The 57,671-nt window shown below is 40.9% G+C and carries 37 protein-coding genes (2 of these 37 only partly in view); 26 read left to right on the top strand and 11 right to left on the bottom strand.

Annotated features, from left to right (window positions below; all coding sequences use genetic code 11):
• The 4 genes from QWZ08_RS13120 to QWZ08_RS13105 form a co-directional block, all read right to left on the bottom strand.
• Positions 1 to 314 carry the 5' portion of a ribose-phosphate diphosphokinase gene (locus tag QWZ08_RS13120; RefSeq protein WP_290337879.1) on the bottom strand. It extends 658 nt beyond the left edge of the window, so 314 of the gene's 972 nt are visible here — the first part of the coding sequence; its start codon is at positions 312 to 314; its stop codon lies off the left edge, out of view.
• Positions 315 to 644: 330 nt separating this feature from the next.
• Positions 645 to 1,319 (bottom strand): BON domain-containing protein, encoded by a 675-nt coding sequence (locus tag QWZ08_RS13115; protein WP_290337878.1) that lies wholly within the window; start codon positions 1,317 to 1,319, stop codon positions 645 to 647.
• 612 nt (positions 1,320 to 1,931) lie between these two features.
• On the bottom strand, positions 1,932 to 2,120 hold the full coding sequence (locus QWZ08_RS13110; protein ID WP_290337877.1) for a DUF2188 domain-containing protein: 189 nt from the start codon (positions 2,118 to 2,120) through the stop codon (positions 1,932 to 1,934).
• Positions 2,121 to 2,319: 199 nt separating this feature from the next.
• Positions 2,320 to 2,685, bottom strand: coding sequence for a response regulator transcription factor (locus QWZ08_RS13105; protein ID WP_290337876.1), 366 nt, complete (start codon positions 2,683 to 2,685; stop codon positions 2,320 to 2,322).
• Between the two features lie 752 nt (positions 2,686 to 3,437).
• Here QWZ08_RS13105 and QWZ08_RS13100 point away from each other — a divergent pair.
• On the top strand, positions 3,438 to 7,583 hold the full coding sequence (locus QWZ08_RS13100) for a hybrid sensor histidine kinase/response regulator transcription factor (protein ID WP_290337875.1): 4,146 nt from the start codon (positions 3,438 to 3,440) through the stop codon (positions 7,581 to 7,583).
• Positions 7,584 to 7,750: 167 nt separating this feature from the next.
• On the opposite strand, the gene tnpA is transcribed toward QWZ08_RS13100, so the two are convergent.
• Positions 7,751 to 8,209: an IS200/IS605 family transposase gene (tnpA, locus tag QWZ08_RS13095; protein ID WP_290337874.1), complete on the bottom strand. Its 459-nt coding sequence runs from the start codon at positions 8,207 to 8,209 to the stop codon at positions 7,751 to 7,753.
• A gap of 138 nt (positions 8,210 to 8,347) precedes the next feature.
• A complete protein-coding gene (locus QWZ08_RS13090) occupies positions 8,348 to 8,485 on the bottom strand; it encodes a hypothetical protein (RefSeq protein WP_290337873.1) in 138 nt (45 codons plus the stop codon).
• Between the two features lie 33 nt (positions 8,486 to 8,518).
• Between QWZ08_RS13090 and QWZ08_RS13085 the strand changes: the two genes are divergently transcribed.
• The 7 genes from QWZ08_RS13085 to QWZ08_RS13055 all read left to right on the top strand — a co-directional run bounded on the left by QWZ08_RS13085 (position 8,519) and on the right by QWZ08_RS13055 (position 21,571).
• Positions 8,519 to 10,999: a hypothetical protein gene (locus QWZ08_RS13085; RefSeq protein ID WP_290337872.1), complete on the top strand. Its 2,481-nt coding sequence runs from the start codon at positions 8,519 to 8,521 to the stop codon at positions 10,997 to 10,999.
• A gap of 219 nt (positions 11,000 to 11,218) precedes the next feature.
• Positions 11,219 to 14,347, top strand: a complete 3,129-nt coding sequence (locus QWZ08_RS13080; RefSeq protein ID WP_290337871.1) for a SusC/RagA family TonB-linked outer membrane protein — start codon at positions 11,219 to 11,221, stop codon at positions 14,345 to 14,347.
• Between the two features lie 23 nt (positions 14,348 to 14,370).
• Complete coding sequence (locus QWZ08_RS13075) at positions 14,371 to 15,849, top strand: RagB/SusD family nutrient uptake outer membrane protein (RefSeq protein WP_290337870.1); 1,479 nt, start codon at positions 14,371 to 14,373, stop codon at positions 15,847 to 15,849.
• 114 nt (positions 15,850 to 15,963) lie between these two features.
• Complete coding sequence (locus QWZ08_RS13070) at positions 15,964 to 17,295, top strand: hypothetical protein (RefSeq protein ID WP_290337869.1); 1,332 nt, start codon at positions 15,964 to 15,966, stop codon at positions 17,293 to 17,295.
• Between the two features lie 97 nt (positions 17,296 to 17,392).
• Complete coding sequence (locus QWZ08_RS13065; protein ID WP_290337868.1) at positions 17,393 to 18,451, top strand: glycoside hydrolase family 130 protein; 1,059 nt, start codon at positions 17,393 to 17,395, stop codon at positions 18,449 to 18,451.
• Positions 18,444 to 19,745, top strand: a complete 1,302-nt coding sequence (locus QWZ08_RS13060) for an MFS transporter (RefSeq protein ID WP_290337867.1) — start codon at positions 18,444 to 18,446, stop codon at positions 19,743 to 19,745. Before QWZ08_RS13065 ends, QWZ08_RS13060 begins: the two co-directional genes overlap by 8 nt.
• Positions 19,746 to 19,843: 98 nt before the next feature.
• Positions 19,844 to 21,571, top strand: coding sequence for a hypothetical protein (locus QWZ08_RS13055; protein WP_290337866.1), 1,728 nt, complete (start codon positions 19,844 to 19,846; stop codon positions 21,569 to 21,571).
• Positions 21,572 to 21,997: 426 nt separating this feature from the next.
• On the opposite strand, the gene QWZ08_RS13050 is transcribed toward QWZ08_RS13055, so the two are convergent.
• Positions 21,998 to 24,808 carry a hybrid sensor histidine kinase/response regulator transcription factor gene (locus QWZ08_RS13050; RefSeq protein ID WP_290337865.1) on the bottom strand — a complete coding sequence of 937 codons (2,811 nt, stop codon included), beginning with the start codon at positions 24,806 to 24,808 and terminating at the stop codon, positions 21,998 to 22,000.
• Positions 24,809 to 25,110: 302 nt separating this feature from the next.
• Here QWZ08_RS13050 and QWZ08_RS13045 point away from each other — a divergent pair, with 302 nt between their 5' ends.
• From QWZ08_RS13045 to QWZ08_RS12995, 11 genes are all read left to right on the top strand, one after another.
• The gene (locus QWZ08_RS13045; protein ID WP_290337864.1) at positions 25,111 to 26,499 is read left to right on the top strand and encodes a sugar porter family MFS transporter; all 1,389 of its coding nucleotides are present in this window, start codon (positions 25,111 to 25,113) and stop codon (positions 26,497 to 26,499) included.
• Between the two features lie 72 nt (positions 26,500 to 26,571).
• A complete protein-coding gene (locus QWZ08_RS13040; RefSeq protein WP_290337863.1) occupies positions 26,572 to 29,706 on the top strand; it encodes a SusC/RagA family TonB-linked outer membrane protein in 3,135 nt (1,044 codons plus the stop codon).
• A gap of 18 nt (positions 29,707 to 29,724) precedes the next feature.
• Positions 29,725 to 31,437 (top strand): RagB/SusD family nutrient uptake outer membrane protein, encoded by a 1,713-nt coding sequence (locus tag QWZ08_RS13035; protein WP_290337862.1) that lies wholly within the window; start codon positions 29,725 to 29,727, stop codon positions 31,435 to 31,437.
• A gap of 246 nt (positions 31,438 to 31,683) precedes the next feature.
• Entirely contained in the window at positions 31,684 to 33,192 is a 1,509-nt protein-coding gene (locus tag QWZ08_RS13030; protein WP_290337861.1) for a glycoside hydrolase family 32 protein, read from the top strand.
• Between the two features lie 63 nt (positions 33,193 to 33,255).
• The gene (locus tag QWZ08_RS13025) at positions 33,256 to 34,950 is read left to right on the top strand and encodes a glycoside hydrolase family 32 protein (protein ID WP_290337860.1); all 1,695 of its coding nucleotides are present in this window, start codon (positions 33,256 to 33,258) and stop codon (positions 34,948 to 34,950) included.
• Positions 34,951 to 35,404: 454 nt separating this feature from the next.
• Positions 35,405 to 35,602 carry a hypothetical protein gene (locus QWZ08_RS13020; RefSeq protein WP_290337859.1) on the top strand — a complete coding sequence of 66 codons (198 nt, stop codon included), beginning with the start codon at positions 35,405 to 35,407 and terminating at the stop codon, positions 35,600 to 35,602.
• 304 nt (positions 35,603 to 35,906) lie between these two features.
• On the top strand, positions 35,907 to 36,902 hold the full coding sequence (gene mgrA / locus QWZ08_RS13015) for an L-glyceraldehyde 3-phosphate reductase (protein WP_290337858.1): 996 nt from the start codon (positions 35,907 to 35,909) through the stop codon (positions 36,900 to 36,902).
• Between the two features lie 61 nt (positions 36,903 to 36,963).
• Positions 36,964 to 38,475, top strand: coding sequence for a TolB family protein (locus tag QWZ08_RS13010; RefSeq protein ID WP_290337857.1), 1,512 nt, complete (start codon positions 36,964 to 36,966; stop codon positions 38,473 to 38,475).
• Between the two features lie 254 nt (positions 38,476 to 38,729).
• On the top strand, positions 38,730 to 39,908 hold the full coding sequence (locus tag QWZ08_RS13005) for a Gfo/Idh/MocA family protein (RefSeq protein ID WP_290337856.1): 1,179 nt from the start codon (positions 38,730 to 38,732) through the stop codon (positions 39,906 to 39,908).
• Between the two features lie 106 nt (positions 39,909 to 40,014).
• On the top strand, positions 40,015 to 40,251 hold the full coding sequence (locus QWZ08_RS13000; RefSeq protein ID WP_290337855.1) for an RNA polymerase sigma factor: 237 nt from the start codon (positions 40,015 to 40,017) through the stop codon (positions 40,249 to 40,251).
• A gap of 168 nt (positions 40,252 to 40,419) precedes the next feature.
• Positions 40,420 to 41,109 (top strand): SDR family NAD(P)-dependent oxidoreductase, encoded by a 690-nt coding sequence (locus QWZ08_RS12995; RefSeq protein ID WP_290337854.1) that lies wholly within the window; start codon positions 40,420 to 40,422, stop codon positions 41,107 to 41,109.
• A gap of 874 nt (positions 41,110 to 41,983) precedes the next feature.
• Here the strand turns inward: QWZ08_RS12995 and QWZ08_RS12990 are convergent.
• Positions 41,984 to 42,316: a hypothetical protein gene (locus QWZ08_RS12990; protein WP_290337853.1), complete on the bottom strand. Its 333-nt coding sequence runs from the start codon at positions 42,314 to 42,316 to the stop codon at positions 41,984 to 41,986.
• 54 nt (positions 42,317 to 42,370) lie between these two features.
• Between QWZ08_RS12990 and QWZ08_RS12985 the strand changes: the two genes are divergently transcribed.
• Both QWZ08_RS12985 and QWZ08_RS12980 read left to right on the top strand, forming a co-directional pair.
• Positions 42,371 to 42,520: a hypothetical protein gene (locus tag QWZ08_RS12985; protein ID WP_290337852.1), complete on the top strand. Its 150-nt coding sequence runs from the start codon at positions 42,371 to 42,373 to the stop codon at positions 42,518 to 42,520.
• Between the two features lie 421 nt (positions 42,521 to 42,941).
• The gene (locus tag QWZ08_RS12980) at positions 42,942 to 43,241 is read left to right on the top strand and encodes a hypothetical protein (RefSeq protein WP_290337851.1); all 300 of its coding nucleotides are present in this window, start codon (positions 42,942 to 42,944) and stop codon (positions 43,239 to 43,241) included.
• A gap of 726 nt (positions 43,242 to 43,967) precedes the next feature.
• Here QWZ08_RS12980 and QWZ08_RS12975 read toward each other — a convergent pair.
• The 3 genes from QWZ08_RS12975 to QWZ08_RS28335 all read right to left on the bottom strand — a co-directional run bounded on the left by QWZ08_RS12975 (position 43,968) and on the right by QWZ08_RS28335 (position 45,682).
• A complete protein-coding gene (locus tag QWZ08_RS12975; RefSeq protein WP_290337850.1) occupies positions 43,968 to 44,495 on the bottom strand; it encodes a thermonuclease family protein in 528 nt (175 codons plus the stop codon).
• A 198-nt stretch (positions 44,496 to 44,693) separates the two neighbouring features.
• Entirely contained in the window at positions 44,694 to 45,125 is a 432-nt protein-coding gene (locus QWZ08_RS12970) for a heavy metal-binding domain-containing protein (RefSeq protein ID WP_290337849.1), read from the bottom strand.
• A 173-nt stretch (positions 45,126 to 45,298) separates the two neighbouring features.
• A complete protein-coding gene (locus QWZ08_RS28335; RefSeq protein WP_494337712.1) occupies positions 45,299 to 45,682 on the bottom strand; it encodes an HYC_CC_PP family protein in 384 nt (127 codons plus the stop codon).
• A gap of 185 nt (positions 45,683 to 45,867) precedes the next feature.
• Here QWZ08_RS28335 and QWZ08_RS12965 point away from each other — a divergent pair, with 185 nt between their 5' ends.
• The 5 genes from QWZ08_RS12965 to QWZ08_RS12945 form a co-directional block, all read left to right on the top strand.
• A complete protein-coding gene (locus QWZ08_RS12965) occupies positions 45,868 to 48,024 on the top strand; it encodes a hypothetical protein (protein ID WP_290337848.1) in 2,157 nt (718 codons plus the stop codon).
• Between the two features lie 319 nt (positions 48,025 to 48,343).
• Entirely contained in the window at positions 48,344 to 49,177 is an 834-nt protein-coding gene (locus QWZ08_RS12960; RefSeq protein WP_290337847.1) for a phytanoyl-CoA dioxygenase family protein, read from the top strand.
• A gap of 139 nt (positions 49,178 to 49,316) precedes the next feature.
• Positions 49,317 to 52,505: a glycosyl hydrolase gene (locus QWZ08_RS12955; RefSeq protein ID WP_290337846.1), complete on the top strand. Its 3,189-nt coding sequence runs from the start codon at positions 49,317 to 49,319 to the stop codon at positions 52,503 to 52,505.
• Between the two features lie 111 nt (positions 52,506 to 52,616).
• Positions 52,617 to 55,142, top strand: coding sequence for a glucosidase family protein (locus tag QWZ08_RS12950; protein WP_290337845.1), 2,526 nt, complete (start codon positions 52,617 to 52,619; stop codon positions 55,140 to 55,142).
• Positions 55,143 to 55,147: 5 nt separating this feature from the next.
• Positions 55,148 to 57,671 carry the 5' portion of a glycosyl hydrolase gene (locus QWZ08_RS12945; RefSeq protein WP_290337844.1) on the top strand. 410 nt of this gene lie beyond the right edge of the window, so only the first 2,524 of its 2,934 coding nucleotides appear in the window; it begins with the start codon at positions 55,148 to 55,150; its stop codon lies beyond the right edge, outside the window.

Below are 57,671 nucleotides of genomic sequence, written 5' to 3'. Positions count from 1 at the left end.
CGTGCTTTTGTTTTACGGTCTTTGCGGGCATAACATAAAAATGGAATGATTGCCGTAACCTTTTTTGCAGCGGCGTCTTTAAGTGCTCCAATAAAAAACAGCAGCCGGCAAAGTTTATCGTTTACACTTTGCACCGGATCGCTGTACAGAGAATGAATTACAAAAACTTCCTGGTTGCGTACATTTTCCAGCGGCCTGCTTTTATGTTCGCCGTCTTCAAATTCCCTTTCCTCATGGGCGCTCAGTTGCACACCAAGTTCTTTGGCAACCAATTCACCAAAAGTGGCCGAACTGTTCAATGCAAATAATTTCATTCGGGATCAATTTTAATTTCTGTTACCATTAAGAAATAAAAAACAGGTTCAAAACAATGTTTAAAAGGAGATAAATAGCCACGGTCAAAATGCATTTCTTCTGCTATTCCCACATAGGTCCCAACACCCTTGGTCTCTCCAATTGTAATCACATCTACGTTACCTGACTTCCGCTTAACCCCGGCAATTAGTTTTCCTGTCCGATCAACTTTACTATAACATAGATGTATTGGGGAATTAAAAAAGCTGCCCCACCCAGTACATGATTAAGACAGCTTATTGAAATTGAAGCTGAACTATCAATTGCAGCCTATGAATAACGTCGGTTTCTTAAACTGCGTAATCATATTCAGGAACTTTTATGTCCAGTTTGTTTTCAATACTCAATACACCTGGTGCAGACCATGCAGCATTTGCTGCCTCTTCCTTTTCTGCGAATGAGCGAACGGTTCCACGCAGGGTAATTTTACTTCCATCAACATCAACAACTATTTTTTCGGCATCAACAGTGGCGCTGCGAATGAAGGCAGAACTAATTTTTTGCTTAATTTCCGTAGGGGTAGCTTTTGGTTTTACTTTTATTAAATTAATTACACCACGCACCCCGGTCATATTTTCAATGGCTGATTTTGCATTTGTGCGTTGATACTCCCACTCAGCTTCGCCTTCAAGCCTTACAATGCCATTCTCTACTTTGATTTTAATTTTTTCTTCCTGTACTGCTGAATGCCATTTTAACGCGTTCACAACAGCCTCTGCGATTTCCGTATCCGTTTTACTAAAACTGGGAGAAATGCCTACCTGAATTTCCTCCGCCACTGCCTTTACGCCGGACACTCTTTTGGCGGCTTTCTCTGCTGCTAATTTCTTTGGATAGGTATCAACTGTTCCTGAAAGTGTTACTATTCCATTTTTAACAGCAACTCCAATTTCGCTGGAATTTAAAAAGGGCTCCCATTTAAGTTCATCCATCACATCCTTTTGAATTTGGTTATCACTTTTCATAATTTAAACATTTAGAAGTTTGTAAATATTTTTACATCAGGGATCAAAAATATTCTTGATTATGGGCGCTTGCAATGATGGTTATCAATTGTTTTCCTGACTGTAATTATTGTTGACTTACATTGGCTACATTACCCGGCATGACTATAATTTGTTTAAAACAATTTATCCAACTCTTCCACCTTATTCACAGGAGATATTGCATTTGCATCGCCGAACAGATTTTTTAAGAAGATGCTGCTACAGGAAATAATTCAGATGTCATAACGGCGATAGTTTGTTCCCGGCATTTAGAGCAGTTTGTTTGATAACAAAAAAAATAATGAGCAATGAAAAAGTTCAACGTTTTGTGTGAGCACATATTTTCTTTTTGATTTGGATTAGTGTAACTAAATAATATATCTGCCGGCTGAATAATTGACATCGATAAAATTGCTGATTTTTTTATTGCAGGTTATGGCGATATTAATCATTCCTTCCTGATATATCGGCTAAAATAGAAAAAGGCTTTTCAAATATTTGATTAACAAAATGAAACTTGCGTATCGTAGTAAAAAATATGCATCTTGAATTGCGGGGCTCTGTAAATCAGGCTGTAACTTGAAAAATCTACTATTTCGTACCAGAGGGTAGCTGTTTTATTGCCCATTTTTTTGCACGGTTGATGGCAATAGCAATGGCAAGTCCTTCATCCATATTTTTTTCTGTGAGCAAAGCATTGGCAATTTCAATGGCCTTGTATTTGACTGGCTCAGGTAAATTTTTCATCGAAACCGGGTAATTGTATTTTGTCCACGGCATGGGAATTAATTTAGCAGTGTTCAATTTTATAACCGATTAATCTCAATATTCATGCCCGGTAGAACAGATACAGCACTGCAGTCAATTTTACTAGCTTATCATTTTGCTTCAGTATTTATCTATAACAGTATTACCATTTATTCAGTTTGTTCTTTATTCTTTCAAACGGGGTTGTTGCGAAATTATTAAAATTAAAATGTTACTTATTTAACTGGCAGCTTATTGAATTTAATAATTCAATACCGCTGAATGGTTTTGTTATATAGGCATCGGCACCAAACTCTAAACCCTTTTTTATATCATCATTGTTTGCTTTTGCCGTTAAAAAAATAAAGGGAATATGTTTTATTGATATGTTTGCTTGAATGGTTTTCAACACTTCGTATCCATTAAGTGCAGGCATTACGATATCACACAGAATAAGATCAGGAGAATATTTTATTGCTTTCTCCAGCCCCACCTTTCCATTCTCTGCTGATATAACATTGTAGCCAGCCAACGCAAGTATTTCTACTATATTGCTGCGTACATCGTTATTGTCTTCTATTAGCAGGATCGATTTCATATTGTTATATTTAAATCGTTAAGGTTCTTCATTTATGAGATCAGTCTTTATGATATCATAGGAAGTAGCGGTTCATATTTTCAATTAGTCTTTTTTCACGCACTTTTTATTTTGAACTTCAGCCTGCATCATTTTTATTTTTGGCTTAAAATGATCCTGGGCAAAAGCAAGCTCAACGGGTAAAAATACTTCTTAGCGTTACCTTTTTTAATATTACCGGTCATTTGTACATATGATTACGGGCAGCCCTGAAGGTTGTACGAGTATTTTTAGAAGGTGGCTCAGTTTTTTCAGCATTAAGCAGCGGAGGATTTTGACCGGCAGTCTCACCGAAATAAGTACAACCAAAAGTAAATTTCAATCAGGACATAGTTCTCCTCCTGTATGCCGGTGATGAATAATACAATCTTGAAAGTGAATCTGTTCTTTCTTCATTTGAATGCTGACCAGTAAAAAAATAAGAAAAATACTTTAATAACAGAATCTGCAACCTTATCGCTGCAAGTGGAAAATTTTTCCTGCGAAAATATAATGCTACCGCTAATAACTATGATAAACCGCCAGCTCCGCCAGTTTTTGTACGCATATAGAGCAAGAGACTATTTTTTTAATTAGCTTACCTTCAATACTTATTTCAATAACACAGTAGCAGATCATAACAGCCTGCTTCAATTATGCCATTTGATTTAAAATGAACCAGCAATTTAAACTGCTGAGATTTGAACGCAACTTTTTAATTAATTAAGAAAATAATGAAGCGTATACTTCACCCTTTTTATATTCTTTTGCTTGCTATTTTTTTCAGGCTGGATGCAATTGCCGGACCGGACGATCCTTTTTTCATTCAGCACTATGATAACCGGAATGGTCTTTCCAACAGTTCAATCAATTATATTTTTAAAGATGCCGGCAACCTGTTGTGGGTTGCTACCTGGGATGGTCTGAACATGTATGACGGAAATGTTTTTCATGTATTCAACTACAGCAAAGAAAATGATTTTAAGAGTATTGGCAGCAATGTTATTCAACAGGTAACGGAAGATAAAAGAGGCAATATCTGGATCACTACCATTGAAGGCATATCGAGGTATGAAAAAAAGACGGGCAAATTCTATAATTATTTTTACAATCAATATCAACGCAGCAGGGTTAGCGAACAGGAATATGTACTGGCGATCGATACGGCCGGCAAAGTTTTTTCCCTCAACCAGAAAGCCGGGCTCAGCTCGTACGATGAAGTGGCTGATACTTTCCGGCTTTGCAATATACCAAGGCAACAGGCTGTTATTACGAAAATAGCTTTTGATGAAGCCAATCGCTTGTGGTTACTAAATGCAAAAGGTGAGCTGGATGTGTATGCATTAGACGGAAGCCAGTTTAAAAGTGTACGAACTTACCGGGATCAAAAAGGAGTCAGTAATTTTTTTAATGTAAATCACCAGTTTTTTTTTAGCAACGGTGCCGATCAATTATTCAGCATTCATAATGGCACCTTAAATAAAAAACAAGTGATGCAGTTGAAGCATACACTTACTGCTGTTATTTTTTATAAAGAGCATTACCTGCTTGCCTGGGCTTCCAAAGGCTATGACGTGTACGATGCCAATTTTCAATCCTCCTCTTTTTTACAGGAAGAAATGCGGCAGATGCAGGATATCAAGGTAACATCCTGGGCCTTGGGCAGTGAAGATATTTTATGGTATGGTACGGATGGCAACGGCATCATAAAAGTTTATCCAAAAACAAAATCATTTGGTACGGTTTCTACTTCGGATAACGGGATGCCTTACAATAAATCGGTAAGGGCATTTTGTGAAGCCAATGGAAATTTATGGGTGGGAACAAAAGGTAGTGGTATCATTAGTATTGAAAATTTTTGGTCCGATTCAATTGCATCCTTCAATAAAAAATATTTTTTATCAGGCTCAGAGCTGGATAACAATGCGGTGTATGTTTTAAAGAAAGGAAATGATGAACTGATCTATATAGGTACGGATGGAAAAGGTATCGGGGTATATGATCTTAAAACAAAACAATTTACCAGATGGGCATCTGTCAATGGACATGACAGGTATCCTGAATTTGGTTCTGTATATGCCATTAAACAGGATGCTGATCATTCATTGTGGCTTGGCACCAGTGGTTATGGTTTGATACACCTGAAGATAATAAGGGATAAAGCCGGTAAATTATCAGTGGCTTTCCAGGAACGATTTACTTACAACAATAATAACTCCGGCCCGGCCAATGATATTATCTATTCATTGGCGGATGCAGACAACAACCATTTGTGGATCGGCTGCAGGTATGGCGGCTTGAGTTTAATGGATAAAACCACCAAGGTATTCAGCACTTTTAAGGCATTTACCTATGAAGGAAGCCTGTCTAACAATGATGTGTTATCGTTATTTAAAGACAGCCGCAACAGGGTATGGATCGGTACCAGTTACGGATTGAACTGGATCAATAATGCAGATGCAAATAACAAAGAACCTGTATTTCAAAAATTAACAACAGCCGAAGGCTTACCCAATAACACGATTCACGCAATTGAAGAAGATAGTACCGGCCATATATGGGTCAGCACCAATAAGGGACTGGCAAAAGTAAACCAGGCAGATCTGCAAATTTCTTATTACCAGCAACTGGATGGCTTGCAGAGCAACGAGTTTTGTGATGGGGCCGTGTGGAAAGATAATTCCGGCAATATTTTCTTTGGAGGAACTTATGGCTTCAATCATTTTCTTCCCCAAAACATCCGTAAATCAGTTTGGCAACCTAACCTGTTGTTATCAGGTATTTCTATTGGAGGAAAAGCCGTTAGTGAAAATGGCTTTGCAGTGATGGAAGATTCAGTCAACAAGCCACTTGATTTCACGGTGAGCAGGAGAGATAACTTTTTTGAACTCGATATTAAGGCGGTAAGTTTTTTAAATGCAGAAAAATGTGAGTATGCTTATTACCTGGAAAGCTATGATAAAATATGGCACTACGCAGGCACCAACGGGAAAATTGTGTACAGCAATATGTTGCCCGGCAACTATACTTTAAAAATAAAATGGAGCAATGGAGAAGGTTTATGGTCAAAGGAAATAGCATTGATGTCGCTGGAAGTGAAACAATATTTTTGGTTGACCGCCTGGGCTTATCTCTGCTACGCCGCAGTATTATCAGCCATTGTATTTGTTTTTTACCGGTACCGTAAAAACAAGCTGGAGATAAAACATCAACTGGCGGTAGAGCATGTGCTCCGTGAAAAAGAAGAAGAGATTCACCAGAACCGCCTTGGTTTTTTCACCAATATTGCCCATGAACTTCAAACACCGCTTACGCTGATCATGGGAAGCTCCGAACGTTTTTTGCATAAAACAACTACCGATAAAGACCAGAAGGATAAGCCTTATTTTTTATCATTGATTCACCAGCAGGCATCAAGGCTCACATACCTCGTTCACCAGTTACTGGAATTCAGGAAAGTGGAAGCCGGATTTTTTAAGAACCAGTTTAGTTACCTGAATATTTCAGAATTATTGCTGAACCTTGGCGAACCTTTTATTCCGTTGAGTGAGCAGAATAAAATGGAATATGAAATTAATATTGCACCGGGCATGATGGGGCTGGCAGATAAGGATAAGATTGAAAAAATTATTTTCAATTTATTATCCAATGCATTTAAGCATTCAGAAAAAAATGAACAGGTGATATTTTCAGCCGGAGAAAATGAGCATAAAGAACTGGAAATAACAGTGATTAATTCGGGAACACAATTACCAACAGGAAAGCTGGATCAGTTGTTTGAACAATTTTATGTGGTCAATGCAAATACCGCAACCGATACCGGAAAATTTGGAACAGGCATTGGCCTTGCGTTTACAAGGCAACTGGTTACCATGCTCAACGGCCGCATAACTGCCAGCAGTGAAAATGACAGAATCATTTTTAAAGTCTGCCTGCCCATAGTAAAAGAGAAACCAGCAGACCTTCCTGCAGAGAATGTAACTACCGTCAGCGATCAGCCTTCTTATTTATATCGTACCATTACTGCTTATGCCGAAACCATGCAACCCATTTCAACGGTTGATAAAAACAAGCAAGCCATCATTGAAAACCTGCAGGATACAAAAAGAAAAAATATTCTTATAGTGGAAGATGATGCGGACATCCGTTTTTTATTGAATGATATTTTGAAGGATGAATACATTGTATATGAAGCGGCAGATGGGCGAAAAGCTTTGGAGCTGATTGAAAAAGTAATGCCGGACATTGTGATCTGCGATGTCATGATGCCCAATATGAGTGGCCTTGAGTTATGCAATAAAATGAAGAATGCACCTGCCACCTGCCACGTACCTTTTATCATCTTATCATCCCGTGGTAGCGAAGATCACCATATGGAAGGGTATGAAGTGGGCGCTGATGCATACATCGCCAAGCCTTTTCAAACCGCCCATTTAAAATTGCGTATCAGGAAACTGCTGGAATACCGCCAAAAATTACTGGACCTTTTCAACAATGAGAAAGGCACTGACATGCTGGTAGAATCTGATTTAAATGCGGGTGATAAAGAGTTTCTGACCAAAATGGTAAAACTGATCGATGAAAACCTGGGCGAAACAGAACTGAATGCCGTGTTCCTGGAAAAGGCTTTCAATATGAGCAAAATGCAATTGTACCGCAAATTGAAAACGCTTACCGGTATGACGCCGGGCGAATTTATAAAAAACATCCGCTTAAAAGAGGCTGCTCATTTACTGGCAACATCTCAATTGAATGTAACAGAAATTTTTTATCGAACCGGTTTCAATAATCAATCTTATTTTTTCAGGGAATTCAGGAAGCGGTATAACTGTGCGCCAAATGAATACAGGGAACAGCAATCGGTGAAGGGATTGAATTAGAATGACTAAGTCTGATTTTGGACCTCAAGTGGATTTGCAATCAGTATTTGTAAAAACCATATTATATTTTCGGTATTTATTCGGCAGAAAAAAGAAGGCGCGGGTATCCCGTGATTTTTTTAACCTTAGTAGAAAGGAAAATATCTAATTTCTATTACCTTATTACCTTATTTTGGTCCATACTTTCCGGCAGGCTCAAGTGTCTTTTGATAGAATTTAATAAACGTTTCATACTCTTCCATAAAGCTTATTTTTCGGTGATGTTCTGGTTGATTAAGTATGTATTTACATACCTTATCAATATCAGACTTAGATACGGAAAAGGCTGAGGAAGATTCCTGCCAGGCAAACGGACTGTCACATAGCTTACTCTGGTTAATAAATTTTTGAGAACTTTCTGCGACTATTGAAGCCAGTGTTTCCTCTGATAATTTGGGGGAACGGGAAACTAAAAAATGAACATGTTCAGGATTGGCGTATATGGAATATAATTGAGAATCATTATTGTTCACTATGCCAGTAATGTATTTTTCAATTCGTTCCCGGTGTTTTTCAGCAATAACCGGTAAGCGGTGCAAAGTAGTGAAAATAAAATGTGTATATAAATTATTATACTCTATTTTCATTTTAGTCAGTAATAAGGTTAGATTCTTTTTAAAATTTACTTTCTACTAAGGTTTAAAGACCGGATCAAATATTTGCCACAATTATTTAAAATAGATTAATATGAAATTAATATTTTTTCTCTCACTTTAAAATAAAAACTAGAATGAAATTACTTCGGGATTTCCTTCCATCTTTCTTACTTTAAAAAAATCTTCAACGAAAAATCGCTGTTTTACAGCTAAAATGTAACCATAGTACAGTAAAATGTTAGCATAGTGCATAAGGGTGGCAGGCATTAAAGATAGTTTTGACTATCAATTGCTGCCTGTATGTTACAATATAAAACCAAACCTGCGTTTTTTTTACTATGCCTGTATGTATTGGTCATTCACTCTGTTGCCGTTTGTCAGCAACTGAGCCTGAAGGTTGCCGGCGATGAAAAGGCAGGATACCATGTTGATATATACAATGAAGGGCACTTGCTGGTTACCAATACAGAAGAATTCTCCTTACAGTTATTTAATAATGACCTCAGCACAACAGCCAATTTCTCCCAATGGAAAGGCAAAAGCTGGAAGGGTAACGCAAAGCAAATCACTTTATCAAGAGATGCTTACATAAAAGAATTTGATGCCAATCTGTCTGTATCCGTAACCTACCAGGTGTTGAATGATACCATCGTAAAAAAGACGATTGAGTTGATGCAGCCATCCATGCCCGGCATGTTATATATACTACAGCAAACGGCACGACCTGCAGAAACTCCCAAACGGTATACAACATTTGAGTACGATAGTTTCCCCGGCGGCTTTGTACATGAAATGTTTCCTTCAGCAGGTTTTGTTACTCCGGGTAATATGGTAGTTGGATTTTTAACAGATGCCGGGTACAAAAATCAGTACACCCGGAATACCCGCCGCAGGTTTAGCGGACGTGGCGGCGGATTTGTTGGCATGCGCCGCTTGCCGGATGTGAATCTATTTTCTGTTGCCAGTTTAACCGAGCGGGCAGCCAATAATAATTATATCAGGCAAACATTTGGAGAACTGTACAATTTAGATGCTGGTTCATCAACTATCTTAAAAGCGCCTGCAGCTTATCAAAAAGAAGGCAACGCCGAAATACAAAATCAGGATGGATTGATTTCAATTACCGGTCACGCTGGTGGCAGGGCGGGCATAGAATTTATTGCACCTTTAAAAGATCAGCAGGTTTATACCATTTCATTTTCGTGCAAAGGCAATACGCCACTGGCATTAAAACTTTTCAGGGTTAAGAACGGAGTAAAAACGATTGAACTGGAAGATGGCGTAAAATACATTGATAATTTTCCGGCAACAGAAAATGAATGGACAGTTTTTAAAGGAAGCATATTGGTGCCCTATATTGAAAATGACAGTGTGGCCATGTTCATTGGTACACAATCAGGCAAAGAATGTATACTGCAAATTAAAGACCTTCAGTTTGCAGAACAGCAACCGCAAAGAGAACCTTATAACATTCTTCCACTCGGGGAAAAAGTTACCAAGACCACTTACATTTTTACAGAACCATGGAAATCGCACCAGCAATTTATGATTGCTTCACAATCACGGTTGGCTGAAGCCAAAGGTTTTAAAGGATCGCAGATTGAGAAAATGCTGTACGCCAATTTTAATATGCTTACCTGGGTCACCGATGTAAATGACTTTGCTCCCTTTAATGTGCCCAACATGAACTATGCACCGGACATGTACAACAGGGATTCTTATTTTTCTACGGTAGCCTCTTACAACAAAGAATTAAATCTTTCCATCTGGGAGCAATGGGGTAAAACGCAGACACCCAAAGGTGGTATTGGTACCATCATCACACCATTGATGGGATCAGTAGAAGCAAAAGACAATGAAGCCACCATCGAATGGCTGATATGGGCCATGATGAACAAACGCCGCTTCGGTGTTACACTTCCGCAGGATAAAATAAAAAAGGCAGTTGATTATGTATTGAACGAATTTGACAGCAAGGGCGATGGTATATGCCGGTCGCACTTTCCTTTAAGTCAGGTAGATGTTATTGATTACAACCCAAAAACAGACCGGCTTGGAGTTAACCAGGGTATGCTGGCGATTGCATTGAGAACAATTAAGGAGTTAGGTTTTAATGTAACGGAAACGCATATACAGAAAGCTGAAAAAGCATACCGGGATTTTTATGATGTAAAACGCAAACATATTTTGTTCGACCGCAATTTTCCTGATATCATTTCTCTGACTGACCTGGAACCAGAATTCTTTTCCCTGTGGCTATTCAACAGGCCTATGCTGACAGATGAGATGGTCAAAAATCATTTGGATCTGATTCCTGTTTTAAATAAAGTAGCCAACTCTCCACATCCCGAATTGGGAACCACGGCACCCATTTGTGTGCGGGTTACAAAAGATGCAACAGGATTTGCTTATCTCAGCGGCGATTATCAACCCTTTGAAAAATTTGGTGAAGAAAACTATAGTAACGGAAAGAATGACGGCTATTATTATAACGGCGGCAGCTGGTTCAGGGCTGAATATTGTGCCTATGTAGTGGGATTAAAACATGGCTGGAAAAATGCTGTACCATTAATGGAAAACAGGGTATGGGCAGAAATTTATCTGAATCCCAAATGGCCCTTCAGCAAAGAATTTATACCAACAAAATGGACGACAACGGATAGCTGGTGGCCTTCTACAAAGGGTCTGTGCTGGAATATATTTATCCTGATGGCGGATGAAGTGGCAGGATTGCGCACACCGGCAATGGATCCTGATTATAAAAAATTAAAAGCAAAATAAATAACCATTGGTGCCTTACATCATCAGATAATATTCAACCCCAATTATTAACCGTTTAAAAAATTATTCAGGCAAACATGACAAATTAAAATACCAAAATGGCTATTCAGCCAAAGCAGGTGAGCAGAGAAAAAGATCCTGTAATGAATCAAAACGAAACTGCTAACACATGATCACATTCAAACACTTTTATTTTTTAAATATTAAAACGATGCTGGTATGAAAAAAAATCTTAAGGACATTATTCGTTCCATTCCAAAACAATTGCTTACAGGATTAAAGCTTGCAATTTGCTTTACCTGTTTGCAATTTATCCATTCTGCATCCTTTGCACAGGCAAAAGATGTTACTGTTACGGGTAAAATAAATTCCACTGCAGGCGAAGCATTGGTAGGCGTAACGGTTAAAGTAAAAAACGCCGCTACCACAACAACAACAGATGGTGCCGGTAATTTCTCCATTACTGCGCCGGACAATGCAATATTGCAGATAAGTTATGTTGGATACAAAATGCAGGAGGTATCGGTGTCTGGCAGAACTACATTGGCAGTAAGCCTGGCAACGGAGACCAATACGTTGGGTGATGTGGTGGTTGTTGGTTACAGCAGTCAGCGCAAAGGTAGTATCACAGGCGCTGTATCAACTGTAAACATGGCGGATGCAGATAAGCGCAGGGTGGCAGATGTGGCGCAGTTGTTACAGGGCCAGGTGGCTGGAGTAACGGTAACTCAAAGCACCGGTGCTCCCGGCGATGGCATCAATATTACTATCCGTGGTGTAGGAACCATTGGCAGCAGCAGCGATCCGCTTTATATTGTGGATGGGCAGCCGACTACCAGCATCTCCTTTATCAATCCTGCAGATATACAATCAATCACCGTATTGAAAGATGCCGCTGCCGCCGCAATTTATGGCGCACGGGCTTCGGGCGGTGTAATCGTTATCGTTACCAAATCAGGTAAAAAAGGAAGATCAAATCTTGATATCAGTTATTACAACGGTATTCAAAAAGTGGCCAATCTTCCAACCATGCTCAATGCTACACAGTATATGAATAAGATGGAGCAGAGCTGGAATAATTCCGGCTATTCAGGAACAAATCCTTACACAGCAGATAAATCAAGACCAGACCTTGCTAATACCAACTGGCTAAAAGAATTGTTTGTTTTGGGTAAATCACAAAACTTACAGGTTTCTGCAAGTGGTGGTTCGGATAAAGTTCAATACCTGCTCTCTGGCGGATATTACGGGCAGAACGGAATTGTAATTTATGATAACGACCAGTTCAAGCGTTTTAGTTTCAGGGCCAATGTAAATGCAAATATTACAGACCGTTTTACAATAGGTACCAACCTGCAGATATCCAACAGCGTACAGGATAAAATATCTTCCAGTGGTGATGCACCCGGAGTGATTCGTCATGCTTTTTTACGTCCGCCGGTAATTGGTGTGTTCAAAGATCCGACTGATCCTACTTACAGTGTTGCAGATCCTTACACCGACCTTCCTTTTTATTCAGCTAATGTAGCAGCAAATGGCGGTACCTGGAATGCCGGTGCAAACAAGTATGAGTTTGCTTCCAATCCACTTGCCATTGCTCATTTTACCAATGATAAACGCACCAATTTCAGAACATTTGGTAACGTGTATGCTGAACTGGCTTTGTTACAAAACAAAGAATTAAAACTGAGAAGTAACGTGGGTGTTGATTTGAACATGCTTCACAATAAAGCATTTTATAAAAACTATGGTGACAATGATGGCGGGGGTTCTTCCATTGACCAGGGAACCGGGCGTCAAAATCGCCCCAGCAATTTAAATGAAGAAAGAGGCCAGGAAACTACCATCACCTGGACGAATACCGTAAGCTATAATAAGAAAATTGACAGGCATACAATCAGCGCATTGGCAGGCAGTGAATTTATTACCAACTATGCTTCCGGTATCAGTGCATCAAGAGCAAGGTATGGTAATACAGATTCAGCATTCCAGTACATAGATTTCGGCGCTTTTCCACAGGACTTATGGAATGGCGGCAGTGCATCACAGTGGGCATTGTTCTCTTTATTTGGCTCTGTTAATTACAGTTACGATAATCGTTTTTTTGCAACGGCAAGTGCAAGACTGGATAAGTCAAGCCAGTTTGCTATCAATAATCAACAGGCGTTTTTCCCTTCTTTTTCTGCAGGCTGGAGAATATCACAGGAAAACTTCCTGCAGGATGTTAGTTGGTTATCTGACCTCAAATTAAGAGCCAGCACAGGTAAATTGGGCAACCAGTCCGGGTTGAATAATTACAACTCTTTATCTATTTATAATTCGCAGGGTACATTACTCCGTTATGGTAACCCGGATCTGAAATGGGAAACCACCACCCAGAATAATATAGGAATTGATGTAGGCTTGCTTAAAAACGCAATTACTTTTTCTGCTGAGTACTTTCAAAAGAAAACCTCTGATCTGTTGCTTCCATTGGGACTACCAAGTGTAGTGGGTGATGTAAAACCAACCATCGTAAATGCAGGAGCAGTAAGCAATAAAGGTTTTGAGTTTTCACTTGGTTATAGAAATAGCGGTCACAAATTCAGGTATGCCATTAATGCAAATCTTGCAACTGTAACCAACAACGTAGATAAGCTTGATCCAAATTTGCCCAACATTTATGGACAGGTTTCCAAGACAGAAGCCGGCCATCCGCTGAATTCTTTTTATGGATTTAAAATGACAGGTATCTATCAAAGTCAAAAAGAAATTGATGATTACCTGACAGGTTCCTCTCATGCTGATATTCACCCGGGGGATATTAAATTCCAGGACATCAATGGCGATGGTATCATCAATGATGTTGACCGTGCTTACATTGGCAATCCAAATCCAAGACTTAGTTATGGTACTAATTTGTCAGCCAGTTATCTTGGCTTCGACCTGAGTGTTTTATTTCAGGGTGTAAGCGGTGTTGAAAAATACAATGACCTTAAAAAAATCATTGACTACGATACCCGTCCGTTCAACCACACCATTGCTACACTGGGTGCATGGCATGGCGAAGGAACGAGCAACACCATCCCACGTTCCACCTTTACAGACAATGGAAGCAGCAAGGTATCCAGCATTTTTGTAGAAGACGCTTCTTACTTCAGGCTGAAGAATATTGAGCTTGGGTATACAGTAAACCTGGGCGGTAAAATAAAAACTGTTTTCCAGGATGTGCGCCTGTTTGTATCTGCTCAAAACCTGTTCACGGTAACCAAGTACACAGGGTTAGATCCGGAAGCGTACAACATGTTTGACCAGGGAACTTACCCGCAATCAAAAGCATTTTTATTTGGTATCAATGTTAAATTATAATTCATACACTAAAAATCAACAACATGAAATCAATATATAAAATACTGGCTGCTCTTGTCATCTTCTGCACAGCCGGTTGTTCAAAAGAGTTACATAAAACTCCCATTGGAATAATAACAGAAGGTATACCGCCTACGCATGAGTCGGTTATTTATTCTGTCACCTCTTCTTACCAACTTCTTTCCAGTACACTGAATATCATTGGCAACTGGGGTTGGGATGATGGTACGGTACTCCGCAATGATTTTATTATGCAGGATATTGCCTCCGGTGATATGCTGAAAAAATGGAACCCCGATGGTGACCAGGCATGGATGGACCAGTTTGCTGATTTTAGTTTTACCTCAAGCAACAGCGGTGTAAAAGGCCAGTGGAGTTATGATTATGCAGGTATTGCAAGAACCAATTTGGCCATCAGTTATTTAACAGATGCAACCTTAACAGCAAGCCTTGGTATTGACGAAACATTAAGGAAAAGTTTGTTGGGTCAGGTATATTTTTTAAGGGCTTTTTATTATTTCGACCTGGTGAATTTATACGGCGATGTGCCATTGTTAACAGCACCGTTGAAAAATTTTGCAGATGCTTACAGCGTTGCCAAAAGAGAAACAAAAGCAAATGTGTACGTGCAGATAAGCAAGGACCTGGCTGATGCGAAGTCGTTATTACCAGATGGTAAATATGCAGCTGCTGATGAAAAATGGAGGGTATCCAAAGGCGCAGTGATGGCGATGCAGGCAAAGGTTGCATTGTACAACCAGCAATGGGCAGACGTTATAACTGCTGTTAATGCAATGGAAGCATTAAACTACTACAGTTTAGACCACAACTACTTCGACAACTTCAGCGTAGCGAAAGAATTTGCAGAAAACGAAGTGGTATTTGCCTATGATCATAAGTCGTTAACAACACCAAGAACAGGCAATGGCCTGTGCGCATTGGCAGGATGGGGATTTATAGCTCCTTCTCCCAGTTTTATTGCAGCATTTGAACCCAACGATCCAAGATTGGGATTGACAGTTGATGTAGCAGGACAAAACGTATACAAATTATTTGGTGAATTAAACAGCAATAACAAGGGTAATGATGATGCTCCCAGCAACAAAATATATATCCGCTGGGCAGATGTACAATTATGGAAAGCAGAAGCCTTAAATGAAACAGGTGATTACCCGGGCGCCATTGCAATAATCAATAGCATAAGGCAGCGTGCAAGAACCAGTCCTAATGCTGACGGAACCATGCCTCCTGCAGGAACATTACCAGACAGGGATGTTACGTCTGTCAGTAAAGACCAGATCAGAACATGGTTGATTCAGGAAAGAAGGGTAGAGTTGGGTTTTGAATCACAAAGATTCAACGACCTGAAACGTTGGGGAATTGCCAAAGCTTTTTTAACAGGGTCGGGTAAAAATTTCCAGGACAAAAATTATCTCTATCCAATTCCACAGGGCGAGATCGATAAATCCGGTGGCAGCATCACACAAAATACAGGATATTAAATTATTTGGTAAACGATAGGGAGTTATTTGAAGTTTGATTCAAACATTTGAATAACTCCTTTTTTTTACTGCTATTCTCTTTGGTAGAATTACTAAAAACTTAGTGCTGCTATTATGGGTACAAATATCAAAATGAGTTGGACTGCAGTCATAGTCGCTATTTTTGTTTGCTCATCGGCCTGTAAAAAGCAGGCTGCGATTGCAGCGCCTGTTGTAGTTCCTGTGGTGCCAGCACCTGTTATAGTTTCTTCTGTTTTAAATACGGCACATCTTGAAAGATTAGCTGTGCCTGTTGTTTTTCCCAATGGTGAAAAAGCAGAAGGCATTTATATTTATGCAGATGCCCCTTCTTACAATCCTGTAGTCGCTGGCGGTGAAGGTTTTACCTGCGTAGACGATGTGGTCCGTGAAGTATTATTTTATTTGAGAAGCAGTACATTTTCCACCGATACAGTCATTCAAAATAAAGTATATGGCCTGTTGAGTTTTATTGTCAACATGCAATCTGATAATGGCTACTTCTATAATTTTTTGCAACAGGGAAATGTGATCAACAAGACGGGTATCACCAGTATCAATCAGCCTAAATGGTGGAGCTGGCGTGCTTTACAGGCGCTTACTGAAGCAGGTCCTGTTATCAAATCAAAAAATAGTTTATTGTCAGGCAGGGTAGATGCAGTAGTTGTTAAACTGATTGCTGTAATTAAAAAGGAGTTGGTAGATCTGCCACTCACTACTGTTCAGATAAATGGAATTGATGTGCCACAATGGTTACCGGAAGGTGCCGACCAGGCTGCAACATTGATCCTCGGTTTAATTCCATATTGCCAGGGAACTGAAGATGTTGTAATAAAAAATTATATCCGCAAACTAGCCAATGGAATTGTAATGACACAGTTTGGAGATGCTGCTCATTTTCCGTTTTCCTGTTTTTTAAGTTCCGGCAACAGCTGGCATGCATACGGCAGCGACCAGGCGTCTGCTATTTTTAAAGCAGGCATTTTTTTAAATGATACCAGCTATACCACCAGGGCAATGACAGAAGTAAATAATTTTTATCCCTGGTTATTAAGTAATGGATTTAAAAACGCTTTCGATGTAAGCTTTGCCAATGGAGTGTTTACGGCGGAGAATACAAAAGAATTTGAACAGATCGCTTATGGTGTTCGCCCAATGGTATTTGCCGCTATTGATGCGTATGTAGTTACCAATGATGAACGATATGCAGATATGGCGGGTCATTTAGCCGCATGGTTTCTTGGAAAAAATACGGCAGGTGCCAATATGTTCTCAGTCAGTAACGGTCGCTGTTATGATGCGATCAATACCGGTAATAGCATCAATAAAAATTCGGGAGCAGAATCAACTATTGAAGCCTTGCTGACAATGCAACGGGTAAGTAATTATCCAACAGTAAAAGCTGCAATGGACCGGTATAAATTGTAATAATAAAAAATCTGGTATTCATTATTGACTATTGACTATTCACGATTGACTATTGACCATTGACCATTCACCACCAATCACCATTTTAATTTTTTTTATGAATGATATCGTAAAACGATTCCCCGCAAACCCGTTATTATCTCCCAAAGATCTGAAGGCAAGCGCTGAAGGACTGGAAATTACCTGCCTGTTAAATCCTGGTGTATTCCGGTTTCAAAATAAAACATGGTTGATTGTAAGGGTAGCAGAAAGACCGGCACAAAAAGAGAACATTATTTCTTTTCCTGTACTCACAGAAACGGGCGGCACACAGATAATAGAAATTAAAAAAGATGACCCAGAACTGGACGCATCGGATGCAAGGGTGATCAATTATAAAGGGGTTGATTATTTAACCACCTTGTCTCACCTGCGCTTGCTTTGTTCAGATGACGGCGTACAATTTTATGAACCGGAAGGATATACACCATTGGTGGGAGAAGGAATGCTGCAAACATTCGGTATAGAAGATTGCAGGGTAGCACTACTGGAAAATATTTATTACCTCACATTTACAGCTGTATCTGGCAATGGTGTGGGGGTGGGGTTACGCACTACCGTTAACTGGAAAGATTTTACAAGTCATGGCATGATGCTGCCGCCGCATAATAAAGACTGTGCCATTTTTGAAGAAAAAATCAATGGTTTATTTTATGCTTTGCACCGGCCCAGCAGCGTGGATATCGGCGGTAATTATATCTGGATTACTTCTTCACCTGACGGAGTGCACTGGGGCAATCATCAGTGCATTATTAAAACAAGAGAAGGTGCATGGGATAGCAAAAGAGTAGGTGCCGGCGCAGCGCCCATTAAAACCGATAAAGGCTGGCTCGCAATTTATCACGGGGCAAATGAAAAACATCAATATTGTTTGGGGGCTTTTTTAATGGATACCAATGATCCGTCCAAAGTAATTGCAAGAACGGAGGAGCCGGTCATGGTGCCAACAGCGACCTATGAAACGAGTGGTTTTTTTGGCAACGTGGTGTTTACCAATGGTCATATTGTGGATGGAGATACCATCACTGTTTATTATGGTGCTGCTGATGAATTTGTTTGTGCTGCACATTTTTCTTTGAAAGAAATTCTCTCACTTTTAAAATTCAATCATGTTTAATAAACTCAAAACGGAGATCAGTCATTTTAAAAGCCAACCACGTAATTTCCAGATACTGATCTTAACCAATTTAACGTATGCATTCGTACTGCCGGTGATTGATACTTTTGTGGCGGCATACGTAATGCGCAATTCAAACGATCCGACAAAAGTGGTCATTTACCAGCTGACCGTGTACACCGGTATACCGTTGACATTCTTACTGAATGGATTTTTATTAAAACATTTTAATATCAGGAAACTTTATTCTGCAGGCATGATGCTAAGTGCAATTTCCATGATATACATGATGAGCCTGCATGATTTGGATAATGTGGGTCTTGGGGTTGCTGGTATTATCATGGGCCTGTCGTTCGGGTTTTACTGGGCCAACAGGGATGTGCTTGCCTTAGCCATTACCAATGACGGAAACAGGAATTATTATTATGGGCTGGAAACTTTTTTTTATACCATCATCGCCGTGGTTGTTCCCGTAACCATCGGCTGGTTTATAGAAACAAGAGGTGGTGCAACACATGATGATGCTTCCATCCATACAGCATACAAAGTCATCACCGGTATTGTTTTCCTGATTACAGTGATTGCTTCAATCGTTTGCTTCAGGGGCTCTTTCCCGAACCCGGAACATAAGAAGTATGTATTCTTTAAATTTCATCCTTTGTGGTACAAGCTGCTTTCTTTGGCTTTATTAAAAGGCCTTGCACAGGGATTTTTGGTAACGGCTCCGGCCATGCTCATCATGACATTACTCGGTAAAGAAGGTGCGCTGGGAACTGCACAATCTATCGGAGCCATTATTGCAGCTGTTATCATGTATGTTTTGGGAAGATTGTCTAAACCAGGTGACCGCATTAAAATATTTGCAGTGGGCCTTGGCCTGTTTGCTTTGGGGGCAGTAGTCAATGGTGCTTTATTCAGTGGACTGGGAGTGATCATTTTTATCCTGCTATTGTTGATTGCAAAACCACTCATCGATCTTGCTTATTTCCCCATTCAATTCCAGGTAATAGATATTGTGAATAAAGTTGAAAAACGTGGTGAGTACGCATACATACTCAATCATGAATGGGGATTATATGCAGGCAGGCTGATTGGAGCAGGTACCTTTTTAGCATTGGCTTATGGCATTTCAAATGAAATCGCGTTGAGGTATGCTGTTATCATTATTGCTACTTTACAATTATGCTCCATCTTTGTAGCAAAAAAAATTATAGCACAGGGCAAAATACTATCACCGGATGAACCAGGAATAGATATGAAAGCGATGGGTGAAGTAGCAGAGTCAATTGTTTAATGATTAATAAAAATGGATCAGCAGATGGAGGATTGTCTCAGTTTAATAAAAGCCTGGCAACCTTCAAAATAATACAACTCAAAAAAAATAAAGATTCAATGAAGAATAATTTGAGAAATATAGCGGTCGCACTTTTATTTATGTGCGGTACCAATTTTTTAACGGCGCAGGTAAAACAACAACAGTTACAACGGGTAGACCAGATGCCTTTTTTGCCTGCACCGTTGCAAATAATCGATTATAAAAAACTGGCGCTTCGGTTTGATAAAACGGTGTTTGACTTTAATGCCAAAGGAAAATTCTGGCCATTGGTGTGGATGGACAGCAGTAAAAAGAATTTCCCACAAAATGTCGTGGGCCTGTATACCGCTTTGGCAGATGTAAGGCAGGGCACGAATAATAAAGGCATGTTTCATGAAGCGCTGGCAACGATGGGTGCAACGCTCGGTGCCAGTTTGGTAGGCATTGACAAGACAAACCAACAAGGTCTTGATTATGTAGGCATGGTGAAAAATTATTTTAATAAAGAAACAGGCTGGAATATTATGATGAACAACACCTGTCCGGAAGTAGCGCTGCTCGGCGGTGGTTACGGTCGTGACTGGTGGTATGATGTGTATCCCAATGTGTTGTTTTATGCCATCTGCAATCAGTATCCCAACGAACCGGGCTTTACTGAAATAGCCAAAACCATTGCCGAACAATTTTATGCTGCTGATTCAATATTAAATGGCAATTACGATTATTCTTATTTTGACTACGGTAAAATGAAGCCAATGAAAAACCAGATTTGTGCCCAGCCGGATGCAGCTGCTGGTCATGCTTATGTATTGTATGCCGCATTTAAAAAGTTTGGCGACGTGAGATATTTAAAAGGTGCATTGAGTGCTTTGTCTGCATTGCAATCGCAAAAAATAAATCCTACTTATGAATTGCTGATGCCTTTCGGCGCTTACCTGGCTGCACGAATAAATGCAGAGCAGGTAAAAAATTATGACCTGGATAAAATGCTGGGCTGGAGTTTTGATGGCACGGCGGTTTGCAGGGAAGGCTGGGGCGTATTGGTTGGCAAATGGAATGGCATTGATATATCAGGTATTGTTGGCAGCACGGTGGATCATGGCGGGTATGGTTTTTTGATGAACACCTACGATGCTGCCTGGCCGCTTGTTCCCATGGTCCGGTACAATCAGTCTTATGCTGTTGCCATTGGTAAATGGATGTTGAATGCGGCCAACGCCGCCCGGTTTTTTTACCCGCAATACATGCCGGATGATCATGAAACCATTCCACAACTGGCATCGGTTACCAAAGGCGTGATTGGATATGAAGGGATGATCAAACAATCATCCTATAAACAACATGAAAACTTAAAAGGCCCGGTAGCACAGGGTGATGGCCCGTTATGGGTTCTTGGGAAGAATCCGGAGGAATCACAATTCAGTGTGTATGGAAGTGGCCATGCAGGAATTTTTGGCAGCATTATCCGTACAACAAATATTAACGGTGTGCTGCAATTAAATTTACTGGCTACCGATTTTTATCATGATAAGGCTTACCCTTCTTTTTTATATTACAATCCATATACCACTACTAAAACAGTTGTGATGACAACGACGGGCAATAAAAAAGTTGATTTGTACAATACCGTTACCGGTAAATTCATTGCAAAAAATGTTGCTTCATCTGCTTCAATACAACTGCCGCCACAAAATGCTGCGGTCATCATTTGTGTTCCTGCTGGCGGTAAGATAACTTATGACGGCACTAAAATGGTGGTGAATGGGATTGTGGTTGATTATATGTTTACTAAACGAACCCGTTGACATGATTTGTTCAAAGGTTGGGTTGGTTTCACTTTGTTATACCAACAGGTAATGCAGGCTATTCAGCAGAAAATCTTAAGGAATGTGTTGCAGCCGGAGTAAAATCTGCAGGGACAGGGCGCTCGCCATCGTGGTTACTGGCGTAAAAATAAAAGAGATAATTTGTTCGAATCCGTTTACACCGGATTGATTTAGTTCGAAAATGTTATCTTTTAAATCTCACTACTTAAGAGCGTAAGAAAGAATGGTCTATGAAGTTCGGATTTCGTCACCTTAATAGTAAGCATATGTTATCAGTTAATGATCTATTTTTCGGACACATTTCGGACATATTTCCTTTCACACCATTTTTGATTGCCATTATGGTAAATTTCCTAATGAATTGTGAGAAAAGGAGGTATCCAACATTATTGTTGGAACAATAAATTATTTAGGGTGGCTGGTCTTACCTTCTTTAAAAGCCTTGGGCGTTACGCCAAATTTTGATTTGAAAACGGTAGAGAAATAGGCCTGTGATGCAAAGCCCACTTTAAAGGCAATTTCTGCTATATTCAGCTCTTCATTCAGCAATAAATATTTTGCCTTTTGCAGGCGAATGGTAAGGATATAATCATTTACATTGTAACCTAACAAGGCCTTTACTTTTCTGTATAGCTGTACCCTGGAAATACCAATCTGTCTGCCAATTTCATCTACTGAAAAATGTTCGTTGGCAATATTATTTTCTACAACTGCGGTAAACTCATTGATGAATTTCCGGTCAATCTTGCTGGAGGAATTCGACCTGGTTTCTGCCGGCAGTTCACTTGTATAATGTTCTCTCAGTACAGCCCTGTTTTTCAACACTGTTTTAATGGTTTCTTCCAGGTAGGCCACATTAAAAGGCTTAACAATAAAAGCGTCCGCCTGCGATTTAATACCTTCTATCTGTTCTTCAATACTGCCTTTGGCGGTTAATAGTATCACGGGTATATGCGATGTTCGCAAATCGTGTTTAAGTATTTCGGTTAATTGCAAACCATTTTGACCGGGCAAAACAATATCTGAAATGATCAGGTCTGGAACAATGTCAAACGCAAGACTGGCGCCACTTTCCCCCGTGGCGGCCTCATGCAGTTCATAATGACTGTCAAGCCTTTCTTTTAAAAATGCCCGCAGGTCATCATTGTCTTCAATAATTAAAATTGAATTTTCTTTTTGAACTGCAGTAGTTGAATCATGTTGTAAGTTTACTTTTTCAATATCTGTAATGTATATTTTTTCATCTTCATAAATATTGGATGGAGCGGGTTTCTCCTTCAATATGTCCTGTGCCTGTAAATGTGATTTTCCGATAGGCAGATTGATTTCAAAACAGGTGCCTTTTCCTTTTTCGCTTGTAAGTGTAATGTCACCGTGATGCAACCCAATCAATTGTTTTGACAGAGATAACCCAAGACCTGTTCCTTTAAACGTACTGCTATGCCCCTGGTAAAACATTTCAAATGCATGGGCTGCATCTTCCTCACTCATGCCCACACCATCATCTGCTACTTTTATGATGGCTGTTTTTCCGTCAGCAGTTGTATCAATCGTAACATTGATGTTGCCATGATCAGCAGTAAATTTAAATGCATTAGAAAGTAAATTAAACAATACCTTATCCAGCATAGTCGTGTCAAACCATAACTGCAAGTCTTTCACTTTGCTGGTTACATTAAACGAGATGTGTTTTTTCTTTGCTGTTTCCGTGAATGCGCTTGTTATATCATTTACAAAAGAGGTGATGTTATTTTCAGACGCACTAAATTTCATTTTACCTTCTTCCATTTTTCTGAAATCCATTAATTGATTGATCAGGCGCAGCAACCGCATTGTATTGCGGCGTATAAATTCCAGGTTATTTTTTACCGCGAAATGCAGCTTGGGAGAAGCCATGGCATCTTCCAGGGGAGCCATGATCAAAGTGAGGGGCGTACGCAGTTCATGAGAGATGTTTGTAAAAAAATTAACCCGGGCATCATTGGCGTCTTTTACTTTTTGCATCAACTCTACCAGCTGGTTACGCTGACCGGAAATTTCTTCTTTTTGCTGCTCCAGTTTTTTATTAATCTTTTTATTTTCCTGCAGATAATAAAACAGCACACCTCCAAATATTAATGCCAGGGCGAGCGTTATTGATATACCAAGTATTATATTAGTTTGGTTTTTTGAAATGATAATCTGTTCTTCAATCTTTTTTTGTCTTTTATCAATATCAGCCTGCTGTTCCGTTACCTTATCATTTTGCAGTTGCATAATGCGAACGTTGGAAGAATCAATGATGGTAGTAGCGAGGGTATTCTCTTTGGAATAAGGTTGGTGGTCTAAAATTTTCAGGGCGGTAACAATGGCTTCCTGCCCGCCGGTCGGATATAATACAGTAGCAGCCAGCATTTTTGAAGCAACCATTCCCATTCCCAAACTGTCAATAGGCAGTCCGTCAACACCAATAATTTTTATCTTTTTATCAGTACTTGTTTTTTTACAGATGCGGTATACTGTCAGGGCAATGTAATCAGTTTGGGCAAAAATTAGACTGATATTTTGATTGGTCACCAGCGTGTTTTCCAGGTCACTTTCATAATTAACTGCATGGTCCTGTATTGTCTTTAGCAGACGTATGCCAGGGTTATTAGCAATCACATCCACAAAACCCTTATGTCTGTCGATAAATGGAGTTGCATCCGACAGCCCCATTACCTCAAGTATATCTCCTTTCCCTTTTAACAGTGATATGGTATACCTTCCTGCATTTTGACCTACCTCAAAATTGGATGCACCTACAAAAGCGGTATATTTTGTTGAATTGATACCCCGGTCTATTAAAACTACCGGAATACCCGACGTATACACATTTTCAATAACGGGGGTTAAAGGCTGCGCTTCATTCGGAGAAACAATTAGCAGGTCTATTCCTTGTTTTACCAGTTCATTGATCTGTTGAATTTGTTTTTGGGTATTGGCTTCGGCATCCTTAAAAATAAACTGAATATTATTGTGAAAAGAAAGCTCCCGGTTCATTTCGTCCATCATTTTTTTTCTCCACGCATCACCACTTTGACATTGCGAAAAACCAATCCGGAGCTTTTTGGGTGATTTTTGATCACTGCAGGAAGAGAAGAAAATAATAGCAAGCGATACCAAAAGAAAGATGGGTTTTTCCCTGATACAATTAATGAAGGATTGATTTTTTTTAAGCGATGGCGAAACAAACATAGCGGCAAGTTGAGTTATTTTTTTTCAATTCAACAGATAAAATCATTTCAATTGTTTCGATCCTGTTTCTTTTACTAAAATTACTTTTTTTGGTGGTACCCTCATGGTATTAATTTATAAAACCATGCTACAAATTTGAAAAATATTGTTTGCCTGGCTATCGGATTATTTTTTTAAAGAGTTGATTTATAATCTGTTGCCTTATTTCCTTTGCTAAATACAATTTTGAAACAAGTTGAGACGATAACGTACAACTTCGCACAATGCGGCAGCTACTTTTACCGGCATAAACGAGCTGCTGTATGAATAAAAGCAAACTATTTCAATGGTCTATTGTAGCCGCACTGGCTGGTTTTATTTTTGGATTTGATACGGTTGTAATCTCAGGCGCCAATCTTCCCATCAAAAACTTGTGGCATACTTCACCTTTATTTCATGGATTTTTTATAATGTCGATGGCCTTGTGGGGTACACTGGTTGGGTCCATCTTCGGTGGCATACCCACTGAAAAATTCGGACGTAAAAAAGTATTGTTTTGGATCGGAATTCTATTCGCACTTTCCGCTGTTGGTTCAGCATTGGCCCAGGATCCTTACAGCTTTTCATTTTTTCGTTTTATAGGCGGTATCGGTATTGGTGTTTCCTCAGTGGTGGCACCAACCTATATTTCTGAAATTTCAACTCCGGCTACCCGTGGTAAACTGGGTGCGATGTACCAGTTTAATATTGTTTTTGGCATATTGGTCGCCTTTCTTTCTAATTATTTTTTACAAGGTGTTGGCGGTGTCAATGACTGGCGCTGGATGTTGGGTGTGCTGGCAATTCCCTCGGTTATTTATACAGTGATGGTAATGGGCGTGCCCGAAAGTCCACGTTGGTTGATTACAAAAAAGAACGACCGGCTAAAAGCGAAACAAATACTGTTGTTGATTGGTGTAGCAGATGCGGATGCGGAAATAGCTGCAATAACACAAAGCAACCAGCATGAATCATTGGTTGAAAAAAATGGAGGCTTCTTTAGTTCCAAACACAAAGTCATTATTTCATTGGCATTTTTAATTGCCTTTTTTAACCAGCTTTCCGGCATCAATTTCATTTTATATTATGCGCCGGAAATATTATCTAAAATAGGCCTGGGTGCAAAAGACTCTTTGCTTAATTCCATCGCCATCGGCGGCACAAATTTAATTTTCACTTTTGTGGGTCTTTATCTTATTGACAGACTGGGAAGAAAAAAATTGCTGCTGATTGGGTCAATTGGTTACATCATAAGTCTGGCAATGGTGGCAGGCTGTTTTGCCTCGCATGCAAGCCCTGTACTTTTAATGAGTTTTTTATTGCTCTTTATTGCAGCCCACGCAATAGGGCAGGGCGCAGTGATATGGGTTTTTATTTCAGAAATTTTCCCCAACAAAATACGGGCTACAGGCCAGTCATTTGGCGCCAGCGTTCACTGGGTATTCGCAGCCATAATAACATTGATAACCCCCGTTTTTTTAGACAGCACCAATGGAATATTCAAAGATAATCCCTGGCCAATTTTTGCCTTTTTCGCTGTCATGATGTTACTGCAATTAATGTGGGTACTTACTAAAATGCCTGAAACAAAGGGCGTTTCGCTTGAAGCACTGGAAGCCAGGCTAATGAAGGAGAACGAGCCTTTTGAAGGAAAAGTAAAGGAAGCTTTTTAGAGACGATGCTGATTTTTTTCTATCAATACGATTTGACTGCTACTAATTTTTTAAACAATTAAAATTTCATTTATGAGAAAAGTTTTTTTCTTATTGCCATTATTATTACTGGCGATGTTTTCTTTTGCACAGCAAAAGACCATTACGGGGGTGGTTACCAGCAAGGCCGATAAAACGCCTTTGTCTGGCGTAACAGTGCGTTCAAAAACCAAAACTGTTACTACCAATAACGCAGGTGAATATTCTATAGAAACAGCCATCGGCGAAACGCTTGTGTTTTCTTACGTTGGGCTGAAGTCGGTTGACCTGAAAGTTACCGCTGATACAAAAAATCCTTCTGTTGAATTGGAAGCTGCTGCCAACAGCCTTGATCAGGTCGTTGTAGTAGGTTACACTTCTCAGAAGAAAAAAGATTTAACGGGAGCAGTGGCAGTAGTGGATTTAACGCCTGTTAAAAACAATACATCGGGCAATACCATGCAGGCTTTGCAGGGCAGAGTTGCCGGATTGTACATTGAAAAGGATGGTTCACCCAACGGCTCAAATGGAAGAATATTGATTCGTGGTGCCAATACTTTAGGCAATACTGATCCGTTGTATATTATTGACGGTGTCCCTACTACAAGACCGGAAGTGTTTCAAAATATACCTGCAGCATCCATTGCATCGGTGCAGGTGTTGAAAGATGCATCAGCTGAATCCATTTATGGGTCCCGTGCATCCAATGGTGTGATTATCGTTACCACCAAAAATGGCGGTAACACAGATGGTAAAGTAAATTTTCAATTGAACAGCAGCGTGTCAAGTCAGTCAGAAAAGGCAATGCGGTTTAAGATGCTGAATTCACTTGACAGAGGAAAAGCATTGTGGCAGGCATCTGTAAATGACAAGCAGGACCCGGCTGCTGGATACGGAGAAATTTATGGTTTCGATTGGAACAACGACTACAACAGTCCGGTATTAAACGGAGTTACAGTAAAGCCTTTTGTTGGTGGAGACCAAAATACACCTGCAGGAAATACAGACTGGCAGAGTGTTATGTATAAAACTGGCCTGGTAACCAATAACAATTTAACTGTTTCTGCAGGCAACAAAAATTCCTCAGTGGAGATTAACCTCGGCTACCTCAAAAACACAGGCATGCTAAGGTTCACCGGCTACAACAGGTTGAGCGGTGGTATCAATGCATTAACCCATGCTTTTAATAATAAGTTATTGTTTGGCATCAATTTAAACATTGCCAATTCGAATGAAACGTTGACTGCAAGAGATCTGGGCGGAGCCGCAACTACCAACCTTGCTGTTTCTTTGGTGCCAACCATTCCTGTGTATCAAAAAGACGGTGTAACCTATGCTGGTGAATTAGGTGCAGGCTATTCGGACAGAAACAATCCATTGCACATGCAGGATTTGGCCAAGTGGAATAATGCCAACCGCCTGAGTTCATTCGGAAATATTTTTGCAGAGATTCAGCCAATTAAAAATTTGTTTTTCAAAACAAGTGTTGGTGCAGATGATGCAAGGTTTTTAAATAAAGTAATTACGCCAACATTTGCTGAAGGCGCATTGGCCCGGACAACTAACAGTTTGTCATTTGATGAAAATCATTATTTAAGTCTTACACTCTCCAATACGGTGCGATACAATTTTGATTTAGGTGAAAAAAATCATTTTAAAGTGTTGGCAGGTACAGAATATATCAAGACTGATCTTAATTACCAATCAACCAAAAAAGAAGGATACGCTCTGCAAACAGAAGACTATTTTACACTGAGTGCCGGAACTGGTAACACAACTGTAACCGGTGGCTCAACAGGTAACAGGCTGTTCTCTTTATTTGGACGTGTTGATTACAATTTGTCAGATAAATATCTTGCGGCCATCACCGTTCGCCGGGATGGTTCTTCAAGATTTGGTGCCGATAACCGCTATGGTGTCTTCCCCGCAGCATCAGTAGGTTGGAAGATAGACAAAGAATCATTTATGGCGGATAACAAAATTTTCTCCGAATTAAAATTAAGGGCTGGAGTAGGACGTGTGGGTAATCAGCAAATTGGTGACCTGGCCCGCTTTGGATTATTTGATACAAGATATGGCACGGTGTTGTCACAATTGGTTGGCGGTTTTTGGGAGCAGTACATGAACATCGGAACAGCTTATTCGCTTTCGGGCGCAAATACAGGCAACCTGCCTTCAGGTTTTGTGCAGACACAGGCAGCCAACACTGCATTGAAATGGGAAACAACAGATGAAATAAACACAGGGTTAGACTTCACCATTCTGAATAATAAAATCTTCGGTTCATTCGATTATTTTACCCGGAAAACAACGGGTATATTGATTACACCTCCTGTTGCTTCTGCACTGGGTGAAGGACAAACCAAAGCAGTGAATGGTGCTTCAAAAAGTAATAAAGGCTGGGAACTGGTATTAGGTTACCGCGGTAACCAAACCGGCGATCTGAAATACAATGTTCAATTCAACTTTGCACACTTCAGAGATAAGATTACAGAGCTTCCTGAAAATGTACGGCCGGCTTACGCAGGTAATCTTGTCAATACAATTATCGGGCACTCTCAATTTGATGTATTTGGCTATAAAACAAATGGTCTTTTTCAATCCCAGGCAGAAGTGGATAAAGCACCTACACAAATCGGTGCTGGTCCGGGCAGAATTCGCTACGTAGATATTAATGGTGATGGAAAAATTGATGACCTTGACAGAACATGGCTTGGCTCTACTTTGCCCAAACTTGAATATGGTTTAAGGGTAGATCTGTCTTACAAACAATTTGATTTATCCATTTTTGGATCAGGTGTAGCAGGCAAAACAGGCTTTGATGTGTACTCCATGTTTAACCAGTTAATGAGAAGTCGTGAGAATGTAGGACCAGGTGTTTTCGACGGTTGGACACCAACCCATACCAATACCAAAGTGCCAGCATTAACGCTGAAAGATAATAATAATGAAACCCGTACTTCTGATTATTTCTTTGTAAATGCATCTTATTTCAAAATGCGTAATATCCAGTTGGGATACAACATTCAACCCAAATCTGTTTTTTCAAGACTGCGCTTTTTTGCCATGGCAGAAAACCTTTTCTGGTTCAAAAGCAAGAGCTATATAAGTCCTGATCCTGAAAGGATTGATTTAGATCCGGTACCCATTCCAAAGACATTCACTTTTGGTATTAATGCATCATTTTAAAGTAAAAACTAAAACAACATGAAAAAGATAATTATAGCAACTTTTATAACATCCGGACTATTGTTTTTTAGTTCTTGTAAAAAGGAATTGGATTACAAACCGACAGGTTTATTATCATCTGCAGATTTAGCTGCCCCTACGCCATCGCAGGTGGAAGGGCTGGTAACAGCCGCTTACGCAGCAATAGGAAACGGCGATATGATCGGCCCGATTTATAGCGATTGGGCCTATGGTAGTGTACGTTCGGATGATGCATACAAAGGCGGCGGGGGTACCGGTGATGTGGGCGAAATAGATGCCATGGAACATTACAATTTGGTAACTCCAACAATCGATGCATTCATTTTTCGCACCTGGAAAAATTTGTTTAAATCAATCGGCAGGGCAAACGTTGCATTGCGTGCCGTAAACTCCCTGGCTGATGCAGATTATCCACAGAAAAAAACAAGACAGGCAGAACTGCGGTTTTTAAGGGCTCACAGTTATTTCATCATGAAAAAGCTTTACAAGAATATTCCCATTTTTGATGAAACAGCGTCTGGTGATGATATTTTGAAAGTGGCCAATGATTTGGATAATGACGCATCATGGAATAAGATTGCAGACGATTTTCAATTTGCAATTGATAATTTGCCAGAAACGCAGCCAGAACTTGCAAGAGCAAACAAGCATGCCGCGGAAGCTTATCTTGCAAAAGTAAGGTTATACCAGGCTTATAAGCAGGATGCAACTCACCACGTTACAAGTATTGACCAGCCCCTGTTGCAACAAGTGGTTACTTTAACACAGGCGGTTATTTCTTCTGGAAAATATGCATTAAGCGCTGATATCGCCAATAACTTTTTACCTGAAACTGAAAATGGTCCGGAGTCTGTTTTTGCAATTCAATTTTCTATTAACGATGGTACTACGTCCGGAAGATTGAACTATGAAGATGGACTGAATTATCCGCATGGGGCTCCTCAATATGGCTGCTGCGGCTTTCATGCCAGCAGTCAGAACATGGTAAACGCTTTTACTACAGATGCCAATGGCCTGCCTAATTTTGAAACTTTCAACAATAGTATTGCAGACTTAAATACTGCTACAGTTGACGTTCGAATTGACCACACAGTGGGCATTGAAGGTCATCCGTATAAATACAATAACGCCTTGCCATTTAGCAACAGTTGGGTACGGGATGCAGGTGTATATGGAAATTTTCATACCATGCGCAATCAGCAACTGGCAAGCAGTTCATCTTATTTTAAAAACGGCCCTTTTATGGGGGTCGCTAAAAATTATGATATCATCCGGTACGACGACGTATTGCTGATGCAGGCTGAGGCATACATTCAATTAGGTCAACAGGATAAAGCGTTGCCTCTGATTAATCAAATACGGGCAAGGGCAGCGGCTAGTACCGGCCGGTTAAAAAAAGCAGATGGAACGTTTGCATCGCATTACAACGTTGGGCAATACAGCGCTGCAGGATGGACCAAAGATTATGCCTTTAAAGCATTACAATGGGAGCGGAGACTGGAGTTTGCCACCGAAGGATCACGTTTTTTTGACCTGGTAAGATGGGGCATTGCTGAGCCAACTTTAAATGCATATATAAACATTGAAAAAGTGAGAAGAACATTTTTGGCAACGGCTAAATTCACAGCAGGCCGCGATGAATACTTACCCATTCCACAATCGGAGATTACATTTACCAATGGTTTGTACAAGCAAAACCCAGGCTATTGATAAGGGTTAATGAATACTTATTAAGGCATAACAAATTTTTAATTTGAGTGCTTCCTATAGCAAGCAGTCGTTTTTTTGACAATACACGGGGGGAAGTTTCTACTTCCTCCTTTTTTATAACGACAGAAAGATTTTTGTAATCTGAACAGGCATTTTTAATAGCGGCGTTTTTTATACTTCATAAATTATAGGATAAGAGTCGTTAATTTACCAGATATTAAATTGAGTAATCATTAAACTGATGACATGAAAATAAAAAAAATTGCGATTTTGATTTGTTGTTCCTTCCTGTTGGGTACGGGGAATTTATTGGCGCAGCACGCTGTGCAAATGAAAGAACAATATCGCCCCCAGTTTCATTTCTCACCTCAAAAAAACTGGATGAATGACCCCAACGGTATGGTATATTCCAACGGAGTTTATCATTTGTTTTTCCAGTACAATCCGTACAGTTCGGTATGGGGCCCAATGCATTGGGGGCATGCCACCAGCAAAGATTTAATTCACTGGCAACAACAACCCATTGCAATTTACCCGGATAGCCTGGGGACCATTTTTTCCGGCAGCGCCGTAGCAGATAAAAATAACACCAGCGGCTTTGGTAAAAATGGCCAGGTGCCATTGGTAGCCATGTTTACGCAACATGACACCGTTGGCGAAAAAGCGGGTAAAAATGATTTTCAAAATCAGAGCATTGCCTATAGCCTCGATGAAGGAAAAACGTGGATTAAATATGCTGGCAACCCCGTAATCAAAAACCCTGGTGTCAAAGATTTTAGGGATCCCAAAGTAATGTGGTTTGAGCCACAAAAAAAATGGGTTATGGTACTTGCGGCAAGGGATATCGTTAGTTTTTATTCCTCTCCTGATTTAAAAAACTGGACAAAGGAAAGTGACTTTGGAAAAGACCTTGGCGCACATGGAGGCGGCTGGGAATGTCCCGATTTGATACAATTGGATTATAACGATAACAAAACAGGGAAGTTAAACCACCGGTGGGTTTTAATCGTTAACCTGAACCCCGGAGCGCCCAATGGCGGATCGGGTACACAATATTTTATTGGCAATTTTGATGGTAAAACTTTTACGACTGATCAAAAAGATACCCGGTGGATGGATTATGGGCCAGATAATTATGCCGGTGTAACCTGGTCGAATACTGGTAAAAGAAAAATATTAATCGGCTGGATGACCAACTGGTTGTACGCAAACCAGGTACCAACTGAAAAATGGCGAAATGCGATGACCATTCCCCGGGAACTGCGATTAAAGCAAGTGGGAGAAAGCGTTTTCTTAACATCAAAACCTGTGGCAGAACTGGCTGCTATTCAATCAAAGCCGGTTTCAGTTGCTAACGGTAGCACCAAAATAACCCTTCCCTGCAGACTGGATATTTCGATGAATACAAACAATGACTTCTCATTGGATTTGTCAAATGATGCGAATGAAAAACTGGTTATTGGTTACGACAAAAATTCAAATCAATATTTTATTGATCGGTCGGCTTCGGGAAAAGTTGATTTTAATAAGGACTTTGCTGCCAAACATTGGGCACCCAGGCTAACGAATAATGCAGGTATGAATCTTACTATACTGGTGGATAAAAGTTCTGTTGAAGTATTTGCAGATGATGGATTAACGGTGATGACCTCGGTTTTTTTTTCAACTACACCATACAAGTTTATTCATTTGCAAGAGAATGAAAAAAATACTTTCCCCAAACTAAAATATACCCAGGTCAAAAGTATTTGGTAATTGACTTAAATTGGAGTTCCCTTTTTTGTTTAACATTTTTAATACCGGTTTAATAACTTAATCATGATGAAAAGATTGTTGCAGATTTTTCTATGTCTTGCCTTTTTCCAGTCGGTTATCGCACAGGAAAACAACGCTGCCACACACAATTTTGCCAGCTATTTTACCGCTGAAAAAAAGTACCTCGTTTTGCCGGTTAAAAATGGTGCTTCGAAAAGAAACATCGAGATATGGGTGGATGGCGTGAACACACGTTTTTTTGACATGGAACTTGCTGAAGGAACTCCAGACTGGTATGCCTATTTGCAGATAGATCAATGGAAAGGAAAAGAAGTAGAATTGAGAGTTGATAAGCTTAGCAATGGCTCAAAAGTTTTTACGCCCATTGTGCAAAGCGATGTAGATACCAATGCCAATACCTACAAGGAAAAATTAAGGGCGCAGTTTCATTTCTCACCAAAGCGTGGCTGGACAAATGACCCCAATGGTATGGTGTATTATAATGGCGAATACCATTTGTTTTACCAGCACAATCCTTATGGCCGTGGTTGGGGAAATATGACCTGGGGTCATGCCGTAACAAAAGATTTAATTCACTGGAAAGACCTGGGTGATGCACTGCATCCCGACCAGGGAGGTCCGGTTTTTAGTGGTGGCGCAGTGGTCGACAGTAACAATACAAGCGGCTTTGCAAAGGACGGAAAACCAGCCATGGTGATGTTTCATACAGGCGCCAGGGGATGGGGGCAGTATATGAGCTGGAGCACGGATGGCCGCAACTTTCAAACCTTTGATAGGGCAGTGGTACCCCGTATCAATAAAGACAACAGGGATCCCAAAGTTGTCTGGTATGAACCCACCAAAAAATGGATAATGGTGATATGGGTTGAAAGAGGAAACAATGAACAGCACAGCATGCAATTCCTCACATCACCCGATCTAAAAAACTGGACAAAGGCTAGTACAGTAATGGGTGGTATCGGTAACGATCGCTACCTCTTTGAATGTCCTGAATTTTATGAGTTGCCGGTAGAAGGTATGCCCGGAGTAAAAAAATGGATATTAACCGGCGCCAATACACAATACGCAACAGGCACTTTTGATGGCACTACTTTTACACCCGAACAGCAGCGCCTGCAGGAACAACACGGCCGTGATTTTTATGCGCCGCAAACTTTTAGTAACGTGCCGGATGGCCGCCGGATTGAAATTGGCTGGTGGCGCACCAACACAGAAAAAGACGACATGACTTTTAATCAGTCCATGAGTCTGCCGCTGGAACATAAACTGGTGCAAACGCCGGAAGGAATCCGCCTGATCCGCATGCCGGTGAAAGAGGTAGAAGGCCTGCGCAGCAAGGCATACAAACTTGGTAAGCTTTCTGTAAAAGAAAACGGAATTAATCCATTGAAAAATATACATATTGAATTGGCTGAACTACATATAGATGTTGAACCGGGCAAAGCAAGTGAAGTGGTGCTGGATATAAGAGGTGTACCGGTTGTTTATAATGTTGCCGGTAAAGAGCTACAAGTGGATGGTGTAAAGGCACCGGTTGCTTTGGTAAATGGTAAGCTAAGTTTGATTGTTTATGCGGACCGTACCGGCCTGGAAATATTTGCAAACAACGGTCTCGTATTTATGCCCATCAATATTAATATTGCTGACAGCAACCGCACACTATCTTTATCAGCAAAGGGCGGTACAGCAAAAGTTACTAATCTTGATGTGTATGAATTAAAAAGTATCTGGGAATAAAGGGGGGTGCCGGACATTCTTGGGGCTGCTTTTATTAATTGACTTCTTAAGGAAAAAGACTGTTTACTTACACTGCATATAGGTCTGTTAATAAGTACTGTTTGAGAAATACCCAGGAGTACATGCATTCTCTTATTTAAATGTGGCAAAATCAAACTCCGGCCGTTGCAACGACTACAGGATCAATAACCCCGATTCGCTCCTGTATTTAAAAACAATTGGATTGATAACGTAAATGTAGTATCGGGTAATACCGGTATTGCCACATTGCATCTGCATAAAGTAGTACCTGTAAAAGGTACATTGAGAGTGGAGGCAGAAAATTATTTTGACCAGGCTGGTTTAAAACGGAAGTGTGCGGTGAAAATGGTTTGGATGTAGGATCGGCTGCTGCAGGCGATCTCATGGGTTACCTGACTTTTTGCATATCCTCATGGGTAAGATAAATCAAAACATGGTAGCCTTTTTCCTGGGCGATGGATTCTATGCCATTGATAACCGGCTCAAAAAAATCATTGATCACCTATGGAATCATTACAGCGATGGTTTTACTTTTTTGTTTTCGCTGGCTGCTGGCCGATGGCTTCACCTGCTAATTAACCTCTTTTGCTTTTTAAGTACTTTCTTTTTGGTAACGGCACTTACTTCATGACTGTCACGCAAGGCTTTTGATACGGTTGAGGAGGGAGAATTGAGTTTTTGGCAAGTATTTTCAGATTCATCGCACCATATTTCTGTTGTCAATAGTGAGATGCTATTAAAAGCAAGGGAAATATACCGTGGCTTCAACGAAAATATGCAACAATATTGTAGCAAATAAATGCTTCCCAAATTGCTTCCGGCTTTCTTTTTTTCTTGAATTTAACGGCAAAACTATCTGTTGGACCACGGATTTTTAGGACAGCTGCGGTCATTTTGATCAACTACACTATATTTAAATTATAAAACTATACACGATGCAATACTTACCAAATGACAACCGATACCAATCAATGGAATATCGCCGTTGCGGTAACAGCGGTTTACTTCTACCTGCACTTTCACTTGGGCTGTGGCACAATTTCGGCCATATTGATAACCTGGAAAATGCCCGTAATATTTTGCGCACTGCTTTTGACAATGGCATTACGCATTTTGACCTGGCAAATAATTATGGTCCGCCTGCGGGATCTGCAGAGGAAAATTTCGGCAGATTATACAAGGATGATTTTGTTGCTTACCGCGATGAACTGATCATCTCCAGCAAAGCGGGCTGGGGCATGTGGCCTGGCCCTTATGGAGACTGGGGGTCAAAAAAATATTTGGTTGCCAGTCTTGATCAGAGTTTAAAGAGAATGCAGCTGGATTATGTAGATATTTTTTATCATCACCGTCCGGACCCCAGTACGCCTTTGGAAGAAACCATGGGTACACTTGACCTGATAGTGCGCCAGGGTAAAGCATTGTATGTGGGCATATCAAGTTACCAGCCGGAAGAAGCCGCTAAAGCGATCAGCATTTTAAAACAGTTAGGCACACCTTGCTTAATTCATCAGCCAAAATATTCCATGTTCGATCGTTGGGTAGAAGATGGGTTATTAGATGTGCTGGAGCAAAACCAGGTTGGATGCATTGCATTTTCGCCGCTGGCGCAGGGATTACTCTCGAATAAATATTTAAATGGCATTCCTGCAAACTCAAGGGCTGCAAGTCACAGAGGCAACGGTGCAATTGAAGAAGATGCCATCTCTGATGAAAAAATTGCAAAAGTGCAACAACTAAATGCATTGGCAATTGAACGGGGACAAAACCTTGCGCAAATGGCATTGGCCTGGGTATTAAAAGATAAACGTATCACGTCGGTATTACTGGGTGTTAGTAAACCGGAACAGGTGCTGGATTCTATCCGTTGTTTAGAAAATTATTCTTTTACAAAAGAAGAACAGGAACGCATCAATAAAATTTTAGCGTAACCTCAATTAAGTATCAGGTATCCCAGTCGTTTAAGTTTAACATCATCAAAAATAATATCTCATGTTAATAATAAAACAAATGCTGCTTTTAACAATCGGTGCCGCTGCGGTTTGCACGCCGCTTTGTGCACAGGTGCCCGGTGCAAAGGTTGGTTCCTTCGATATTTTTTCTGATGTTGGTGCTCCTGCAATAGCGGGTGCTGCCAGTTACCACGAACCTTCTCAAACCTACCGCATCATAGGATCGGGCAGAAACATTTGGTTTGGGCAGGACAGTTTTGCTTTTCTGTCAAAAAAAATGAATGGCGATTTTATTTTACAAACGCAGGTTCGTTTTTTAGGCGAAGGTCATGAAGCTCATCGCAAGGCCGGCTTGATGATACGAAGTTCCACTGCAACCAATTCGCCGGTAATTACCTGCACGGTTCATGGAGATGGATTAACAGCTTTTCAATACAGAACAGTGGCCGGGGCAGATATGAAAGAAATAAAATTAACCATCAAGGCGCCGGATGTTTTGCAGTTAGAAAAAAAAGGTAACACCTATACCATGTCTGTAGCACATTTTGGAGAAGTGTATGTTATGGAAAAGCTGGATAATATTGATTTAGGTACTGATTTACTGGCCGGTTTATTTGTTTGTTCGCACACCACTTTATTTTCCGAAGAAGCTGATTTTACCAATACCAGGATTTTTAATACTGCACCGGATACGTTGATTCAGTACAAAAGTTACATTGGCAGCGCATTGGAAATAATGGATATTGCTAATGGCCACCGGCAGGTATTGGCCAGTAACAAAGGTTCCTTCCAGGCACCTAACTGGACACCTGATGGCAAAACGCTCATTTATAATGAAAGCGGCAGGCTGTATAATTTCGATTTAGCCAGCAGAACGGCCACTGTGTTAAACACAGGTACTGCCATAAACAATAACAATGATCATGTGCTCACTTTTGACGGTAAACAAATAGGTATTAGCAACCAGGGCACAGAAACAAAAGGGCAATCTGCTGTTTATACCCTGCCTGCAACCGGCGGCACTCCAAAACTTATAACAGAAAAAACACCATCGTATTTTCATGGCTGGTCGCCCGATAATCAATATTTAGTTTATACAGCAGAACGCAATGGCGATTACGATATTTACAGAATTTCAAAAGACGGGGGAAAGGAAACTCAACTCACCAATACCAAAGGGTTGGATGACGGACCGGAATATTCTCCCGATGGAAAATATATTTATTTCAATTCTACCCGTACCGGCAAAATGCAACTTTGGCGGATGGATGCCGACGGAAAAAATCAAACGCAGTTAACTTTTGATGAATTGAATAACTGGTTTCCGCATGTTTCTCCGGATAACAAGACGCTGGTATTTATTTCATTTCCCAAAGATGTGCCTGCAGATAAACACCCCTTTTACCATAGAGTGTATTTGCGCACTATACCCGTTGGTGGCGGTGAGCCGAAAACAATTGCTTATTTATACGGAGGGCAGGGAACGATGAATGTGCCAAGTTGGTCGCCAGATAGTAAGAAAATAGCTTTTGTAAGTAACGGTATTTTTTAATTTTTAATGCTAAAACAAAGTATATGGGCACTTCCTTTATTAAAATAAAGGGTAAACAACCGGCCTTTTTTGTTGCGATTTTATTGTTGCCTGCAGCTTTGGCCCTGAAAAAATGTAAAGGCAGTGCTGCAATATTAGAAATCATAAATAAACTGGAGCTGGAATTATTGGCAGTTCGATTCCGATTTTATTGTGTATGATATGGATAAAGACGCATGGAAGCAGGATAGTTTAGATGCATTAATTCCTTCAAAATGAAAAATATAAAAGCAGGTATTATAGGATCAGGGTTTGCAGCAAGATTTCACTTTGATGCGCTAAAGCGCGTGTATTCGGTGCACCTGGAAGTTATCGGGGCTTTTTCCGGCAACTCAAAAAAGCTGGATGAGTTTACTACCGCCCGGGGCATCCAAAGTTTTGGAAGTCTGCAGGCCTTAATTGAAGCAGCTGATGTGCTGCATGTTTGCACACCGCCGGTAACGCATGAGCAAATTGCCGTGGAAGTTTTAAAACAGGGAAAACAAGTAATAATTGAAAAGCCTTTTACCGGTTATTTTGGTGATGGTTCGGCAGATTTTAGCGGTGACACTTTTTCCCGTGTAAAAGGTTTACAAATGGCGAAGGAAAGTGTGCAACGAATGTTGCAGGCAGAGAAAGAGAGTACGGGTTGTATCATGTATGCAGAGAACTGGGTGTATGCACCCGCTATTCAGAAAGAAAAGGAGGTAATTGAAAAAACCGGCGCACAAATTTTATGGATACAGGCGCAGCAATCGCATTCTGGTTCTCATTCGCTGGATTACGGGCAATGGCGTTTGTCGGGCGGTGGTTCATTAATGGGCAAAGGCGCACATCCGATAACGGCAGCCTTGTATTTAAAACAAGTGGAAGGGTTAAAAAGAAATGGTGTTGCCATTCGCCCCAGGAGGGTATCGGCAATAACGCATGCCTTAACCAAGATGCCCGGCTATATAAATGAAGGACATTTAAGAACTGGGTATAAGGATGTAGAAGATTTAGCATCGGTACATATTGTATTTGAAGATGGCACTGTTGCCGATATTATTGCCAGTGAACTATTGCATGGTGGCGTAAAAAATTATGTAGAAGTGCATGCCAATAACCATCGCACCATCTGCAATATTGCACCCAACAATGCCATGCAAACGTACAACCCGGTTGAAGCCAATTTTGATGAATTGTACGTAGTTGAAACAACCGGCAGCAAGCAAGGCTGGTCCTTTATGTCTCCTGATGAAGCCTGGTTCAACGGCTATCAACATGAAATGGAATCATTTTATCGCAGCGCAGTTTTTGGCGATGCCATCGAAAGTAACAGTCAACTGGCTGCAGATGTAATTACAACAATTTATACCGCCTATGTATCTGCTGAAAAGCACGGTGCAGCGGTTAATATTTCACTCGCAGAGTAGTAAATATGGCAAAAACCGTAGTGAAAAAAATGCGAGTGGCAAATACAATTCCGGTAAACATACGGCGGTCCGTTCAAGTGGACAACCTCCGTTAGAGAAGCTAATAATGAAAGATCTGCAATATCATTTATTTCAACTTCTAATACATCATTTAAACCACCTTCCCGCCCGCCAGAAAGAGCTGATTGTTCTTAAGTTTTATGAAGGATTATCCTATGAAGAAATTGTGCAGCAAAGAGGCCTTGCGCCCCGCACAGTATATAATAAAATTCATGAGGCATTAAAGAAGTTAAAACTGGAGATGATAAAAAATCCGTATTCCCGGAAAGCAATGCATGTATAGCTGTATGTTTTCATTTACTTTTCCGGTGGTTTACCGGGCTGAGGGTACGTACAAAAGATAAATACCGGGTTAATAATTGTACTTATTTGAGCAGGCTGCAAAAAAAAAGTGCGATAGATGACGCAATAAAATTTGTATTAAAATACCTTAGTGCTAAAAATAAAAGAAATGAAAACAGCAATCGTTACCGGCGCTTCCGGAAATATGGGACAGTGCGTTGTAAGAAAATTTTTGGCAGAAGGATACCATGTGGTTGCAACAATTGTACCCAACGATCCTACCCCCTTTGAAATTGTTGACGCCAAACTGGAGAAGGTGCTTGTTGACCTGATGAATGAAGAAGACTCGGGTAAATTTATTAAGACGGTAATTGCCAAATATGAAAATATTGATGCCGCCATATTAACCGTTGGTGGTTTTGCGATGGGTACAATTGCGGATACGCAAACGACTGACATTTATAAGCAATACAAACTGAACTTTGAAACAGCTTATAATGTTGCCCGTCCGGCATTTGTACAGATGATGCAACAGGGCAGCGGCAGGATATTTATTATCGGCTCAAGGCCGGGCATGAGTGCCAAAGAAGGGAAGGGGATGGTGGCATACGGATTGGGAAAATCACTGATATTCCGCCTGGCAGAACTGATGAATGAGGAGGCCAAAGGACATAACGTGGTTACTACTGTTGTTGTACCCAGCACAATTGATACTCCTCAAAATCGCAAAGCTATGCCGGATGCAAAGTTTGAGAATTGGGTTAAGCCCGAATCTATTGCGGATGCCATCTATTATTATTGCACTCCTGCAGCAGCAACAATAAGAGAACCGGTAATAAAAGTGTATAACAATGCATAAAGAAAATGGCCGGATTTATTTTGGATGATAATATTATGCCCTGGCCAATTTCCGGCAGCACTGGTTGTATTGAAATCCAGGTAATCAACCAGGCAGCCATGATAATTTTTAATTGCGGCATTTCTTAACGCTTAGCATATTCAACGCCCGGTTTGTCATGTGTTAAAGGCGGTGAATAATTCATCATTTTAACAAGCCCGTGTAACTAAATGCGGCTGTAAACCTGTTGTTGCAAAGGCTTTCAATAAATGTGTCCGGTGAATTCGTTTTGCAGTAGCACAGTTGAAGTTGTATACATTTATAGCGAAAAAACCTTTTGTAGAAATCCATTTGGTCACTTCCTTGTCGCCAATGTGTACAAACTCTCTTACAATACCTGTTTGAAGAAGCCAAGCCGGTCATTGTGCCTGCCTGTTTTAAGAAAGTACTCACCTTTGTTTACTTTTCGGGTTTAAAAAGCGAGCTGATTTTGGCTAAGTCATCATTACTGATCCCAAAGTAAGTTTTTATTTAAATTTTAAGTTCTGTCATTTTTCAACAGGCGGATCTGCAATGGCTGATAACGTCCTGGAATTGACGGGCAGGTTGTTTGTTGAAAATCTGCAGCCGTAACCGCAGATAAATTTATAAATAAAAGTTGATTGTTTATTCCGTTGCAGGATCTATTCATCCACTGCAACTGGACGTTACAAAAACAATACATACGATTTTTTAACCGGGATTTTTTAATCCATTTCGAAAAGAACAACCGGCTGTCTGGAGATAAACGTACCAGGAATTATCTACAGCCGGCATAAGGGTATGGCATAAACTGCAACAATTGGATGAGTGTAAACCGGAAAATAGTTTTCCACAGCCATTTTAAAATACGATGCTATTTTTTAACTGAAACACCGGCGGATGAGGCCTTTTTATTTGGAAGAGCTTTCGCCGCTTTTTTTACCGGAGGAGTTGTTTTTTTATCAGCAGGTGCAGCTTTTTTAGAGACGGGGATGACTTTTTTTACTACATCTTTTGTTTTCTTTGCTACCGTCTTTTTCAATCCGGCAGTAAGCAGTTTTGCAGCCTTCTTAATTCTTTTTTCAAATTTTTTTTCTCCCAACTGATCTTTCAGATCTGCGAGGGCCGTTTGCAATTGACTGGTAACAGTTTGCAGGGCAGAATCGCTTTCCGTTATACTCTTCTTCATGTTTTCCGTTGTTGACATTCTACTATTTTTTATAAATGATAACACAAACTTAATATAAGAAAATTGCTTTCAATGTTAAGTTTTTTATATTTCTCTAAACTGGTAGACTGGCCAGGTGACGTGTTACCGGTGGTGTTGGAATCTCTTCTCCAGGCTGCTACGGCTTACACATTTCAACGACATTTTTTCTGTGGTGTTTTTCTTCAACATTGCGCTCCGTAAATATGTAGGCTGGCTGAACCATCTCAACGCCATGCTGTTTTTATAAAAATACTAAACGCTGGCTGGCTGTGGATGACTCACTCAATTTACCGAACCCTGGAGCAGTAGAATGGCCCTTAACCGCCTGATAGTCTGCTTAACCCATTTCAGCTTGCTTCCAATCCTTCGTAAAGTGGACGTGTAACGTTTCCCTATGTCATAATTTTCCAGTGAAAGATATGGACCAGAAGGGGTGATGGCCAAACGGGATTTTTCTGCTTAAATTTTTATTTGACTAATTGCATGAATGTTTAAAGCAGACATTTTATACCGGTTTGGCGAAATGGAGCATTTACTGTGGCCAGGATGCTGCTTACAATGAGTTCCACCCGTAATACAAAGTCAGTTTTGCAACATATAAAAAAACAACTATCATTGTAGTATGAGAGAATCCCTAAAGCATCTTTTCAGCAACCAGGTTATTTTGGAAGATAAACGCCAATTTTTTTACACTATAAAGCCTTATGAGCTTATCAATGCGCTGGGAACGGTGATTGCTAACTTACAGGAATATTCATTTACGCAAAAGGAACCGGCAGGTGAGGCGTTTTCCTGCAATTTATACAAAACAAAAGATGGCAATTGGTATGACATTGAGGAGGCGACCATTGCAGTCGAAAAGAAAATTATACGAATGCTTAAATCTGCTATTGACGCAAAAGAAAATACATCCGTATCATAGCCGGGGTATTTGGAATGCATTCTCCACGCGGGTACGCAATACCCTTTGCTATTTCACTAAAATCCTTTTCATCCAAACGGCAGTCCAGGTAAATACCTAACTATACATCCGCTTATTTTTTTGGAAAAAAAACTGTTGCTATTTCCCTTCGTTCCCGTAAATCGGCTATCAGCGCTGATTGCATGAGCAGGTTGATACAACTCCTTGACGCAGTTTTTAAAGCCACCTTGCGAATACACGAAAACGATCATTTTGAACCGTTCGCCGAAAAAAAATACTCCCTGATCGAAAAGCAAAAAATGCAGAACATATTTGATGCACTTTTACATCAGAAAGCAAGCAAGGTAAAAGCTTTCAGCAACCGGTTCCAATTTTTAATATCCTAACCAAAAGACCAAATCCGAACAACCAATCAACATCCAATTATTTTAAAGAAAAGAGCCGAATCCTGTAACCAACAAATAAATAACAATATCCTGATTAAAAGACCAATCCGATTAGACTAAAAAACCAAGTACACCGATTATCCGATACCCTGATTAAAAATAACCAACGAATTGAATATCCTTCGTGAAAAGACCAATGAGTCCCGCCTTGAAAAACGCATGGTAAGAAATGTGTGAAGTAAAAACGGATCAAAAAACCAACAACAATATATTAAAGAATGCTCTTTTAAACGGGGGCATTTTTTTATGCCCCGGGGGCAGAGGACTGAATTCTAAAAGTTTATGCCGCGTGAAATTTATTTAATTTCATTTTAGCACGGTTGATATTGATTTTATTTTTGCGCCAGGCCCATGGTGCCATGGCTGATTTTTCAGCCCATAAACCCAGCTTGTTTTTTCTTGCTTTTAGTGCTGCATTGGCCAGCTGTATGTCCGTCGAATATTTTTTAAAATGCCACGCATAGCCAGCTTCCACCATCAATAGCCCAGCTTCTTTTCCGGTTGCCAGCCAGGTTTTCGCAAGTGTTCTGCCGTACCTGTCTTTACCGGTCGTTTCGATTGATACAGCCGCACCAAAACACAAGCGGCTTAAATAATTCTTCGACAATTTGTAAAAAGGCATCCCACGTTCAGGTGCATCAATGCCTTCCATTCTGATTCTTTTTGTTGTGTGATTGTCCAGCAAAATATCATAGGTATCACCATCAATAATATGAATGACTTTGCCGTGGGGTGGTGATTGGGCTTCGGCCGAATTGCAGCCGGCAATGAGAGCGGTAGTAAACAGAAGAAACAGGAGGGTTTTCATTATTCGGATTGAATTGCCTTTTTTAATTGAATTGGAAACAGAAATTAGTTAGCAACAAATCAAATGTATCGGAATAATTGTTATCGTGTTATTTTTCATTGCCGGGATCTTTCTATTGCCGCTCTTTATGCCTGAAAATAAAGCGGCACTGAAGCTTTTTTTGCTTCAATGCCGTTATGAGAAAACTAAGACTAAATACTACGATTTTGCTTTGGCCATTTTCATTCCGCATTTTGGGCACTTGCCGGCTTTATCGCTTGCCTGGTCGGGGTGCATGGGGCAGGTAAACATTTTCATTGTTTCCATTTTCATTTGTTCTTTTTTAGAAGCCACCAGTGCTGAACCGCATTTGGGACATTTGCCAGCCTTGCTGCGGACTACATCTGCATGCATTGGGCAGGCATATTGGTTGGTGACAGCTGTTTTCATTTGTTCTTTTTTTGAAAGACCCAGGTCCATACCGCACTTGGTGCATTTACCGGGTTTATCACTTGTTACATCGGGATGCATCGGGCAACTGTATAATAATTTTAGAGAAGCATCTTTGTTTGTTTTATTCAGCGCATCTTTTTGTGCGAAGCATGTAAAAGTGGCAGCTACAGCGATTGCAATAAATAATATCTTTTTCATTTTATTTTGTTTTAAAATTTTTAATTTTTTTGAGTGTATTTGAATCACCGCCTCTTCAAATTAGTTGATTGATATTTTACTAAATGGATGTTTGTAAAGTGATTTGGTAAAGTCAGAATGAGACATCGGTGACAATATGAATACAACGATTCCGTCACCGGCTTTTATGCTGATCAGATACGATAAGCACAATCGAAAATGTAAATAGGAATACCTCGGTCGGGGGGAGGAGAGAGGTTTGTTTTTAATAATTGTGGCTGCAAATTCAACCACTGCTTTTCAGCGCTGCATGACGTAAACAGAAGAGCAATAATAAAATTGTTAACCGGACTGTTTATATAATCAGCACCAATATAATTGTCTTTTAATTTCAGACTTTTAAATGTGGTTTTGCAACAACTGATTGTATGATTTTTTGAAGATTTGCTTTTGGTAAATTCAGCAAAGCTCAGGCTGGTAGATTGCAAATGGCCGCAGCAATAAAACTGAGTAATACCTATGCCCATCTTTGAAGACGTGTAAACAAAGAGCAATAATATCAGCGCAATCTTTTTCATTTGTATAACACAAAAGTATACCAGTTTTTACACCTTATTGCAAGCAGCCGTCAATGCAACGTATGATTACGGTCATACCATTTACAAAAAACTAAAGGTTCCCCGGGAATTTATTAAAAATCGGTTCGCTGCATTTAATGAAATAGTTTTGTACAAATTCATCTTTTATAAAATTCACCGGCTAAATGCAAATACTTAAACAGCTGATTGCTTTGCTCATCATTGCTTTGTTGCGTATTAACGGCTATTCACAAAAAATTAATGCCGCGGAAAAAACTTCTTTCCAGGCTGCGGCACCCTGGAATGCTGCGTACGATGTGCGAAGCGATATTGCGATGGTATATGGTATGGACAGTACGTTTACCGAACGGGTAAAAGGGTATCGCGACAAAGGCTATAATGTGCAGTTTATGACGGGCATTGCCTGGGGTAATTACCAGGATTATTTTGAAGGCAGGTTTGATGGTAAAACACATTTTGAAGAGGGGCAGGTAGAAAGAAGCGGCCGTGAAATAGGCCATGGTAAAGGCATTCCTTACATAGTGCCAACCGATGGATACATCGCTTATTTTAAAACACTGATAAAAAAAGTGATTGATGCCGGTGTAACTTCTATCTACCTGGAAGAGCCTGAATTTTGGGCAAGAGGTGGTTATAGTGAATCATTTAAAAAGGAGTGGCAAAACATGTATGGCTTTGCCTGGATGCCGCAACATGAATCACCGGAAGCAACTTACCTGTCATCCAAACTAAAGTACCAGCTTTACTTTTATGCATTAAAAGAAGTATTTCAATATGCCAAAACCTATAGTGAAAGCAAAGGGCTGAAAGTAAAATGTTATGTACCTACTCATTCACTATTGAATTATTCTTCCTGGCAAATTGTTAGCCCCGAAGCAAGCCTGGCTGCGCTGCCTGGAATGGATGGTTATATCGCCCAGGTATGGACGGGCACATCAAGAGAGCCGGTTTATTTTAATGGTGTTGAAAAAGAACGCGTATTTGAAAATGCTTTTTTGGAGTATGGATCTATGCTATCCATGACGGCACCAACCGGCCGTAAAATTTACTTTTTAACAGACCCAATAGAAGATTATCCACGTACCTGGGATGATTACAAACAAAATTACCAGGCCACTTATACTGCAGAGCTGATGTATCCTTCGGTGGATAATTTTGAAGTGATGCCCTGGCCCAACAGGATTTACCAGGGGAAATTTAAGCTGGCCAACAGCAGCGAAAAGCAACCGATATCACCTGCGTATGCAACACAAATGCAGGTGATGGTAAATGCATTAAACGAAATGCCGGCCTCTGCAAATACCATCAATGGCAGTAAGGGTATTGGTGTGTTGGTAGGCAATTCTATGATGTTTCAGCGTTTTCCGGTGCACAACAATTACGACGATCCGCAGCTATCCAATTTTTATGGAATGGTAATGCCATTATTGAAAAGAGGCATACCTGTTGAAACGGTGCACATGGAAAACCTGGGCTTTGCGGGTACATTAAAAAATATAAAAGTGCTGGTTATGAGTTATGCCAACATGAAGCCGCAAGCCGCCATAGTAAATGAACAGCTGGCGCAATGGGTTAAGGATGGTGGCAGGTTAATTTATTATGGAACAGATACCGATCCTTTTCAAACTGTTAAGGAATGGTGGAATACCAATGGAAAAAATTATGCAACACCATCGGCTCATCTGTTTGAACAGTTGCATATTTCACGGGCAGGTAAAGAAAGTTATGTGTATGGAAAAGGGATGGTAACAATTGTAAAGCAGGATCCGAAAGAGCTGGTATTAACAGCAGGTGGCGATGAAAATTTTATGCGCATTGTAAAAAGCAATTATGAATCGGCAACAACAAAAGGCAGCCTGCAAACCAACAATTATTTTTACCTGGAACGGGGACCTTATGACATTGCTTCTGTGATGGAAGAAGGCGTGACTGCTGAGCCTTTGCACATCCAAGGTCCGGTGATAGATATGTTTGATCCCGCGCTTCCGGTTTTAAAAGAAAAAATTGTTCCGCCCGGTCAGCAATCTTTGTTGTATGATTTGAAAAGGGTAAAAGAAAAAAATATAGCCCAGGTTTTGTGCGCAGCTTCAAGAGTATACGATGAAAAGCGCAATGGCAATGAATATTCATTTATCACCAAAAGTCCATCCAACACCAATAATGTAATGCGCATCCTTTTGCAGGCAAAACCCACATCTGTTATTACAAAAGATAAGGATGGGAAAACAATCGAAAACAAAACTGAATGGGATGAAGGTTCTCACACCATCTTGCTACAATTTATTAATGATGCGGACGGCATTGGCGTTGAAATCCGGTGAGTGTTTTATAGAAGATTAAAATATCTAATGCTTTCTGCGTGGGCGGTACAGCAGTTTATAAAACCTTAGTGCAACTTCATCGCTTTATAAATCCCGTCAATCTTTAAGTCCATGCCTATACCACATTGAAATGCATTTTTGCAGGGTCGCTTCTACGTGTTTTTTTCGTCCGGAGGCTATCTTTCAAGAACCGACCATAAAATGATTTTTTTTATTGAAAGCCGATTGGTTTATTTTTAAGCATGGACTTCAGCATCATTGCTATTGCCAGGTTTATTTATTCAATGCATTCAACAATTGCTTTGCTAAACATATAAACATGACTACTTCATTAACACAAGAGCAGATAAACGCTTATCAATCGGATGGTTACTTGCTGGTTGAAAATTTTTTAACAGCCGATGAGTTATCCTTTTGGCGTGCCGCAGTTACCGAAGCAATTGAGCAAAGGGCCGGTAGAAAAATGCCAAACGGTGATACAAAGATTGGCGAAGATGATGGCATCAATAAAGAGAGCGATTATTATGCTAAAGTGTTTGACCAGATGCTGAACCTGTGGCAAACCAATGATAAGGTAAAGCAAATTATGCTGGATGAAAAAATAGGTAAGATGGTGGCCACGCTCGCCGGTTGGAAAGGCACAAGAATATGGCATGACCAGGCATTGATTAAAAGGCCATGGGCCAACCCAACTTCGTGGCATTTGGATACACCTTTCTGGTCGTTCAGTGACAGAACTGCTCTATCTATTTGGGTAGCGCTGGATGATGCGACGTACGAAAATGGATGCCTGTATTTTATACCCGGTTCTTTTCACCAAACAACTTTTGAAAATCCCGGCATTGGAAAAAATATGGATGCTGTGTTTGATTTTTATCCGCAGTTTAAACAATCCAAATCAAAGGCGGTCCCCATGAAAGCCGGCAGTTGCTCTTTTCACAACGGGCTTACCATACATGGTGCTGGCCCCAATATGACCAATGGTTTCAGAAGGGCGATGACCTGCGCTTACATGCCTGATGGCGCGACCTTCAATGGTATAAAAAATATTCTGAGTGATGAACAGGTGGCTAAACTAAAGGTGGGAGATGTATTAAATGATGATCAGCAAAACCCACTGATTTATAGTAGTACATTAGCATCACAATTGTAATACTATGATGCATTTGAGCAAATTTATTTATTTAAAAAATACAGTCCGGACATCCCTGTCATTTTTTTTGTGTACGTCTTGCCTGCTCTTTTATTCTTCAACAATTGCTCAAACTGCAAAGCTTCCTTTCTTGCCGTCGATGCAGGAACTGAACCAACCTTTTAGTAAGTTGGATGAGGCATCATTCCTGGCGCCTCCGAAAGTGTTTCATCCGCAAACCTGGTTTCATTATATTGGTGGCAATGTATCTAAAGAAGGGATCACGAAAGACCTGGAGGCAATAGCAAAAGCGGGCTTTGCAGGCATCATGCTTTTTCATGGACAGTTTGGGGGGCAGTGGCCAGGTGTTGAAACACAAATCACGAGTCTAAGTGCAAATTGGGACGACGCCGTAAAGCATACCGCATCAGAATGTCACCGGCTGGGATTGGTTTTTTCAATGAACAACTGCCCCGGATGGGCAACTTCGGGAGGCCCGTGGATAGAACCTTCTAACGCTATGCGTAATATTGTTTGGAGCCGTACCGATATTGCGGGAGGAAATTTAGTTACCAAAGTACTGCCGATACCGCAACCCAGTGCGGAACCCTGGCGTGATTACAAAGATGTGACTGTGCTGGCATTTCCTACGCCGTTAGGCGACTCAGGCAAGCCGCTTGTGCCACAGTCTGTAACCAGCAATGTTAAGGATGTTGACTGGAAACCATACTTGAGTGGCAAGGCAGAAAAAAATATTGATTTATTGCCGGCTGATCCCGGCAAGCCCTATTGGGTTGAAGTAAATTTTAGTAAAGCTACAGCAATCCGCAGCGTTGAGTTTTCAAGTGTGCAGGGTTTTAACCACCGCAGAAATTATGAGCCGGGTGTTAAGGTTAGCATTCAGGCTGTGCTGGATAACGGAAACACAAAAGATATTCTTATAATGGACATGCCGCAGTCGAGCTGGCAGGATGATCAGCCGATCACGCTGGCCTGTTCTGAAATGATCGGTGTAAAAAAATACCGCATTTCCATTTTCAATAAATACAATATGTCCCTGGGTTCTCTGCGCCTGTTTTCTGCTGCAAGAAAAAATAGCTGGGAGTCGGAGGCGGCGTGGACATTGAGAAGCATTGAACGTGTTGGTCAGCATCCAAAGCAATCAACCAAGGCATTTATCAATCCGGATAATATCCTGGATATTTCGGATAAGATGGACAAGGATGGCAAACTGCATTGGACAGCGCCAAAAGGAGCGTGGACCATTCTTCGCATTGGACATGTAAACTCCGGCAAACAAAACGGTCCTGCTCCAAAAGAGGGTACGGGCTGGGAGGCCAACAAACTATCCACCTCTGGAGCAGACGCACATTTCGCAGGCTATATCGGTCGCTTATCCGGCGCTACCGGACCACTTGCTGGCGGATTGCTGGATGCTATGCTGATCGATAGTTGGGAATGCCACACGCAAACATGGACTCCTGATATGGAAAAGGAATTTAAGGACGTTTCCAGTTACACCTTGCGTAAGTGGCTTCCGGCGCTTTTCGGTTATGTGATAAAAGATCATACAACAACCGGCCGGTTTTTAACGGACTGGCGAAAAACTATCAATCATCTTTTTACCAATAACTATTATGGCCGTATGGCTTCGTTGGCACGCAACAATGGTTTGCATGTTACATACGAAACGGCGGCGGGGGACGTATTGCCCGGCGACATCATGGAATATTTTAAATATGCAGATGTGCCGATGGCAGAATTCTGGCAACCGATGAGCGACGATTATGTAGGCTCTATTAACTTCAAACCCATTAAGCCTACCGCTTCTGCTGCAAGAATGTACGGCAAGCCACGTGTGGCTGCAGAAGCCTTTACTTCATTTGCGCTTACCTGGGACGAGCATTTTGAAATGCTGCGGGAAGTGGCGAACTGTAACACGGCAGAGGGTGTAACGCACTATGTTTTTCATACGTACACGCATAATCCCGAAATGCCTTTTCTTCCGCCGGGTACGTCGTTTGGCGCCGGTATCGGTACGCCATTTCTCAGGGGGCAAACCTGGTGGCAACATATGCCTGGCTTTACCGATTATTTATCACGCTGCACTTATATGCTGGAAAGAGGTAAGCCTGTCAGTGATGTATTGTGGTATCTGGGAGATGAGCTTAACCACAAGCCAGACCAGAAAGCGCCATTTCCGGAAGGGTTTAAATACGACTATTGCAACCCCGATGTACTGCTAAACCGGCTAAAGGTAGACAATGGAAACCTGGTTACACCCGAAGGAATTCAATACCGCGTACTTTGGTTACCCGATGCGCCGCTCATGTTGCCGGAAACATTGGAAAAAATTCATTCGCTGATTCAGCAAGGTGCAACCGTGGTGGGTGAAGCGCCAGTTGGACTTGCAACGCTTTCCGGTGGAGCAGCCGCCAGGCAACGATTTGATGCCGCGGTGAAAGCTATCTGGGGTACAGGCAAAAAAGGAATTAGGAAAAATGGTAAGGGATATATTGTATCGGGTATTAAATTGGATGAGGCATTAATTGCATTAAAGATAGCACCCGATGTTACCGGTGGCGATGCGCTTTGGCAGCACCGCAAAGCCGAAGGTGCAGAATGGTATTTTATCAGTGCACCCAAGGATAAAGGATTTACCGGTGAATTGAGTTTTCGCACAAATGGTGCTGCCGAGCTTTGGGATCCTGTTACCGGTACATATCAAACTATTGAGAGCCATCAAAGCGGTGATCGTACGCTGATCAAACTGGACCTGGTAAAATCCAATGCCTGTTTTATCGTATTTAGAAAAAATGGCTCGCCATCAACTTCATCAACACTTGTAAGTAATAAGGATAAATCAACGCTACAAATTGCTGGTCCGTGGAAGCTGAGTTTTCCTGCCGGTTGGGGAGCTCCTGATTCTTTACAATTACCTGGTTTAAAACCTTGGAAAGACCTGGATCTTTCATCAGAAGGAAAAGCATTTTCAGGTACCGCAACATACACAACAACTTTCAATGTAAATGAAGCAACGGTCAACAAAGAATACGTCCTTGATCTGGGCAATTTGGATATGGTTGCGGCAGTTACGGTCAATGGTGAGCAGGTAGGTTCCATATTAGCACCACCTTACCGCATTCATTTAAAGAACCTCGTGAAGCAGGGACAGAATACCATTTCGATACAGGTGACGAGCACCTGGTTCAATCGCCTGGTGTTTGATGCCGGGCAACCAGCCGACAAACGTAAGACATGGACGATTGATGGTCCTGACAAAAACGCACCATTGCGGGCATCAGGATTAATGGGGCCAGTTATGATTGAAGTGAGCAATTTAAAGTAATATAAATATGCTTTCATGGTGCAACCCATGAATAAGAGTGATGGAATTCAGATACCAGATTTTTTCTTTAAATCTTAACCGATAATTATTTAGAAATTAAAAATAAGTTCAATGATCATTCAAAAACGGTTGGCTGTAATTTTTTTCTTTGCCTGTTATTGTCTTGCTTCGGTAAACAACAGTTTAGCACAGTCCATAAAAATCAGCAATGATGCAAAGGAAAAAAAGATTGAATTTGGGAATGAAAAAATGAACGTCACACTTGATTATGATAAGAAGGTAAATGTATCCTCGTTGCTGATAAACGGCCAGCAGGTGATTGAAGGTGATGCAGGTATTTACTCAGCCATCAAAACAGGCAATGCAAACTATTCAACTTTACAACTTGTATCACAGCCTTCGGTCACAGCTACCAGTAACACCATTAAAATTTCGGGCATTGCTTATGGCGACAAAGCGCTTACAATAAATGAAACCTGGACCTTTACCATCAGCAACACCAATATACAACTGTCAATGGACAGAAGCCTGTCAAAAGCCATCGTTGCTGAAGAGGTAGCATTACCTGTTTTTATGTTTACCAATATGGAAACATGGGAAGGCGCTTACCAGGATTATGGCGGGCTTGCATGGTTCTATCTTTTTAATAAAAAATTAGACACTTACGGTGTCCATAGTAGTTCGTCACAATTCTGGAACAGCAAGACAGGCAACGGTTTGAGCGTGTCTGTAAACGCACCAGGCAAACAAGTTGCAATGGATTACAGCCGCACTGCGGAGGACAAATTATCCTATACAATAGCAGTTGCTCAAAAAGAACTGGAGCCACGTTTTGATTCAGGCACACATCGCAGAAGATTCATCCGTGACAGGGCAGATGTTTGGGCGCCTGTTAAAATGAGTGCCGGCAAAACCAGCCAGTCTGTTACACTTGCTTACTTTGATTTTAAAGAACAGTATGGCCGTGGAAAACTAGTTGGCGTTAACGAAAACCAGGTAAATGCAGTGCTGAATACAATCGCCAGGATCGGTGTAATTGACAAGCAGCATTTTGGTGGTAACAGCTGGCACACGCCTTACGGCCCTATTTGTTTGCACGAACAATACATTGCGCAAATGGGACTTGCCATCAACGATAACAATTATTTAAAAGGCTACCAGCAGTGCCTTGATTTTTACCGCGACAATGCTTTTAAACCAGATGGACGTGTATGGCCGAGATGGGCCTACAGCAACGAAGACGCCATGCCGAAAGGATTTACCGCTAAAGGTTTTTATGAAGCGCAATGGGGTTACCTGCTGGATTCGAACCCCGACTTTGTCACCAACGTGGCGGAACTGTTTGACCAGACCGGTGACGCAACCTGGGTAAAAACACAGCAACAGGCCTGCGAAAAAGCGTTGGACTGGATCATTAAAAGAGACAGTAATCACAATGGTTTGGTTGAAATGATCACCGATAGTCATGCGCAAAAAAGAGGCAGCGACTGGATAGATATCATCTGGGCATCGTATGAAAATGCTTTTGTAAATGCCAAGCTGTATCATGCGCTGGTATTATGGGCGGCTATAGAAAAGCAACTGGGCAATACCGGTAAACAAAAATACTATGAGCAGTTTGCAACCAAATTAAAAACCAGTTTTAACAAGCCAACAACGGCCGGTGGTTTTTGGGACGAACAGAAAAAATGTTATATCCACTGGCTGGATAAAGATGGTTCGGCACATGGGAACAATATGGTTACACCGGTAAATTTTATGGCCATTGCGTATGGTATTTGTGATGATGACGCCAGAACAAAAACTATCCTCGATGATATAGAAGTGCAGATGCAAAAAGAGAACCTTTTCTTCTGGCCGCTCTGCCTGTATACTTATGCACCAGGTGAAGGAAACGACTGGCAATTTCCTTTTCCAAATTATGAAAACGGCGATATTTTTTTATCATGGGGATCGGTTGCAGTGAAAGCATATGCTGCATACAAACCGGAGTTGGCTTTGAAATATGTGAAGAATGTATTGGCGCAATATGCAAAAGATGGGCTGGCTTTTCAACGCTATGCACGTGCAAAGCAAGACGGACAGGGAGATGATATCCTGTCGGGTAATAGTCTGTCGGTTGTTGGTTTGTACCAGGGTATTTACGGAATCAATCCTTTGTACAACCGTTTCTACCTCGATCCGCATATCACCAAAGAACTCGAAGGAACAGAAATAAAATACAATTACAGAAATCAAAAATTGACAATTGATCTGGCTATGGATAAATATGCAGTATCAAACAACCAATTTAGACTTTTGGATAAAAGCGATTTTGGTTTTTATGGAAGTAAAAATGAGCTGCTGTATTTTCATGGAAACAGTAAAGTGGCTACTTTAAAAATAGCAACTGCGGCAAACCTTTCAGTTGAAATAAAAGAATGGGATAAAAATGAGATGATATGGACCCAATCTTCAAAAGATATTGCTTCACACCAACTTATTTACCAGGTGAATGATCTTAACCCGAACAGCACCTACAGCTTCTCAATAAACAACAGCATTATCAAACGTATGAAAAGTAATAGTAAAGGCCAGCTTGTACTACCTTATGAAACCAGTACCAACACAGAAGAGATTAAAATATCCAAAATTTAAAAACGATGATTGGTGAGTATAAATTAAGGATCATTTTTTTTGTTGGGTTAATTCTTTTATGTGGTATTTCATCCAGTGGGCAGAACTTAAATTCATTTAGCAAATCATTTATATCCCCACCAGCCAACGCAAAGCCAAGAGTGTACTGGTTCTGGTTATTCAACCGGTTGAATAAGCAAAGTATAACACGTGATCTTGAAGAGTTTAAAGCCAAAGGAATCAGCGGCGTCAATATCATTTGCACAGGAGGGTATGGGGGCACCGAAGCTATGTTGGGTGTGAAGTACCAGGGCCGCAATTGGTGGGAACTCTTTCGGCATGCTGTCAAAGAAGCTAAACGGAACAATATAGAATTGGGCTTTAACCTTTCTGCAGGTGGCTGGACGATGGAAGGACCCTGGGTTAGCCAGGACAATGCAATGAAAAAAGTAGTGCAAACAGAATTGAAAGTTTCCGGGCCTAAAAAAGTAACCAATAAAATACCAACGCCAGTTATTGTAGACAACTATTATCACGATATATGCGTACAGGCATTTCGCATACAATCCAGTACAAAACAAATTGAGCCCAATACGGTAATTGATGTAACCGATAAAATGAAAGCGGGCGGTCAGTTTGAATGGGACGTGCCGGAAGGTGAGTGGGTGATATTACGGACAGGTTATACATTAACAGGCCATCCCTGGAGTAAGTGGTGGGCCTATCCTACGGCTCCGCAGGCTGACACTTTTGAAGGAGGGGAAGGGTATGAAATTGATTATTTAAGCAAGGCTTCTTTGGAGGATCATTTTAACCATTTAGGAAAACCGCTTATTGAAGCAGCACGCAAAGCAGGTGGTAAAATCAATTATTTTTGGTCGGATAGCTGGGAATGTGGAAAGCTAACCTGGACACAGGATTTCCCCAACCAGTTCAATAAATTTCGAGGTTATGATTTAATGCCCTGGTTGCCGGTACTTGCGGGGTATACTGTTGTAGATTCAACAATTTCCACCAGGTTTCTGGACGATTTTAACAGAACCATCCAGGATTGCATCGCAGCAAATTACTATGGGCATTTCGCTGAATTATGTCATAAATATGGAATCAAAGCAGGCAACGAAGGAGGTGGCCCCAACGACATTCCACCACAGGATGCATTGAAAAATCTTGGTCGCAGCGATATCCCTGCAGGGGAGTTTTGGGTGAACGGCCACTACAATGCACCGGGTGGTTATAACCAGGATAGAAAGCTGCGGCTTAACCTTAAACAAACCTCCACAGCGGCACATATTTATGGTAAACAGGAAGCGATGGCTGAATCGTTTACGCAACAGGAAGCAGACCGCACGCACTGGTCGCTGGGTCCGTCAGATCTGAAGCCTTATGCCAACGATGCATTTTGTGAAGGCATCAACCGGATTATGTTGCACCAGGCTACAAGCCAGCCACCAGCAGATGGTAAGCCCGGTTATGAATTTTGTGCTGGTCAGCATTTTACTCCAAACATCACCTGGTGGCAGCAGTCGCCGGCATTCTTTACTTACCTGTCGCGTTGCCAGTACATGCTGCAACAGGGCAAGTTTGTGGGCGATGTTTGTTTCTATCTTGGTGAGCGAACGCCCACCCTGGCGCCACCGAAATACCTGGTCGCTTCACTTGGTTCTGGCTACGATTGCGACTATACCAATGCAGAAGTATTGCTTACGCGGATGTCTGTTAAAAACGGGCACATCGTGCTTCCTGATGGCATGAGCTACCGGATTCTGGTGCTGCAAAACTGTACTTCGCCATCAGCGGAAATAAGCAAGCAGGTGGGCGATTATCAACAGCTGCCTGTTTCTCCAATTCCTTCCAAAGCCATGTCTGTTGAAGTGATTCAAAAAATTAGGGAGTTAGTTCTCAATGGAGCAACCGTGCTTGGGCCGCCACCTGAAATGTCTGCCGAACTGAAAAATTACACTACCAACGATCATATTGTACGCCAGATTGCAGCTGAAATATGGGGCGATTTAGATGGCCAAATACGGACGGAACGACACTTCGGTAAGGGCAGGGTGATTTGGGGTAAAACGCCACGGGAGATTCTTTTAGCCGATGGCGTGAAACCTGATTTTACTTACACAGACCAGGCAGCTCAGCCGGATAAATTCGATTATATCCATCGCACAAATGGGGAGACAGAAATATATTTTGTTATTAACCGCACCAATCAAAAACAAACATCCGAATTTACTTTCCGCGTTTCGGGTAAGCAGCCGGAAATATGGAATGCTGTCAGCGGTGAAATGCGGGATGCAAAAGCTTTTAGCCAGGAAGGTGGCAGTACAACATTGCCGCTGGAATTGGATCCATTTGGTTCATATTTTATCATCTTCAGGAAACCTGTTCCTGTTAATACTGCTGGTCAATCGAAACTGAATTTTCCGAAATTCAAATTGCTGAATGAACTCAGCGGTTCATGGAAAGTTGCATTCGATCCGGTTTGGGGAGGCCCGGAAGAAGTGGAGTTTCCCAAACTTGTAAACTGGACTGACCGGTCAGAAGAAG

It is taken from the genome of Ferruginibacter paludis, from assembly GCF_030409685.1.
Lineage (GTDB): Bacteria > Bacteroidota > Bacteroidia > Chitinophagales > Chitinophagaceae > Ferruginibacter > Ferruginibacter paludis.
This window is presented reverse-complemented; position numbering and strand designations above follow the sequence as displayed.

Excerpts from the sequence above, each read along its gene's own strand:
- QWZ08_RS13115 (WP_290337878.1), bottom strand. The coding sequence starts at position 1,319 with ATGAAAAGTGATAACCAAATTCAAAAGGATGTGATGGATGAACTTAAA.
- QWZ08_RS13110 (WP_290337877.1), bottom strand. The coding sequence starts at position 2,120 with ATGCCGTGGACAAAATACAATTACCCGGTTTCGATGAAAAATTTACCT.
- QWZ08_RS13105 (WP_290337876.1), bottom strand. The coding sequence starts at position 2,685 with ATGAAATCGATCCTGCTAATAGAAGACAATAACGATGTACGCAGCAAT.
- QWZ08_RS13100 (WP_290337875.1), top strand. The coding sequence starts at position 3,438 with ATGAAGCGTATACTTCACCCTTTTTATATTCTTTTGCTTGCTATTTTT.
- tnpA (WP_290337874.1), bottom strand. The coding sequence starts at position 8,209 with ATGAAAATAGAGTATAATAATTTATATACACATTTTATTTTCACTACT.
- QWZ08_RS13090 (WP_290337873.1), bottom strand. The coding sequence starts at position 8,485 with ATGCCTGCCACCCTTATGCACTATGCTAACATTTTACTGTACTATGGT.
- QWZ08_RS13085 (WP_290337872.1), top strand. The coding sequence starts at position 8,519 with ATGTTACAATATAAAACCAAACCTGCGTTTTTTTTACTATGCCTGTAT.
- QWZ08_RS13080 (WP_290337871.1), top strand. The coding sequence starts at position 11,219 with ATGAAAAAAAATCTTAAGGACATTATTCGTTCCATTCCAAAACAATTG.
- QWZ08_RS13075 (WP_290337870.1), top strand. The coding sequence starts at position 14,371 with ATGAAATCAATATATAAAATACTGGCTGCTCTTGTCATCTTCTGCACA.
- QWZ08_RS13070 (WP_290337869.1), top strand. The coding sequence starts at position 15,964 with ATGGGTACAAATATCAAAATGAGTTGGACTGCAGTCATAGTCGCTATT.
- QWZ08_RS13065 (WP_290337868.1), top strand. The coding sequence starts at position 17,393 with ATGAATGATATCGTAAAACGATTCCCCGCAAACCCGTTATTATCTCCC.
- QWZ08_RS13060 (WP_290337867.1), top strand. The coding sequence starts at position 18,444 with ATGTTTAATAAACTCAAAACGGAGATCAGTCATTTTAAAAGCCAACCA.
- QWZ08_RS13055 (WP_290337866.1), top strand. The coding sequence starts at position 19,844 with ATGAAGAATAATTTGAGAAATATAGCGGTCGCACTTTTATTTATGTGC.
- QWZ08_RS13050 (WP_290337865.1), bottom strand. The coding sequence starts at position 24,808 with ATGTTTGTTTCGCCATCGCTTAAAAAAAATCAATCCTTCATTAATTGT.
- QWZ08_RS13045 (WP_290337864.1), top strand. The coding sequence starts at position 25,111 with ATGAATAAAAGCAAACTATTTCAATGGTCTATTGTAGCCGCACTGGCT.
- QWZ08_RS13040 (WP_290337863.1), top strand. The coding sequence starts at position 26,572 with ATGAGAAAAGTTTTTTTCTTATTGCCATTATTATTACTGGCGATGTTT.
- QWZ08_RS13035 (WP_290337862.1), top strand. The coding sequence starts at position 29,725 with ATGAAAAAGATAATTATAGCAACTTTTATAACATCCGGACTATTGTTT.
- QWZ08_RS13030 (WP_290337861.1), top strand. The coding sequence starts at position 31,684 with ATGAAAATAAAAAAAATTGCGATTTTGATTTGTTGTTCCTTCCTGTTG.
- QWZ08_RS13025 (WP_290337860.1), top strand. The coding sequence starts at position 33,256 with ATGATGAAAAGATTGTTGCAGATTTTTCTATGTCTTGCCTTTTTCCAG.
- QWZ08_RS13020 (WP_290337859.1), top strand. The coding sequence starts at position 35,405 with ATGGTAGCCTTTTTCCTGGGCGATGGATTCTATGCCATTGATAACCGG.
- mgrA (WP_290337858.1), top strand. The coding sequence starts at position 35,907 with ATGCAATACTTACCAAATGACAACCGATACCAATCAATGGAATATCGC.
- QWZ08_RS13010 (WP_290337857.1), top strand. The coding sequence starts at position 36,964 with ATGTTAATAATAAAACAAATGCTGCTTTTAACAATCGGTGCCGCTGCG.
- QWZ08_RS13005 (WP_290337856.1), top strand. The coding sequence starts at position 38,730 with ATGAAAAATATAAAAGCAGGTATTATAGGATCAGGGTTTGCAGCAAGA.
- QWZ08_RS13000 (WP_290337855.1), top strand. The coding sequence starts at position 40,015 with ATGAAAGATCTGCAATATCATTTATTTCAACTTCTAATACATCATTTA.
- QWZ08_RS12995 (WP_290337854.1), top strand. The coding sequence starts at position 40,420 with ATGAAAACAGCAATCGTTACCGGCGCTTCCGGAAATATGGGACAGTGC.
- QWZ08_RS12990 (WP_290337853.1), bottom strand. The coding sequence starts at position 42,316 with ATGTCAACAACGGAAAACATGAAGAAGAGTATAACGGAAAGCGATTCT.
- QWZ08_RS12985 (WP_290337852.1), top strand. The coding sequence starts at position 42,371 with ATGTTAAGTTTTTTATATTTCTCTAAACTGGTAGACTGGCCAGGTGAC.
- QWZ08_RS12980 (WP_290337851.1), top strand. The coding sequence starts at position 42,942 with ATGAGAGAATCCCTAAAGCATCTTTTCAGCAACCAGGTTATTTTGGAA.
- QWZ08_RS12975 (WP_290337850.1), bottom strand. The coding sequence starts at position 44,495 with ATGAAAACCCTCCTGTTTCTTCTGTTTACTACCGCTCTCATTGCCGGC.
- QWZ08_RS12970 (WP_290337849.1), bottom strand. The coding sequence starts at position 45,125 with ATGAAAAAGATATTATTTATTGCAATCGCTGTAGCTGCCACTTTTACA.
- QWZ08_RS28335 (WP_494337712.1), bottom strand. The coding sequence starts at position 45,682 with ATGAAAAAGATTGCGCTGATATTATTGCTCTTTGTTTACACGTCTTCA.
- QWZ08_RS12965 (WP_290337848.1), top strand. The coding sequence starts at position 45,868 with ATGCAAATACTTAAACAGCTGATTGCTTTGCTCATCATTGCTTTGTTG.
- QWZ08_RS12960 (WP_290337847.1), top strand. The coding sequence starts at position 48,344 with ATGACTACTTCATTAACACAAGAGCAGATAAACGCTTATCAATCGGAT.
- QWZ08_RS12955 (WP_290337846.1), top strand. The coding sequence starts at position 49,317 with ATGCAGGAACTGAACCAACCTTTTAGTAAGTTGGATGAGGCATCATTC.
- QWZ08_RS12950 (WP_290337845.1), top strand. The coding sequence starts at position 52,617 with ATGATCATTCAAAAACGGTTGGCTGTAATTTTTTTCTTTGCCTGTTAT.